General features: G+C 68.5%; 64 protein-coding genes. 11 read left to right on the top strand and 53 right to left on the bottom strand.

The genetic code is table 11. The annotated features are described in order from the left end of the window. The 3 genes from ACWEV3_RS41100 to ACWEV3_RS41090 form a co-directional block, all read right to left on the bottom strand. On the bottom strand, positions 1-126 hold a 126-nt coding region (locus tag ACWEV3_RS41100; protein WP_452619096.1), incomplete at its 3' end, for a helix-turn-helix domain-containing protein. Between the two features lie 17 nt (positions 127-143). After that, positions 144-662 (bottom strand): DUF6879 family protein, encoded by a 519-nt coding sequence (locus ACWEV3_RS41095; RefSeq protein ID WP_452619092.1) that lies wholly within the window; start codon positions 660-662, stop codon positions 144-146. Continuing rightward, on the bottom strand, positions 662-868 hold the full coding sequence (locus ACWEV3_RS41090; protein ID WP_358574528.1) for a hypothetical protein: 207 nt from the start codon (positions 866-868) through the stop codon (positions 662-664). The genes ACWEV3_RS41095 and ACWEV3_RS41090 overlap by 1 nt, the downstream gene beginning before the upstream one ends. A gap of 188 nt (positions 869-1,056) precedes the next feature. On the opposite strand from ACWEV3_RS41090, the gene ACWEV3_RS41085 reads away from it, so the two are divergent. From ACWEV3_RS41085 to ACWEV3_RS41065, 5 genes are all read left to right on the top strand, one after another. Next, positions 1,057-1,311 carry a zinc finger protein gene (locus ACWEV3_RS41085; RefSeq protein ID WP_358574526.1) on the top strand — a complete coding sequence of 85 codons (255 nt, stop codon included), beginning with the start codon at positions 1,057-1,059 and terminating at the stop codon, positions 1,309-1,311. After that, entirely contained in the window at positions 1,308-1,532 is a 225-nt protein-coding gene (locus ACWEV3_RS41080; RefSeq protein WP_358574524.1) for a hypothetical protein, read from the top strand. The genes ACWEV3_RS41085 and ACWEV3_RS41080 overlap by 4 nt, the downstream gene beginning before the upstream one ends. Continuing rightward, positions 1,529-1,873 carry a hypothetical protein gene (locus tag ACWEV3_RS41075; RefSeq protein WP_358574522.1) on the top strand — a complete coding sequence of 115 codons (345 nt, stop codon included), beginning with the start codon at positions 1,529-1,531 and terminating at the stop codon, positions 1,871-1,873. The genes ACWEV3_RS41080 and ACWEV3_RS41075 overlap by 4 nt, the downstream gene beginning before the upstream one ends. 372 nt (positions 1,874-2,245) lie before the next feature. After that, positions 2,246-2,752 carry a glycine-rich domain-containing protein gene (locus ACWEV3_RS41070; protein WP_358574520.1) on the top strand — a complete coding sequence of 169 codons (507 nt, stop codon included), beginning with the start codon at positions 2,246-2,248 and terminating at the stop codon, positions 2,750-2,752. Between the two features lie 14 nt (positions 2,753-2,766). Next, the gene (locus ACWEV3_RS41065) at positions 2,767-3,654 is read left to right on the top strand and encodes a phosphotransferase family protein (RefSeq protein ID WP_452619091.1); all 888 of its coding nucleotides are present in this window, start codon (positions 2,767-2,769) and stop codon (positions 3,652-3,654) included. 85 nt (positions 3,655-3,739) lie between these two features. On the opposite strand, the gene ACWEV3_RS41060 is transcribed toward ACWEV3_RS41065, so the two are convergent. Then, positions 3,740-4,099: a hypothetical protein gene (locus tag ACWEV3_RS41060; protein ID WP_358574516.1), complete on the bottom strand. Its 360-nt coding sequence runs from the start codon at positions 4,097-4,099 to the stop codon at positions 3,740-3,742. Between the two features lie 422 nt (positions 4,100-4,521). On the opposite strand from ACWEV3_RS41060, the gene ACWEV3_RS41055 reads away from it, so the two are divergent. Continuing rightward, positions 4,522-4,812: a hypothetical protein gene (locus ACWEV3_RS41055; protein WP_358574514.1), complete on the top strand. Its 291-nt coding sequence runs from the start codon at positions 4,522-4,524 to the stop codon at positions 4,810-4,812. Between the two features lie 162 nt (positions 4,813-4,974). On the opposite strand, the gene ku is transcribed toward ACWEV3_RS41055, so the two are convergent. From ku to ACWEV3_RS40935, 24 genes are all read right to left on the bottom strand, one after another. Next, positions 4,975-5,754, bottom strand: coding sequence for a non-homologous end joining protein Ku (ku, locus tag ACWEV3_RS41050; RefSeq protein WP_452619090.1), 780 nt, complete (start codon positions 5,752-5,754; stop codon positions 4,975-4,977). Positions 5,755-6,020: 266 nt separating this feature from the next. Beyond that, positions 6,021-6,467 carry a hypothetical protein gene (locus tag ACWEV3_RS41045; protein WP_452619089.1) on the bottom strand — a complete coding sequence of 149 codons (447 nt, stop codon included), beginning with the start codon at positions 6,465-6,467 and terminating at the stop codon, positions 6,021-6,023. A 600-nt stretch (positions 6,468-7,067) separates the two neighbouring features. Continuing rightward, a complete protein-coding gene (locus ACWEV3_RS41040) occupies positions 7,068-7,340 on the bottom strand; it encodes a hypothetical protein (protein WP_452619088.1) in 273 nt (90 codons plus the stop codon). After that, the gene (locus tag ACWEV3_RS41035) at positions 7,337-8,332 is read right to left on the bottom strand and encodes a peptidoglycan recognition protein family protein (RefSeq protein ID WP_452619087.1); all 996 of its coding nucleotides are present in this window, start codon (positions 8,330-8,332) and stop codon (positions 7,337-7,339) included. The genes ACWEV3_RS41040 and ACWEV3_RS41035 overlap by 4 nt, the downstream gene beginning before the upstream one ends. Before the next feature lie 5 nt (positions 8,333-8,337). Continuing rightward, positions 8,338-9,123 carry a hypothetical protein gene (locus ACWEV3_RS41030; protein ID WP_452619086.1) on the bottom strand — a complete coding sequence of 262 codons (786 nt, stop codon included), beginning with the start codon at positions 9,121-9,123 and terminating at the stop codon, positions 8,338-8,340. After that, on the bottom strand, positions 9,120-9,458 hold the full coding sequence (locus ACWEV3_RS41025) for a hypothetical protein (RefSeq protein ID WP_452619085.1): 339 nt from the start codon (positions 9,456-9,458) through the stop codon (positions 9,120-9,122). The genes ACWEV3_RS41030 and ACWEV3_RS41025 overlap by 4 nt, the downstream gene beginning before the upstream one ends. Positions 9,459-9,501: 43 nt before the next feature. Further along, positions 9,502-9,804 carry a hypothetical protein gene (locus ACWEV3_RS41020; RefSeq protein WP_452619084.1) on the bottom strand — a complete coding sequence of 101 codons (303 nt, stop codon included), beginning with the start codon at positions 9,802-9,804 and terminating at the stop codon, positions 9,502-9,504. Between the two features lie 14 nt (positions 9,805-9,818). Further along, positions 9,819-10,472 carry a hypothetical protein gene (locus ACWEV3_RS41015; RefSeq protein ID WP_452619083.1) on the bottom strand — a complete coding sequence of 218 codons (654 nt, stop codon included), beginning with the start codon at positions 10,470-10,472 and terminating at the stop codon, positions 9,819-9,821. 15 nt (positions 10,473-10,487) lie between these two features. Further along, entirely contained in the window at positions 10,488-12,941 is a 2,454-nt protein-coding gene (locus ACWEV3_RS41010; protein ID WP_452619082.1) for a hypothetical protein, read from the bottom strand. A gap of 2 nt (positions 12,942-12,943) precedes the next feature. Continuing rightward, the gene (locus ACWEV3_RS41005) at positions 12,944-13,786 is read right to left on the bottom strand and encodes a phage head spike fiber domain-containing protein (RefSeq protein WP_452619081.1); all 843 of its coding nucleotides are present in this window, start codon (positions 13,784-13,786) and stop codon (positions 12,944-12,946) included. 4 nt (positions 13,787-13,790) lie between these two features. Further along, positions 13,791-17,450: a phage tail tape measure protein gene (locus tag ACWEV3_RS41000; protein WP_452619080.1), complete on the bottom strand. Its 3,660-nt coding sequence runs from the start codon at positions 17,448-17,450 to the stop codon at positions 13,791-13,793. A gap of 18 nt (positions 17,451-17,468) precedes the next feature. Further along, entirely contained in the window at positions 17,469-17,855 is a 387-nt protein-coding gene (locus tag ACWEV3_RS40995; protein WP_452619079.1) for a hypothetical protein, read from the bottom strand. An 83-nt stretch (positions 17,856-17,938) separates the two neighbouring features. Continuing rightward, a complete protein-coding gene (locus ACWEV3_RS40990) occupies positions 17,939-18,304 on the bottom strand; it encodes a hypothetical protein (RefSeq protein WP_452619078.1) in 366 nt (121 codons plus the stop codon). A 15-nt stretch (positions 18,305-18,319) separates the two neighbouring features. Next, on the bottom strand, positions 18,320-19,171 hold the full coding sequence (locus tag ACWEV3_RS40985; protein ID WP_452619077.1) for a fibronectin type III domain-containing protein: 852 nt from the start codon (positions 19,169-19,171) through the stop codon (positions 18,320-18,322). Between the two features lie 109 nt (positions 19,172-19,280). Further along, a complete protein-coding gene (locus ACWEV3_RS40980; RefSeq protein WP_452619076.1) occupies positions 19,281-19,712 on the bottom strand; it encodes a hypothetical protein in 432 nt (143 codons plus the stop codon). Beyond that, positions 19,709-20,014 carry an HK97 gp10 family phage protein gene (locus ACWEV3_RS40975; protein ID WP_452619075.1) on the bottom strand — a complete coding sequence of 102 codons (306 nt, stop codon included), beginning with the start codon at positions 20,012-20,014 and terminating at the stop codon, positions 19,709-19,711. Before ACWEV3_RS40975 ends, ACWEV3_RS40980 begins: the two co-directional genes overlap by 4 nt. Continuing rightward, positions 20,014-20,277: a hypothetical protein gene (locus tag ACWEV3_RS40970; protein WP_452619074.1), complete on the bottom strand. Its 264-nt coding sequence runs from the start codon at positions 20,275-20,277 to the stop codon at positions 20,014-20,016. The genes ACWEV3_RS40975 and ACWEV3_RS40970 overlap by 1 nt, the downstream gene beginning before the upstream one ends. Next, positions 20,246-20,497 (bottom strand): hypothetical protein, encoded by a 252-nt coding sequence (locus ACWEV3_RS40965; protein ID WP_452619073.1) that lies wholly within the window; start codon positions 20,495-20,497, stop codon positions 20,246-20,248. The genes ACWEV3_RS40970 and ACWEV3_RS40965 overlap by 32 nt, the downstream gene beginning before the upstream one ends. After that, positions 20,494-20,871 (bottom strand): hypothetical protein, encoded by a 378-nt coding sequence (locus ACWEV3_RS40960; RefSeq protein ID WP_452619072.1) that lies wholly within the window; start codon positions 20,869-20,871, stop codon positions 20,494-20,496. The genes ACWEV3_RS40965 and ACWEV3_RS40960 overlap by 4 nt, the downstream gene beginning before the upstream one ends. A gap of 26 nt (positions 20,872-20,897) precedes the next feature. Beyond that, positions 20,898-21,224 (bottom strand): hypothetical protein, encoded by a 327-nt coding sequence (locus ACWEV3_RS40955; RefSeq protein ID WP_452619071.1) that lies wholly within the window; start codon positions 21,222-21,224, stop codon positions 20,898-20,900. A 17-nt stretch (positions 21,225-21,241) separates the two neighbouring features. Continuing rightward, a complete protein-coding gene (locus ACWEV3_RS40950) occupies positions 21,242-22,195 on the bottom strand; it encodes a major capsid protein (protein ID WP_452619070.1) in 954 nt (317 codons plus the stop codon). 54 nt (positions 22,196-22,249) lie between these two features. After that, positions 22,250-22,933 carry a hypothetical protein gene (locus tag ACWEV3_RS40945; protein WP_452619069.1) on the bottom strand — a complete coding sequence of 228 codons (684 nt, stop codon included), beginning with the start codon at positions 22,931-22,933 and terminating at the stop codon, positions 22,250-22,252. Between the two features lie 43 nt (positions 22,934-22,976). Then, on the bottom strand, positions 22,977-24,002 hold the full coding sequence (locus ACWEV3_RS40940; RefSeq protein WP_452619068.1) for a VG15 protein: 1,026 nt from the start codon (positions 24,000-24,002) through the stop codon (positions 22,977-22,979). A 3-nt stretch (positions 24,003-24,005) separates the two neighbouring features. Beyond that, positions 24,006-25,448, bottom strand: a complete 1,443-nt coding sequence (locus ACWEV3_RS40935) for a phage portal protein (protein ID WP_452619067.1) — start codon at positions 25,446-25,448, stop codon at positions 24,006-24,008. A gap of 138 nt (positions 25,449-25,586) precedes the next feature. Here ACWEV3_RS40935 and ACWEV3_RS40930 point away from each other — a divergent pair, with 138 nt between their 5' ends. Next, complete coding sequence (locus ACWEV3_RS40930) at positions 25,587-26,225, top strand: hypothetical protein (protein ID WP_452619066.1); 639 nt, start codon at positions 25,587-25,589, stop codon at positions 26,223-26,225. Positions 26,226-26,242: 17 nt separating this feature from the next. Here the strand turns inward: ACWEV3_RS40930 and ACWEV3_RS40925 are convergent, their stop codons facing one another. The 3 genes from ACWEV3_RS40925 to ACWEV3_RS40915 form a co-directional block, all read right to left on the bottom strand. Continuing rightward, the gene (locus ACWEV3_RS40925; RefSeq protein ID WP_452619065.1) at positions 26,243-27,808 is read right to left on the bottom strand and encodes a hypothetical protein; all 1,566 of its coding nucleotides are present in this window, start codon (positions 27,806-27,808) and stop codon (positions 26,243-26,245) included. Next, the gene (locus ACWEV3_RS40920) at positions 27,777-28,382 is read right to left on the bottom strand and encodes a hypothetical protein (protein WP_452619064.1); all 606 of its coding nucleotides are present in this window, start codon (positions 28,380-28,382) and stop codon (positions 27,777-27,779) included. The genes ACWEV3_RS40925 and ACWEV3_RS40920 overlap by 32 nt, the downstream gene beginning before the upstream one ends. A gap of 127 nt (positions 28,383-28,509) precedes the next feature. Then, positions 28,510-28,719 (bottom strand): hypothetical protein, encoded by a 210-nt coding sequence (locus tag ACWEV3_RS40915; RefSeq protein WP_452619063.1) that lies wholly within the window; start codon positions 28,717-28,719, stop codon positions 28,510-28,512. A 357-nt stretch (positions 28,720-29,076) separates the two neighbouring features. On the opposite strand from ACWEV3_RS40915, the gene ACWEV3_RS40910 reads away from it, so the two are divergent. Continuing rightward, positions 29,077-29,478: a hypothetical protein gene (locus tag ACWEV3_RS40910; RefSeq protein ID WP_452619062.1), complete on the top strand. Its 402-nt coding sequence runs from the start codon at positions 29,077-29,079 to the stop codon at positions 29,476-29,478. 194 nt (positions 29,479-29,672) lie between these two features. Here the strand turns inward: ACWEV3_RS40910 and ACWEV3_RS40905 are convergent, their stop codons facing one another. The 22 genes from ACWEV3_RS40905 to ACWEV3_RS40800 all read right to left on the bottom strand — a co-directional run bounded on the left by ACWEV3_RS40905 (position 29,673) and on the right by ACWEV3_RS40800 (position 39,119). Beyond that, positions 29,673-29,900 (bottom strand): hypothetical protein, encoded by a 228-nt coding sequence (locus ACWEV3_RS40905; RefSeq protein ID WP_452619061.1) that lies wholly within the window; start codon positions 29,898-29,900, stop codon positions 29,673-29,675. Continuing rightward, positions 29,897-30,379 carry a hypothetical protein gene (locus ACWEV3_RS40900; protein WP_452619060.1) on the bottom strand — a complete coding sequence of 161 codons (483 nt, stop codon included), beginning with the start codon at positions 30,377-30,379 and terminating at the stop codon, positions 29,897-29,899. The genes ACWEV3_RS40905 and ACWEV3_RS40900 overlap by 4 nt, the downstream gene beginning before the upstream one ends. Beyond that, positions 30,376-31,056 (bottom strand): hypothetical protein, encoded by a 681-nt coding sequence (locus tag ACWEV3_RS40895; protein WP_452619059.1) that lies wholly within the window; start codon positions 31,054-31,056, stop codon positions 30,376-30,378. Before ACWEV3_RS40895 ends, ACWEV3_RS40900 begins: the two co-directional genes overlap by 4 nt. Then, a complete protein-coding gene (locus ACWEV3_RS40890; RefSeq protein ID WP_452619058.1) occupies positions 31,053-31,613 on the bottom strand; it encodes a hypothetical protein in 561 nt (186 codons plus the stop codon). Before ACWEV3_RS40890 ends, ACWEV3_RS40895 begins: the two co-directional genes overlap by 4 nt. A gap of 19 nt (positions 31,614-31,632) precedes the next feature. Next, positions 31,633-32,082, bottom strand: coding sequence for a single-stranded DNA-binding protein (ssb, locus tag ACWEV3_RS40885; protein WP_452619057.1), 450 nt, complete (start codon positions 32,080-32,082; stop codon positions 31,633-31,635). Positions 32,083-32,084: 2 nt separating this feature from the next. Next, positions 32,085-32,615, bottom strand: a complete 531-nt coding sequence (locus ACWEV3_RS40880; protein ID WP_452619056.1) for a zinc finger domain-containing protein — start codon at positions 32,613-32,615, stop codon at positions 32,085-32,087. After that, the gene (locus tag ACWEV3_RS40875) at positions 32,612-33,445 is read right to left on the bottom strand and encodes a hypothetical protein (RefSeq protein ID WP_452619055.1); all 834 of its coding nucleotides are present in this window, start codon (positions 33,443-33,445) and stop codon (positions 32,612-32,614) included. The genes ACWEV3_RS40880 and ACWEV3_RS40875 overlap by 4 nt, the downstream gene beginning before the upstream one ends. Then, on the bottom strand, positions 33,354-33,692 hold the full coding sequence (locus ACWEV3_RS40870; protein ID WP_452619054.1) for a hypothetical protein: 339 nt from the start codon (positions 33,690-33,692) through the stop codon (positions 33,354-33,356). The genes ACWEV3_RS40875 and ACWEV3_RS40870 overlap by 92 nt, the downstream gene beginning before the upstream one ends. Next, positions 33,689-34,063, bottom strand: a complete 375-nt coding sequence (locus ACWEV3_RS40865) for a hypothetical protein (RefSeq protein ID WP_452619053.1) — start codon at positions 34,061-34,063, stop codon at positions 33,689-33,691. Before ACWEV3_RS40865 ends, ACWEV3_RS40870 begins: the two co-directional genes overlap by 4 nt. After that, positions 34,060-34,425, bottom strand: coding sequence for a hypothetical protein (locus ACWEV3_RS40860; protein WP_452619052.1), 366 nt, complete (start codon positions 34,423-34,425; stop codon positions 34,060-34,062). The genes ACWEV3_RS40865 and ACWEV3_RS40860 overlap by 4 nt, the downstream gene beginning before the upstream one ends. Further along, complete coding sequence (locus ACWEV3_RS40855; protein ID WP_452619051.1) at positions 34,422-34,763, bottom strand: hypothetical protein; 342 nt, start codon at positions 34,761-34,763, stop codon at positions 34,422-34,424. Before ACWEV3_RS40855 ends, ACWEV3_RS40860 begins: the two co-directional genes overlap by 4 nt. Next, positions 34,760-35,104 (bottom strand): hypothetical protein, encoded by a 345-nt coding sequence (locus tag ACWEV3_RS40850; protein ID WP_452619050.1) that lies wholly within the window; start codon positions 35,102-35,104, stop codon positions 34,760-34,762. The genes ACWEV3_RS40855 and ACWEV3_RS40850 overlap by 4 nt, the downstream gene beginning before the upstream one ends. After that, a complete protein-coding gene (locus ACWEV3_RS40845) occupies positions 35,101-35,673 on the bottom strand; it encodes a hypothetical protein (RefSeq protein ID WP_452619049.1) in 573 nt (190 codons plus the stop codon). The genes ACWEV3_RS40850 and ACWEV3_RS40845 overlap by 4 nt, the downstream gene beginning before the upstream one ends. Further along, positions 35,670-36,476, bottom strand: a complete 807-nt coding sequence (locus ACWEV3_RS40840) for a hypothetical protein (RefSeq protein WP_452619048.1) — start codon at positions 36,474-36,476, stop codon at positions 35,670-35,672. The genes ACWEV3_RS40845 and ACWEV3_RS40840 overlap by 4 nt, the downstream gene beginning before the upstream one ends. Next, the gene (locus ACWEV3_RS40835) at positions 36,473-36,652 is read right to left on the bottom strand and encodes a hypothetical protein (protein WP_452619047.1); all 180 of its coding nucleotides are present in this window, start codon (positions 36,650-36,652) and stop codon (positions 36,473-36,475) included. Before ACWEV3_RS40835 ends, ACWEV3_RS40840 begins: the two co-directional genes overlap by 4 nt. Continuing rightward, positions 36,649-37,206 carry a hypothetical protein gene (locus tag ACWEV3_RS40830; RefSeq protein WP_452619046.1) on the bottom strand — a complete coding sequence of 186 codons (558 nt, stop codon included), beginning with the start codon at positions 37,204-37,206 and terminating at the stop codon, positions 36,649-36,651. The genes ACWEV3_RS40835 and ACWEV3_RS40830 overlap by 4 nt, the downstream gene beginning before the upstream one ends. Continuing rightward, the gene (locus tag ACWEV3_RS40825) at positions 37,203-37,598 is read right to left on the bottom strand and encodes a hypothetical protein (RefSeq protein ID WP_452619045.1); all 396 of its coding nucleotides are present in this window, start codon (positions 37,596-37,598) and stop codon (positions 37,203-37,205) included. Before ACWEV3_RS40825 ends, ACWEV3_RS40830 begins: the two co-directional genes overlap by 4 nt. After that, positions 37,595-37,792: a hypothetical protein gene (locus ACWEV3_RS40820; RefSeq protein WP_452619044.1), complete on the bottom strand. Its 198-nt coding sequence runs from the start codon at positions 37,790-37,792 to the stop codon at positions 37,595-37,597. The genes ACWEV3_RS40825 and ACWEV3_RS40820 overlap by 4 nt, the downstream gene beginning before the upstream one ends. Then, entirely contained in the window at positions 37,789-38,205 is a 417-nt protein-coding gene (locus ACWEV3_RS40815; protein ID WP_452619043.1) for a hypothetical protein, read from the bottom strand. The genes ACWEV3_RS40820 and ACWEV3_RS40815 overlap by 4 nt, the downstream gene beginning before the upstream one ends. Next, complete coding sequence (locus ACWEV3_RS40810; protein ID WP_452619042.1) at positions 38,202-38,504, bottom strand: hypothetical protein; 303 nt, start codon at positions 38,502-38,504, stop codon at positions 38,202-38,204. Before ACWEV3_RS40810 ends, ACWEV3_RS40815 begins: the two co-directional genes overlap by 4 nt. A 79-nt stretch (positions 38,505-38,583) precedes the next feature. Then, a complete protein-coding gene (locus tag ACWEV3_RS40805; protein WP_452619041.1) occupies positions 38,584-38,904 on the bottom strand; it encodes a hypothetical protein in 321 nt (106 codons plus the stop codon). Further along, positions 38,901-39,119, bottom strand: coding sequence for a helix-turn-helix domain-containing protein (locus ACWEV3_RS40800; RefSeq protein WP_452619040.1), 219 nt, complete (start codon positions 39,117-39,119; stop codon positions 38,901-38,903). Before ACWEV3_RS40800 ends, ACWEV3_RS40805 begins: the two co-directional genes overlap by 4 nt. A gap of 206 nt (positions 39,120-39,325) precedes the next feature. On the opposite strand from ACWEV3_RS40800, the gene ACWEV3_RS40795 reads away from it, so the two are divergent. The 3 genes from ACWEV3_RS40795 (at position 39,326) to ACWEV3_RS40785 (ending at position 41,807) form a co-directional block, all read left to right on the top strand. Continuing rightward, on the top strand, positions 39,326-39,697 hold the full coding sequence (locus ACWEV3_RS40795; protein ID WP_452619039.1) for a hypothetical protein: 372 nt from the start codon (positions 39,326-39,328) through the stop codon (positions 39,695-39,697). Between the two features lie 109 nt (positions 39,698-39,806). Continuing rightward, on the top strand, positions 39,807-40,529 hold the full coding sequence (locus tag ACWEV3_RS40790; protein ID WP_452619038.1) for a hypothetical protein: 723 nt from the start codon (positions 39,807-39,809) through the stop codon (positions 40,527-40,529). A gap of 9 nt (positions 40,530-40,538) precedes the next feature. Further along, a complete protein-coding gene (locus ACWEV3_RS40785) occupies positions 40,539-41,807 on the top strand; it encodes a tyrosine-type recombinase/integrase (RefSeq protein ID WP_452619037.1) in 1,269 nt (422 codons plus the stop codon). Positions 41,808-41,901: the final 94 nt, after the last annotated feature.

Genomic DNA, 41,901 nt, shown 5'->3' with positions numbered 1-41,901 from the left:
CTTGGAGATCTTGGACGGCTGCCAACCGGCGGCGCTGGCGAACTCCCTGCCGGAGTAGCCGGCGCGCTCCCGAAGTTCGCGGAGTCGATCGCCGAATTCGAGCTTGTGCCGTTCGGGTGTGCTCACAGGTTCATCTCGTCGGGTCAGGGGGTCAGGGCCGTTTCAAAGGGTGCCGCATGACTCCAGGCGATCTCGCGCCACCTCCTGTGCTTCGCCACGGTGCCGGCATCGTCGACCAGTTCGGCGGCGATCATGCCGTGGTCGTCGAAGTGCATGATCGCGACCAACTCGTCGTCGAACAACCAGAAGTCGTGATCGGGCAGGTTGTGCTCGACGGCGGCCGTGGTCGACATGACGCGGATGTCTTCGCCCGCCGTGGCGTTGCCCGGTGCCGCGAACATCTCGAACCGCAGGTAGTCGGTCAGCGGCTCGGTGAGCACCCGCACCCGTTCGAAGCGCCGCCCCGCTGCGGTTGCCTGCCGGACGTTAGCCAGCCAATCCGCAGTGAACGACATGTCGGGCGTTTCGCCCGCGAGGAACTGCCGGAACGCCTCGGCCTCGTGTGGTTCCCGGTACTCGGGTTGGCATTCCCAGCGCCAGGCCGAGCGCGTGAAGATCTCGAACAGCCGCCCGAAGTCCGCGCCGCGTACGAGCCGGGTCATCAGGTGTCCTTCGGTGCGAACCGCAGCAGTCCGGCGGGAATCTCGACCGCGGTTTCCGTTTCCGGCATGCCTCGCTCGCGAAGTGCTGCAAGGGCTTCCGGGTCGTCGATCTTGTAGCCCTGCACGACAAAGGTGCCACGGTCGGTGGCGTACAAGTTCGGGCACGAGCCGTTGATGCTGGTAGTCCCCAAGAACGTGAGCTTCATAGCCCCTCCAGATTGTCGAAACATCGAGCATCCTGCAAGCAACTGAAGCAATGGTCAACGCCCAATCGAGGGTCGTTCACGGCCCTGACTCCACTCGACGCAGGATGACTACCCCGGTTGGGCGTAGTTGCTCAGAAATTTCTCGAATTGCTTGATTCGTTGCTCGGTTGGGCGTCACAGTCATCGCCATGACCAGCATTGGCGCGACGTACCAGCCGCACCCCTTCCATTGGGTTCCGGCTGATGGTCAGCGGCACGCGAGCGCTGACAAGCACCCGCCGGGCGCGTCGATCTACCCGGACGGCACTGAGATCACGACGCTGTGCGAGCAGAGCCTCACCGCCGAGACCAGCGACACCGCGTGGTTGTGGGGCACCTGCCCGGATTGCAACGCCGCGGTGCGGACGCGCGTCGGGCTGCCGCCGATGGCGAGTGCACGATGACCCCGGAGGAACGCCAGAAGTTCGCGAAGCTCGCGACGACGATCCGGGGCGCGATCTTTGCGCTCGGGTACGCGGTCGACGACATCGAGGCGGGCCGCTGGAGTTCTGCCGAACTGCTGAACCTGGCGAAGAGCATGGACAAGCTGGGGGAACAGCTGCGCGGTAGCACGGCGATCGAGAGCAGCCGCGTTGTCGTCGACTCGGTGAGGGCAGACCGGTGACGGCCGCATTCGTCGCAACGGCCCTGCTGGGAATTGGCGGGCTCGCGTTGTGGGCGACGTTCTACTACGCCCCGGCCCGGCACGCCGGTAGCGGCGAGGGCGCGTTGACGGTCGCCTACCTGGTGGCGCGAGTCGACGCGGAAACCCGCGGCCATGGCCGGCACCGTTTGCGCGAGCCGGTCGTGATGCGCGGCGACCTCGCCGACGCGCTCGCTGTCGAGGAAACCCGACATCTACCGCTGATCGAGACCGGCCTACCGGTCGACGACCACGAGGCGATGCAACAGCACCCGGGAATGGTGCGCCGTCTGCTGGTCGCGCTGCGATCCCTCGCCATCTGACTCGGTGGGGGCGCCGCAGTTTCCCCCCGACCGGTGCCCCCACCGTCACCACGTGCCCAAGTGCCACCAACCCCCAGCGGCGGCCGGGCACACCGATGGTGTCGGGCTGCGGAAGCCCCCCGACGTGGCCCGGCTCCATCCTCTCCAGCTCCCCGGCGCGGCGCGGGTCGCGGATTCGGGACGGACCGCTGGTCCGAGCGCCCCGTGACAGGGGTCGACGCGCGGCAGTTGGGCTGCAACCGGCCCCGGTCCGCGCCGGGGAACCCCTTGCCGATCCAGCCAGAAAGAAAGGAGGACACCAGCGCGGGCAGTGCGCCCGCTGCTCATCGATCCACCGGCCGAAGTCAATACACGTACTGGCAGGAGGACCACATGACCGCTGTCATCGAGCAGACAGCAGCACGAACCCTGATCGACCCCACGCTGTTCGACCGGCTTACCGCCCGCATCGCCGGCGAGCACCAGGTGCCCATCGACTACGGCGAACGCATCATGGACCAGGCGCTGGCGTTCCTCGCCGTCTCGGCTGACCACGTGAGCGAACCGCTCGCGCCGACTCCCGAGGTCGACAAGGGCTGGCACGCCTTCATTCTCTACACCCGCGAGTACGCCGAGTTCTGCAACCGGATCGCGGGGCGGTTCATTCACCACGTGCCCAACGACGCCCCGAACGCGCTACCCGGCAGGGACACCCCCGCTGCAGCTCGGGCCCGTACGGTGAAGGCGATCCAGCGCGCCGGCTACCTGGTCGACGGCGAGCTGTGGACCGACGTGGCCGCCAAGTGCTCGCCCGGTGACGCCGAGGACGGTTGCTGCGCGGCATCAGGCGTCGACGGCAACGAGAACACCGAGAATCAGACGCCACCACCGGTCAGGTAAGGAGACGGGCCGACGTGACCACCTGGCAAGAACTACCCGAGCACGTACGGGACGCCGTAGAAGGGCACGTCGGCCCCGTCTCGGCGGCCACCGAGATCACCGTGGGCCGCAACAGCGACCTCGCCGCAGTGCTGGACACCAGCGCCGGGCGGGTGTTCGTCAAGGGCGTCGAGGGCGTCAGCCGCCGAATGCGGTTCCTACGCAACGAAATCACAGCCGGGCAACTGGCGGCCGGCATCGCGCCCGCGGTGGTGTTCGCCGAAGACGTCGGCGAGTGGCTGGTGGTCGGATTCGAGTACCTGCCCGGCCGACCGGCCGACCTTTCCCCTGGTTCGCCGGACCTGCCGCACGTCGCCGAGGTCGTCGACCGGCTCGGCGAATGCCCCGCGATGGAACTGCGGTCGCTGCGGGATCGATGGGGCGCTGCCGACTGGTGGGGCCGCCTCGCCGAGCAGGCACCCGAAGTGGTGCAGGGCTGGGACGTTGCGGGCATGCGGCAGTGGGCGGCGCAGCTGCCCGAGCTGGCCCACGGCGACCGGCTCACGCACACCGACTTGCACGGCGAGCAGTTCCGCATCGAGCCCGACGGCGCGGTACACGTGATCGACTGGGGCTTTCCCGGAGCCGCAGCCCCGTGGGTCGACGGCGCGTATCTGGTGTTACGGCTGGTCGAAGCAGGCCACGAGCCCGGCGCGGCGGAAGCATGGGCGCACGCCAACCTGACTGCGTTCGCAGACATCACCGGCGAGCACCTGACCTCGTTCGCCGCGTACCTGGCGGGCATGTGGACTCACTGGGCCATCACGAAGAACGGGCCCGGGATGCAGCACCGGGCCCGACTCGCCCGCAACTATGCGATGTGGCGGCTCAGTGCTGCACCTGCGACTGCGGGCCGTCGATGACTGCCGCAACCACAGTCCGGCGGGACGCGAAAGGCCGTGGGGCTCGGCATGGTCCGAGTCCCACGGCCATCCAGCAGTGCCCGATCTAACCGCGATTGCGGAAGATCGCGGGCCCGATGCACATCGCCAGCGAGGCCAGCGCGCCGGCCGCGGGCCCGGCGACTGTCTGCAGCAAGGACGTGGCGACGGCTCCGTCACCGGACAACGCGCTGATCAAGGCGATCACGAGAGCGACGACCACGATGACGCTGAGCACGATGCACGCGACCAGGCCCAGCTTGTAGCGCAGCTTGCGCTCCTGGAGAGCCTCCAGCCGGTAGAGGTCGCCTCCCTGCGGGGAATCGTTTTCCTGAATGTGCTGCTGAAGTGCCTCCGGGCTTGATCCGTTGGGGGAGTACCACGTCACTGGGGGCGGCGCGGCGAGGTCATCGTCAGAGTTGAACATCGGGGCGTTCATGTCCGGCCCCCCAGAACCCCGGTCCGCGCCGGTCCGGCGAGGACTTTCGGGCAGGTCGCCGATGTCGGGGAGGGCGTCCCGGCCCACGGGGTGCTTGAAAGCACCTGTGGTCTCCAATCCTGTTCAGGGCCAGCAGCTCGGGGGCGACTGACCAGGTTGTAACTGTGTTAGCCCGATCCATGGGGGGATCGGGTACGGCGATGCTACCAATCCATTACGGATTGCTGAAGGTATCACTACTTACTGTAGTCGCAGTAGTTTATGGTTCATCCCCATGGATGGCATGCACTGGGGCTGTATCTCGCGCGCATGCATGCCATACTGATCACGGCTCCAAAGTTGTTCACGCGAGTGGGGCATCTTTCGGCGATCGGGGAACTCGCGTGAAGCGAAGGAAAGGGGGACCAGCGATGCCTACGCCTGCAGGGCGTACGTCGCGTTCCGGCCGTGACAAGGCGCCAGAGGCTTCGGCCGAAGGCGGTTCCACTGCGGCCCGGGGCAGCAAGGTCACTATCAACATCAACGTCGAAACTGAGCAAGCGCTGCGGACGCTGGCCGAGCGTGAAGGGGTCAGCATCACCGAAGCAGTACGCCGTCTGGTCGGGTACGGCGAACTGCTGTGGCGCACAACCAAGATCGACGGCGATGAGGTGTTGATCCGCCGAGGCGGCAAGGAACTCGAACGCATCCACCTCATCTGATCCGCAACACTTCGGCGCCCCGAAAGAGGGCAGGCGGAAGCCGGAGAGCTCAAAGACCAAGACGCGGCCGTGACGCTGAGCAAAGAAGCCCGTCACGGCCGTTGTTCATGCCCGGGATCACCCGGAAACTACGAACGCGCCCCGCGTCGAACCCGATCAGGGCTACGACGCGGGGCGCTTCCGTCCGGTGCGCGCCTCGTTGATCGATTTCCGTAGCGCTGCTTCGAGGTCCGACATCGGTTCCGCGACCGCCCCTGCCTCGGGCGGGCGCCCGGCCAACTTGTCTTCGATCCGCGCTTCGACTGCGTCCCGGTAGCGGTCTCGCCACTGCTCCGGGTGGAGATCGCCCGACATCGCCTCGACCAGTGTCCGGGCCATCTGCCGCTCGGCGGGCTGCGGCGCGGCCCCTGCCGGGGGTACGTGGTCCGAGGCGGGGTTGATCTCGTCCGGCCAGTACAGCAGGTACGCCACCAGTAACGCGCCTTCCGGACGCAGCAGCCCCAGGCGCTCACGCTGCCGGAGCGCGAGCATGCCAAGCGCGCCGCGCTCGGTCTCCATAAGCACGTCACGCAGCAGGGCATAGGCGCGTTCGGCGACCTGTTCGGACCGGACGTAGTAGGCGCGGCCTATGGCCACCGGATCGATGTCCTTGATCGGCACGAACTGGTGGACTTCCAGCCGACGGGCGCTGGTCAGCGGCAGGTCGTCGAAATCGTCGTCGGTGAGCGGGACCAGGTGGCCGGCGTAGTCGTAGGCGCTGGCGATTTCCGTGAGTGGGACCTCGCGGTTTTCGGTCTCGCAGAACTTCCGGTAGCGGATGCGCCCGCCGCACCCGGCATGGATCTGGTGGAAGCTCACCGAGCGGTCCCGGGTCGCGCGGTGCAGAGTGCAGCCGATGGTGACCAGTCCGAAGGAGATCGCTCCGGTCCAGACCGCGACCATGCGCCCACCTGCTGACGTGACGTTGTGGCGGTGATCGGGGGCTTGCCGGGGTGGGTCGTCGTCGATGGCAGTGGACTGACAGGCCCGCTCCGAGCCCTTCCGCCCCGGACAGCTCGCGCCGGTCTCCCGGCACGCCCGATCCTCGGGCACGCCGCTAGGATTGCGGGAGGGCACAACGTCCCCACTGGGTGCGGCGACGACCTCCGATGAGCCCGTGCCGCTGTTCCTGCACATAGAGGTGCCAGCCGAGTAGCCCTGCTGCGCGTTCAGCGTCTGCGCTCCACCTGAGCGGCTATTACTTTAACCATCAGACTAAAAATGACGGAAAGCAGAAGAAAAGAAACAAGAGCGATACCCCAGATTAATGCGCCTAGCCAGCCGAAGGCCCACCAGAACACGACTGCCAAATAACATGCGGCCGCCAAAGTCAGCATCGCAAGAGAAGTTCGCACAAGCTTCTGCGCCTGTCGATATTTCTCGTAGGCATTACGTTCTTCCATGCCCGGTATGGTTACATTTGATGCTGATTTCTCCGGTTTTTGATTTTCGATAGCCCGTCGAGCAGTGCGGCACCATAGCCATCCCACGCCAAGCGCGCTGGCGGTTGCGAACGCAAACATGAACAGAACAGCGAACAAATAACGTGGTACTTCACTTGCGAAACGTGTACTAAGAGCTCCAACTCCTAGGGCCATGAGCGCCGCCAGCGCCACACCCATCACCTCGGCGTGTCTTTCCGAGGCTTTCAGGCGGGGTTCCAAATCGCCGACATTTAGCGGGCTTGAATGGCTCATGGTTACGGACTCGCCGCCCTGCAGATCTCGAAAATCAAGCTTTGGACCCGATTAGCGGGCATACCTGCTGACAGATTGAGAAAAATATACTCAGAAAGGATTACTATCCGGTCGGGTGTGAGATTTACTTCGTGCTCTTCAGCCTGAGCTAAGGCTTCCAGCGTGAGGTTGAGGGCGACGTCAGCGAGGCGTCTATTTCCGGCCGTGCGCACAGGCAGTTCGGCCGCCTTGGCTTTCCTGATGCCTCGGTTGATGCCCCGCCTGATCAAACGTCTCTGATCTTGAGACCGTTGTGGCGGAATGCGGCGTGTCATAAGCCCCCCAAAGCGTTCCCTATCGCACGCACCTGCACAAATAGTGCGCCGACAGAGTGGCTCTCGCGACTTGACAGCGTTACTAGGGCGTCGGCCGCTGCCCTGACCGAGCACGCGGTTATCTTGCCCCTGCCAGCACTAGGAGCACCCCATCCGACCGGCCGAGCCGGAAGGATGCGGGGCCGGCAGCCGGGGGCCGGGGAGGTTACTCGGCCGCCGCGCGCTGGTCCAGCGTGTAAACGGGCTGCTTGGTAGAGCCCATCAGCAGCCGGACCAGCAGCGGCGGCAGGTACGGCTCGATCCGCCGCAGCAGCGCGTAGACGGCGGCGAGCACGAGCGGCACGACGAGCGTGGGCCCGGCGTCGCCGAGCCCGTCGACGAGCCACGTGGGGGCGCCGAGCGTGACCAGGTACGCGACGAGCGCGGACCAGGCGGCGGGAACGATCGTGCGCAGCCAGGCGGTGAGCTGGTCACTCATGCGGCGGCCTCCCGCCCGGCGAGACGCTGCGCCAGCTCGGTGACGATCGCCTCGGCCTGGTCGGCGTTGTCCGCGCCGAGCGCGACGCGCACGGACTCGGCCACGACCGGGCCGACGACCTCGGCCAGCACCGGGCGCAGCGCAGCGGCAACTGCGGCGGGGTCGGACTGCCCAGCCGCGTTGATCAGCGGCGGGAGTTGGTAGACCACGCCGTCGATGTTGCGGACCGCGTCGATCGCCGAAACCTGCACCTTGGAACCCGGCACCCGCGAGGTCTGCGGGGCGAGCAGGGCGTTGTGCAGGTCCACCAGCATCGCGACTACGGTTCGGGGGCCGACGGCGGTGTCCCAGCCGGACGGGCGGCCGTTCTTCCACGGGCCCAGCAGCTCGTTGTCGATCCGGCGCAGGATCGCATCCTGTTCGGGGGTCAAGTCGTCCTCCTGGGAGTTGGCCGCGGCGACGTCGCGGCGGAACTGGTCGAGGTCCACCCGGCCGGGGTCGATCTTCCCGGTCACGGAGGTTTCGCGGTGCCCGCGCGCGGCGTCGGCAGGACGGCCGAGCTTGGCCAGCACCGCCCGCGTCGCGCGCACCGCGGCGTTGTACTGCTCGGGACTGGGCGACTGGTTGACGCCGTGGTAGTCCCACTCGAACCCGACGTAGAGGGTGTTCCCGTCGCCGGCGGGGTTCGGGCCGGACGCGCGGGCCTTCCCGGCGTGGTTCGCGCGCCCGGCGGCGATGACGTGCACGGTGCCGTCGTAGCCGATGACGGCGTGGCACAGCGGGCCGTCGAGGTCCGGTCGGCCGTCGATGCACATCTGCACGGTCGGCGCCGGCCGTGCGTAGGACGCGGGGGTGGCGGTGTGGTGCTCGAGCACGCCGACCGGGCGCGGCTGCGGCCCCGAGGCGGTGCGGGTTCGCCATCCCGGGGTTTCGACGACGCGGAGCCCGGCGGCGCGCAGGACGTCGGCGAGCCAGACGAGCGGTAGTGCCAACGTGATCACCTCGTGGTCGTTGGTGTCGTGGATCCGTCCTCAGCGGACGGTGAGCCGGGTTCGGGTGGTGCTGTGGAACCGGGTTCGACGCAGCCGACGCCCTTGTACGTGCTCACGCCGTTGGGAGCGAGCAGCAGCACCGGGCGGAGCTCATAGCCGTCCGGGCACGTCGGGCCCGGATCGCCTTGCGGGCCCTGGGGACCGGGCGGCGGCGGGTTCGCGGCGAGGTAGCGGGCCACGGCAGCGTCGATCTCGTCGGCGGTCGGTGGGCGGCCGGGCTCGCCGTCGGCGCCGTCGCGGCCGGCCGCCGGTGGGTTGTCGGCGAGGTAGCCGGTCACAGCCGTGTTGATCTCGGCGGCGGTGGGCAGCCGTCCCGGCTGCGGAGGCGTGACCGTGAGGTACTCGGCGACGGCGGCGGTGATCTGGTCGAGCGTCGCCGAGCGCCCGGCCGGCGGTGGGTTACGGCGCAGGTAGTCGGCAACCGCAGCGGCGATGTCGGCGCGCGACACCGCCGGCGGTTCCGGCTCCTGGCGGACCTCGGCCGCGACTTTGCAGGCGTCGCCGACGCGGGCCGCCACGCTCGGATCGGTACGGCAGAGCTCGGCGAGCGGGTCGGCGACGGCGCGGGCGTCCTGTGCCGACTCGGCTGCCTGCTGCTGCGCCTGTGCGCGTTGGTCGGCCTGCTCGTTGGCGCGAACCTGCGTGAGCACCTGGGCGCCGACGAGGTAAGCCAGCAGCGCCACAGCCACGGTCAGCAGCAGTAACCGGGTCCGGTTGAGCCGTCGCGTCATGGCGCATTCCCCCTTGCGCGGCGCGCCAGCTCGGCGGCCTGGTCCTCGGCACGGCGGCGCTCGTCGCGTTCGGCGTCGAGCGCCAGGTGCAGCTCGTCGATCTGCTTGCGCAGCGCGGCGACGTCGTCGCGGAGCTCGCGCAGTTCGGCGTCGTGGGCCTCGGCGATCCGTGTGAGCTCGGCGGCGTGGCGTGCTTCGGCGGCGTCGAGCGCGGCCCGGTAGTCGCCGCGATCGCTGGACGCGTGGCGCATGACGTAGACCAGCAGAGCCAGTAGCGCGCCCGCGCCGCCGAGCTGTGGCCACGACTGCATCGCGGCGGTGATGGCCGCATCCACGGATCACCCCCAGAACTTGGTGGTTGGGTGTCCGAATCCGGGGTCAGGACACGTAGAAGTCGGAGAACGGGGCCAGCCCGGTCTTGTTGGTGCGGGTGGCGTCCACGTACCAGCCGCCGCCGTCGTTGCGGAGTATCACGGTGGTGCCGGGCACGTACGTCAGCGACGAGGGCTGGCTGTTCGGCATCAGCAGCCACAGCGAGGTGCCGTTGAGGATCGCGGTGGCCGGGATGCTGTGGGCGTCGAGGAATGCCTGTGCTTCGGCCGCCGTGCCGCTGCTGGTCCAGTCGAGGGCGACGAAGGTGGTGGGCGGCTGCACGTATCGGGGGTAGGACGGTGTGGTCACGGGTTTCCTCCTGGTTAGGGGCCGATCCACGTTGCCGAGAGCAGGTTTCCCTGGGCCCGCCAGACTTGGACGGACCCGCCGCTGGTCCAGCAGGCGGCGTAGATCGACACGGATTGGTTGGCGCTGAGCGTGATGCGGGCGCTGGATGAGATCGCATCGGATACCGCGGCGTTGAGTCCGTACTTGACGCCTGAGGGTGTGTTCGCGGCGGTGGAGACGGCGAGGTAGATCGCCCGCATGGCCGATGAGCCTCCGACGAACTGCACGCCGAAGTTGAACAGCCACTTGCCCGCCACGGTGGGGGTGAAGGTTCCCGCGTTCACCGAGCAGCCGGCCGCGGTGCCGACGATCACGCCGATGTCGGTGATCTTCACCCCGGCGTTGCCGCCCCCGGACGCGTTGTTGATGGTGACGCCACCGGATTCCGAGTTGTTGTCGGTCCAGCTTCCCGAGTAGGCCGCGGCGCGGGCTTGTCCTTGCAGGGTGGTGATGTTGCCTTCGGCGGTGGTCATGCGGGTGCCGAGGCTGTTGATCGACGTGGTGTGACCGGTGAGGGTCGTCGTGGCGTCTGTGATCGCCGCCGTGTTGGTGTTGACCTGGTTGATGAGCGGGTTCCAGTCGGCGGACGCGTCAACGACCCACCCGTTTTGACGTGTTGGCAGGGCCATCGAGGTTTCCCCCTGTCAGGCAAGGATTGTGGACGTTCCCAGCACCCCGTAGACCGGATCGCCGAGGATCCATTCGGCGGGCCGGTTGATCAGCTTCAGGGTGTAGGTGTCGGTCAGCCCGTCCGAGGACAGGCTGCGCCGGATACCGGTGATCACCGCCGTCAGCGAACCGCCGAGCGGCCCGGCGTCGGTGATCTCGATGCAGTCGCCGAGCTGCACCCGCGGGTCGCCGGGCACCGTGATGTCCTCGACGAGCGGGATCGGGTTGCGCGCCATGTCCGCCAGCAGTTCGCCGGCGATGTAGGTCATGGCGGCGTGCGACTGCGTCCACGAGTTCATCGGCATGTCGTAGGGCTGATACCCGTTGAGCGCGATCGACTCGGCGTCGCGCACCTTGTACTCGATCTCCGGCTGTTCCAGCAGCACCACGCCCGCGATCCGCAGCGTGTACTGCAGGCTTCGCCCGTCGCGCTGCGACCCCGGCGGGTGGGCGGCGTCGATGACGCCGTTGGAGATCTGCACCGCGTAGGCGTTGTTCTGGTTGAAGATCGCGAGGTACAGCGTGTTCTGGCTATCGATCCACACATCGACGGTCGGTTTGGATCCGGGCTCGGTGCCGTTGGCGGCGTGCACCGCGCACACCCCGTGCACGATGTCGTCCTTGCCGTCGCCCCACGTCGCCGAGGTGATGAACGGGATGGTGTTGCGGCCGATCGTGGTGGGCCACAGCATCGACCGGACCTCGGGCCAGATCGTGATGCTCGGTATCCCGTTCTTCGGCTGCGCGGTCAGATCGTCCAGCGCGGCGTAGGTCGTCTGCACCGGGTCGCCGGTGCGCTTGTCCCATACCGTGGTGTCCTTGGACGCGTCGAACACGGTTTTCGGGCCCACGGTGTAGGGCTTGATCTTGCCCCGGATGACGTTCGCGACGTTGTCGGTGGAGTCGGTGATGGTCAGCCCGCCGAACTGCGACGCGTCGAACTCGCGGTCCGCTACGGCCTTGGCTTCGCGCGCCGAGGCCATGTTGCGGAACTGCACCACGCCGAACTCATCGACGTACAACGACCCGAATTCGGTGTTCGCCAACTCCTTCAGGATGTCCCACGACGGTCGCTCGATGAACTCGGGGACCGCGGTCAGCCGGTTGTGCGACTGGTCCAGGCGCGCGCTCGGGGCGAAGTCCGCGGGGAACGCGGTGATCATCGGTGTTGTCGTGGAGTAGGTCTGGATGTTGGTGACCGGCGCGAACGCCTGGCACTGCACCCACACCGGCCATTCGATGTAGGGGTACGGCGGGAACGGCGCCGCCGCGGTGTAGGCGGGGTACGCGCCGGCCAAGGTCGTGGTCTCCCACTGCCCGCCGTCGAGCTGCAGCCGGAACGTGACGCCGGTCGAGGTGAAGCTGCATTCGCCCTGCACCGTGTGCCAGCCGGTGTCGGCGATGGTCGTGGGGTGGGTGACGGTCTTGTCGTAGCTGTTGGTGCCGTAGAAGTTCTGCAGCTGCAGCACCAGCCGTCCGGAGCTGTTCAGCCGCAGCGACAGCGCGCAGTTCTGCGCCGTCTCGTAGCCGGACGGGATGTCGATGCCCAGCGGCTTGCCGTTGAGCCACTGGATCAGCAGCACCTCGCCCGATCCGGCGCGCTTGAACCGAAACCCCAGCCCGACGGTGTTGCCGACGTTCGGCCGGGGGATGCGGTTGCCCGCGGTGTTGCCCGACGTGGAGAACTCCTGCCCCTGCGGGTCGAAGTACATCGGCTCCGTTCCGCCGCCGGTCCATCGCCACTGGCCGGACGGGTTGTAGAGCGTGCTCGACGACGCCAACCCGACCTCGGGGCACGTGCTGCCGTGCAACGTCGCCGAGTAGCACGCGCCCGGATGCGCCGCCGGCGTCTGGTAGTAGCCGTTCGCGCGCAACACGCGGTCCATCACCCAGTGCGCGGAGAACATCTGCCCCGTGTCGGTGCCGCGCACATCACCGAACGCGGGCAGCCACACCGGCCGCAACAGGTCGTTGACCTCGTCGCAGATCACCGACACCTCTTCGTGTTCGGCGGAGGTCGACGAGATCCGAATGCGCCCGGTGAACTGCCGCAGCGAGCGGGGCCCGGACGGGGTGTGCACGACGATGGAGTACCGAACCGGGGTGTTGCGGATTGTCCGCCCGTACAACGGGGATTCCGGTGCGTACCGCGAGAAAATCACGTTCGCGGTCGGCTCGCCCGGCTCACGTCGCCCCACGAGCGTCAGCTTCAGTTCGCTTGCGGCGGTGCCCTCCACGATCGTCGTTGACGGAGGCAGCGCCCCCGTCAACGACCGTTCGACGCTGCTGGGGGACACCAGCGCCGATAGGTCGCTGTAGGGGTGGGCGAACTGGCCGTCACGGTCCCAGTCGATGAGCAGTTCGTGTTCGAAACTGCGGTGGTTGGCCAGGATCGCCGCGGCGAGCTCGGCGTCATCGGGGAACTGCACCCCTACACCTCCAACAACGTCAGACCCGCATCGGACATCGGGTAGTAGGGGCTGGTCTCGGTGAGCTGGTTGACGACGACCAGCGGACTGCCGCCGCCGAGGTCCCATTCCGTCGCGGCCCCTGCCGCCTCCAACTGCCAGCCGGAGGTGTGCACCGCGCCGGTCCCGGCCGAGGCCGACAGCTGCGCCATCGCGTAGGCATCACCGGCCGCGGCGGTGTGCTGCACGGCCAGGCGCACCCATCCGGCCCCGGACGTCGAGGTCCCGGCGACGGTTGCGGTGGGGTTGCCTGCTGCGTCGAACACGACCAGCTGCACCTGCACGGCCCGGTCGACGGTGCCGCGCACGTAGGCCGACAACGTGACCTGCTCGCCCGGCAGTACGGCGCCGGCGCGGGCCGGGGACCGCTCGGTGAGCAGCCCGCCGCCGTCGGGCGGGGTCCATTCGATGCTGCCGCCGCAGACCTCCACCAGGTCGGGCGCGGTTTCGCCGGAGCGGTACACCGGGCCGTCACCGAGCAGCGGCAGCTGCCTGCGCGCCGGGGTCGCCCCGCACGTCGACACCGCCAGCGCCAGCCGGTTGGGCACCATCGGATCGATCAGGCGTAGCTGGTCCGGGATCGCCCGGTGATGCAGCGCCCGCAGCCGACGCAGCTCGGACCGATACCGCCAGTCCAACGCGAATTCCCACGCACGCGAGAATCCAAGGGTGTCCACAGTGGGCGTTCCATCCACTGCGGTGTGGATACCGCCGATTCGGGTCGACGAGCGGGGGATGCCCGCGCCCGGCTCGGTCAGCTGCACGAGCTGACCGACCGGGCCGAGCCAGAACGCGTCAGTACCCACCGGGCTACCTCCGTCGCGCATTCGATTTGCGGACCATCCGGGCGAAACCGTCGGCGTCCACACGCATGTCGATCACCATGCCGTCCAGCGCGGCCCGCATCGTGTCCAACGACACGCTCGGCACGCCGACCGGCGTGGCCTGCCCGGTGCTCGATGTCCGCAGCTGCGCGGCAATCCCGCCGTCGGCGTACCGCCTCATCAGCTGGTACCCCATCCGCCGGGCCGTTTCTTCTAGCAGTGCAGACGAGCGCCGAGACGAGTTGATCGGGATGTACGCCTCGTCATCCCGGATCCGGTCGCCGACGATGCGCCACGTGTTCGGCGGCACGATGTCGGCGAGCCCGGCGCGCATCGGCGTCAACCGGTGGATCCCGCCGGCCGCGTAGGCCGTCGCGATCCCGCCGCGGGCATAGTCGAGCCCCTTGACCGGGCCGACGAAACCGGGGAACCGGCTCGTCATCTGCGCGCGAACCTGCAGGTACAAGGTGGTGTTCTTGTACCGGTCGATGAACCCGTTCAGCTGCCGAGCTGCCCCGGCGGTGTCGGCGATGATCTCGGTCCGCCCGTCTGGGAAGGTGTTCACCATGTAGCCGAGCTCGTTCAATCGGCGCACCGCTTCGGTGGTCACCGTCTGCATGATGGTGATCCGTCGCTCGGGTACGGCTTCCACCTTGGCTTTCAGGAACTCGGCCTCGATCTGCGCGGCCTTGATATCGGGCTGCGGAAACAACGTCGGAACGTTGCTCGGGATCAGCCCGTAGTGATCGGCCAACAGATCCGCCTGCTCACGGTTCAGCCCCATCTGCACTGCCTGGTCGACGAATGCCTGACGGGCCCGCTCCGCGGCTTGCCGCGCCGCTTCGTTGGCTGCCGGAACGTCCTTGCCTGCGGCCAATGCGGCATCGCGGGCAGCGACCGCCATGTCAGCCATGCTCTGCCGCTGATCCAACACCGACTCACGGAAACGTCGCCCGGTTTCCGTGGTGGTATTGACCGCCCCATCGAGCCCGACCAGCGACGCCAAATTGCCGCCCGCGGCTTGGCCGGCGGCCTCCATAGCATCGCGGACCCGGTCGGTCGACTCGTGCAGATTCGCTTGCGCCTCTTCGGTGGTCAGCGCTTCGCCTGCCAACGCGCCCAACGCCTGATCGAGAGCGCGCACCTTCTGGTCGGCGTCGGAGGTGTTGTCCTTGAGCACCCCCATGGCCTCGGCGAAGTTGCGTCCCGCGTCGGTGGCGGTCAGCACCGTCTGCTTTACGGTGCCGGCTGCTGCCGCCAACGCTCGGTTCGCTTCCTCGGCCTCGCCAACTTGCCCGGTGAACGCCATGAACTGGTCACGGGCGTATTGGGCGGCCAGCCCCTCGGAGTCCAAGGTTTGTTTCGACCCGCCCCCGGTGTAGGGGTTGCGTTCGGTCATCGTGTGTTGCTGGATCAAGGCGTTGTAGGCGGCCACGACCTGGTCGATCGCGGTTTGTTCGCCCATCAGGGCTCGCGTCCAGACGCCTTGGTCGACACCGAGCTGCTTGTATCCCTGCAGCAGGTTGTCGTTCGTGCCCGCCAACTGTTGCTGCTGAGCGTCGAGCAGCCGTTGCGAGCGAATCGACTCGGTCATCACGCCGTTGGACTCACGCAACGCCTGAGCCAAGCTCTGCACCTGCTGCTTGTGCTGCTCCGCGGCCTGCTCAGCTTTGGCCTGCTGATCGGCCAGGAAGCCGAGCCCGACGACGGCGGCGCCGATCGCCAAGCCCCAGGGCCCGCCCAGAGCGCCGACGAGTCCCCCGATAGCCGAGCGGAGGCCAGAGCCGAGCGCGGCAGCTGCGCCACCAGCGCGCGCGACCAGCCCGCCGAGTACGTTGCTGGCTCCGGTCACGGCCGGGGTCAGCCGACCGAACGAGTCGCCGGCGGTGGCCGCGGCGGTGGCAACGGCGAGGTTCGCGCCGACGGTGTCGTGGATGCGCTGCGACGCGCTGCGGTAGGCGTCGGCCATGCGCCCGATCGCGGGGATGCGCGATTCGAGCGCCGCGGCGGCGAGCCCGACGCGGCCGATGCTGGTCGCCATGATCTGCGACGAGCCGGTCAACAGCGCTTGCTGCAGCCGGATTTCTTCGCCCATCGCCCGGAACGGCGCGGTGACGCGGTCGCGCACGGTGGCGCCGACGGCTTCCAGCTGCGGCCGAGCGAGCCGGTAGGCGATCATCGCCAGTAGGCCAGCTTGAACCGGCGCGGGCAGGTCGCCGAAAGCCTGCACCAGCCCGCCGACGACGTCGCCGATCGGTTCGAGCAGCTGCGTCGTGGTTGTGGCTGCGTCGCCCGCGAGCTCGATACCGCCGGCGAGGATCCCAACAGCCCCGCCCGCAGTGACCATCTCGCCGGTCACGTCGGCGACGCCCTGCGCGATCGGGGCGAGGGTGTCGGCGACGTTGTCGATGACCTCGGCGGCGTCGCGCCACAGGTCCATCGATGTGATGGCGTCGAAGATCTGGGGGCCGTAGTGCCCGGCGGCGTCCACGGCGCCCTGCAGTCCGTCGATGACGTTCTGCCCGTATTGGTCGATCGCCTCGGCGCTGCCGCGCACCAGTGCCTCAAGCGGGCCGTCGATGACGCCGTAGACGCCGAGCGCGAAGGTTTCGAGCTGCGACTGCAGCCCGTCCATCGCTCCGCCGAGGCCCTTGGTCTTGGCGGCGGCGAGGTCAGCGGCCCCGCCTTGGCGGCCGACGGCGATGGCCATGCGGTCGAATGCCTCGGCGCCGCTGTTGGCGAGCGAGTTCGCCACGGTCATGCCCTCGTTGCCGAAAGCGGTCGCCGCGGCGCTCTGGAACTCCTGGTCGGTCATCCGACCCTTGGCCGCGGTGAGCTGGGCCGTGATCTCCCGAAGCCCAACGAACTTGCCCTGCTGGTCGAATGCGGACAGGCCGAGCTCGTCCATGGCCTGCTTGGCTTGCTTGGACGGTGCGGACAGCGACGCGAGCATGCCCCGCAGCGACGTGCCCGCCTGCTCACCGAGGATGCCCTGGTTGGACAGCAGGCCGATCGCGGTGGCGGTGTCGTTGATGTCGATCCCGAGGCTGCGCGCTACGGGGCCGACGTACTTCAGCGCGTAGCCGACGTCCGTGATCGATCCGGCGGCGGCGTTGGCGGTGTTGGCGAGCACGTCGGCGACGCGGCCCGCCTGCTCGGCTTCCAAGCCGAACTGGTTGAGGGCGGTTGCCTGGATCTCGGCGGCTTGCGCGGCGTCGACCTGTGCGGCGGCAGCGAGCTGCAGCGTGCCGCGAGCGGCGGTCATCGCCTCGTCGAGCGTGAGTCCGCCCTTGGCCAGCTCGACCATCGCCGCAGCGGCGTCCGCCGCCGACGTGGCCGGCAATGTCAGATCCGAACCGAGGTCGGTGGCGATGGCGCCGACACGCTGCATGTCGGCGCCGGTCGCCTGCGTCACGGCCTGCAACTCGTTTAGGTTCGACTGGTACTCGTTGCCGAGCTGGACAACCTTGGCCAGTCCCGCAGCTGCGGCGGCGGTACCGGCGACCAGGCCCAGCGACAGGCCGCGGCCGAGAGTGTTCGCGATGCCCGACACGTTGCGGCCGGCCTGCTGCAGCTCGGCGCCCATCTTCGCGGAGAACCCTCGCAGGTCCGGCTCGACGAGGATGTCGATTGCACCACCGGGCACGGCGTCACCTCCAGGTCGTCACAGGCCCAAGATCCGATCGAATTCGTCGCTGGACACTTGGCGTTTCCCGCCGTCGTGCTCGCGGGTCTGGTACTGCGCGACGTCGTCGAGGTAGGCCTGTAGGCGTTCGTCGGCGACCTCGGCCGGGCGCAGCGCCACCGGCGGGATCAGCGGGTGCGGGGGTGGTTTGATCCCGTCCCGCTTTGCCTGGGCCCGTTCCCGTTTCACGTGCGGGTCGTCGGGGTCCGTCGTGCGGTCGATCCACGCCAGTTCGAGCCAGTACGTCAGTGCTTCGTACAAGCGGGCGGTGTTCTCTTCGTGCCACCCCCACCCACCGGCGACCTTGCGGTGCAAGGCCGATCCGGGGGTGTGGATGGTTTGCCGCACCATCGCCACGAAATCCACGGCGGGCAGCTCGCGGAGCGCGGCCCGTAGTGGTTGGTGGTAGTAGCGCGGCCAGTCGGCGAGGGCGGCGTCCCACCAGTCGCTTAGGACTGCGGTGAGGACGCCGAGGATTCCCCCTCGGCCCCGCCGTCGTCGTGCTCGTCCTCCGGTAGGCGTTCGAGCACGCCAGCAACCTGCATGATGCGGCGGTAGATCTTGCGGACGTGTTCCACCGGCAGGATCGCCAACTTGTCGTCGATCTCGCGGGCCGACTCATCGCCAACGAGCATCGCGAGCGCTTCCATCTGCCGCCCGTTTGCGGACTTGGTGAAGAACTCGACGACCTCATCGCTGGACAGGTCGCGGCGTACATCGAAGGCGATGCCGGCGACAGTGACCCGCCGCGGTTTCAGCGCCCGCGCCGTGAACAACGCGTTCAGGTCGAGGGGTTCGTGGGTGCCTTGCGTCATCGCTTACGGATCTCCTTACGCGGCCGGGGTGGTGACGGTGACGACGTTCGACGGCGCCGAACGGTTCTGGCGGGCGTCGCGAGCCACGACGTACATCGAGTACTGCGTGGAGGCGGTCAGGCTTGACACGGTCGCGCTGGCCGTGGCCGACGTGGTCCGCAGGTCGTTGTTCACGAACACGTCGTAGGAGACGACGGCGGCGTTGTCGGTGGACGGGGTCCAGGTAAGCGGGACCGAGGTCGCGGTGACGGTGCCCGCGGTCAGCCCGGTGGGGGCGCTCGGCGGTGTGGCGTCGCCGGCGGTACCGGACAGTGGGTTGTAGGTGGTGAACTTCCGGATTGCTCGGCCACCGGACGCGGGGGCGAGCGGCGAGACCTCCAGGTCCCAGCCCTCGACATCCTCGCCGTTCAGTGCCTCGGTGGGGATGTTCGCGAGCTCGCCGCGCTCGATGTAGTAGGCCTTCTTGTCGTCGCCGTCGTAGACACGCAGGATCAGCGCGAATTCGGGGTCGTTACCGTCGATCCACTCGAACATGCCCGAGCCAGCGGAGGTCTCAGTGATGGTGCCGCCGTTGAGCAGGGTCAAGGTGGTAGCCACGGAGTTGTCGACCGGGCGCAGTGCGATCGACGGCTGCGGTGGGTTCTTCCGCACCCGGTACGCGGCGCCGCTGCGGTTGTTCCACACGTCGAGGTTCTGCGTCTCGCGCTCGGTCTCGATCTGGAAACCCGCCTTGATGCCACCGAAGGCGTCCCAGCCGGGCAGGTTGCCGGTCCAGATGTCGGTGGGCAGTGGCGTGCCCTTGGGCGCCCGGAATGCGTCTCCGTCCAGCCACAGTCGGGACTTGGACGAGTCGATGTGCGTGCTCATGCAGTGTCCTCCTGCACTCGATCCCGCCCGTGGCGGGCACTTTCAGAAATAGGGGCGCCTTGTTGGTCCGGCCCGCCCGCCAAGGCACCCACCCACGGGCGGACCGGGATCAGTGGTTGTGCACCGTCAGCTCGGCGCGAACCAAGGCGCGCAGCAGCGCCGTTGCGGTGCCACGGGATGTGTCCGCGACGCCTTCCACCGGGCCGTCGACCACGCGCGCGGAGTAGTCGATGCTCGACCAGCGGACGTTGGCAGCGCCCGCGAGCACGCGCGCGGCTTCCGCCGCCACGCGCCACGCGGCGGCGGTCGGGTCGACGGTGGTCATCGACGCCGGCGCCCATCCGTCGACCTGCACCAGCGGCCGGAACGCGACGTTGCCCGCGAGCGGGAAGTTGCCGACCAACCGCAGTTGCGCGAACGGGCCCGTGATCGTCGTGGGCGAGGTCGGGGCGCAGTAGCCGCCGCAGGCTGCGGAGAACTCCGCATCGGCCAGCAGCAGCGCCCGCACCGCGCCAGGAACCCACGGCAGCGCTGCGGTCATCGCGGCGTCCACCCCCGATACCGGCCGCGTTTACGGGCCGCGTCGGTGAGCACCGCGTGCGCCGCGGTGTCCAGCGTCCCGTATTCCTTGTGGATCGCTTCCGGGTCGGTGTCGACCAACCGCACCTCGTTGCCGTCGACCTGAACGCCGATGCCGTCACGGTATTCGCCAGTGCGCACCGGCGCGTCGGCGCGCGCGTCGGCCGCGGCTTCACGAGCGATGCGGCCACGCTCATCCGTCGATAGCCTGCGTGCCTCGGCGAGGGCCTGCGCGTTGAACACGCGCACCCGTACTCGTGCCATCAGCGCACCCCCTGCCAGTCGGAGACGAGCTGCAGCCACGCGGCGCGGTAGAGCACGGCGCCGGACAGCTGCGACTGCCGGTCGGCGACTTCGCCGATGACGCGGTACCGGATTCCGTCCGGGCCGATCACCGTGGACTCGGCCGTGATCGTGGTGGCCGGGCGGACCAGCAGCAGGAAGTCAGCGACCACCGTGGTCTGGTTGGCCTGGTACTCCTGCTGCGATCGGATGTCACGCTGGGCCAGGTATGCCCGTGTCGTCACCACTGTCGCGGGTCCGGGCCGGGCGCTTCCGGTTGTCGGATCCACCACCGGCGGGCCGGGCGTTTCCACCGTCACCGGAGTCAGCATCCGAGGCGCCAGCATCGGTCACCTCCGTGTACGTGCCGGCCGCGATGCCCTCGCGGACCACCTTGGATTCGCGGGCAGCCCACACGCGGCGGCCGTCCTTGTCGCGCACCACCGCGACGTTGTCGTTGGTCATGGCCTTCCCATCGGTCGATATGCCAGAGGGTGAGTCATCTCGAACACGCCCGGCAGCGGCGCTTGCGAACACAGGCCGCGTAGCTCGTCCTCCTGGTCGCTGGTGAACATCCCCGTGGTGGAGTCGACGCGGTAGCCGTACTCCGGGTACTGCTCGTACGTCACGCCGGGCCGGATGGTGGACGCCGCAAGCACCGCACGGCAGACGATCGCCTTGGCCGTGCGGAGCACGTCAACGTCAGTGCTGGTTGCCAGGCACGGCGCGAGGCGGCGTGCCTCGGCGAGCGCATCGCCGACCAGCTCGATGATGCGCGGTTCGTCGGCGGCGGTGATCGTGCCCGCCTCCGCGCGCTTCTGCACGTCGTCGAACGTCACGTCCAAGGGCACGATCGCCACCCCCTTCACTCGCTCGACGTCGCCGCCGGGTCCACCACCGTGGATTCGCCGGTCTCCACGTTTCGGGTGATCGTCACCGGGGTGCCGTCGGGCCGGGTCGCGGTGTAGGTCTCGATCCGGTCGTTGGCGGTGTCGCGCTCGGTGGTCTCCACCGGTAGCGGCTTCACCGCGTTCACGGTGAGGTGCCCGCCCTCCGCCGCGGCGGCCTTGTCGGGCGTCACCGACGTTGCCCGCTCGGCGGGGTCGGTCGTGTCGGCCGGTGCGTCGCCCGGCTGCACCGTGGACGGCGCGTCCACGTGGTCGTCGAGGCGGGTCTGCTTGCGCGTAGCCATGTCGATGTCCTCCTACGTCAGCCGTTGAGCACGCCACGGAGCCGAGCCGCGCCGCGGCCGAACACCGCCAGGCCGCAGTAGAACTCGATCCGGGTGCGGTAGACGGGCTTCTCCTGCAGCTCGCCGAGGTCCTTGACCATGACGCCGCCGTTGTTCAGGCCCGTGACGGCCTGGTCGCCCTCGTCCTGCCCGAACTTGACCGCGTAGATGCTCGACGCGTTGGTGGCGGTGCCCTGCGTCTCGGTCAACGGCAGGATGTCGCCGCCAGCGAGGTTCTGGCCGGGATCCAGCAGCGGAATGCCGTTCCACGTCACGATCCGCTTGCCGGTCAGGTCTTCGCGGATGGTCTCGACACCGCCCGAGCGCCGGCCCGCGCTCTTGACCTTCGCGATGATCTTGCCGTTGGCGTAGAGCGCCCCGTTTCCGGCGGAGAGGCCGGGGACCGCGGCCACGAGCTCGTCGAGCTTGTCGAAAAACGCGTGGATGTCGGTGGTGGTGTCGCCGACTACGGGGGATCCGTTGGTGGCGGTGTCGATGACCTGCGGGCCGGTCAGCCGCTTCCGCAGCCCGTCGAACCCCTTCGAGTTCACGGTGACGTCGCCGTTGAAAAACGTGTCCTGGTACAGGTAGGACGCGGCCTTGACCTTCAGCCGGGTCTGCACCGCGCGCTGGTCGTTGAGGTTGCCGCGGGTCTGCACGATGAACCGGTCCACGTCCGCGTCGCCGCCGAGGATGACCAGGGATTCGGTCTTCTGGTTGACCGTGCCGGTGGACTCCACGTATGCCTCGTTCACCGACCGGAACGCCACGCCCGGCAGGGCGGCCTCGACGTTGTAGGCGTAGGCGTTGCCCTCGATCGGCATCAGGGGCAGCCGGTCCAGCACCGGGGATTCCTGCACGAACGTCTCGATCACGCCGCGCTGCAGGTCGTTCTGCGACAGCAGCGCGGATTCGGCAAGGGTCACTGCCATGACGGGTTACCGTCCTCTCTCGATGGTTCTGCCCGCCCGGCAGTCCGGAGCGGGTTACTTGGTGGCGGAGTCGGCGTAGGCGGCGCGCAGTCGCCCCAGACCGGGCGAGACGTCGTGCTGGGCAGCCGAACCGCCTGACGCGCCAATACCCGCATCACTGGCCGATGCGGTGTTCTTCTTGGCGAGATAGGGCTTGCTGGTCAGCAGCGCCTCGACCGCGGCGCGCACGCTGGCACCGTCCACGGCGTAGTCGCCGCCAACCTTGACGCCGGCCAGGTCTGCCTGCGCGGCATCCGCCGGATCGTGGAACCCGAGTTCGGCCGCGACGGCGCGAGCCTCGGCGCGCACCAGGTGCGCGTGGAACTCCTGCACCGTCGCGGTGCGGGCGTCCTTCGCTGCCTTATCCATGGCCTTGTCCTGGTCGGACTTGGTCGCGTCCTGCAGCTTCTCCAGCTCGGCCCGAACCGCTTCCAGCTCGGTCTGCGCCGCCTTCGCGGTGGCACGGGCTTCCTTGGCGGCCTGGCGTTCCTTGTCGATCGCGGCCTTGCCAGCGTCGCCGAGCTTGGATTCGCCGCCCGGGTTCTGCTCAGAGCCAGCCGGGGAACCGGTCGGCGTACCGGTTGACGGTCCCTCGCCCGCGGATGCGTCCTCGGAACCGCCGGCCTGCAGGCGGATCGGTCGGCCGTCCTTGCGGTAGCCGATGATCTGCCCGGGGATTGTCGTGGTGGTGTCGGGCATCGCGCCGTCCTCCGTGGTTGATCTCGCTCTGCCGCCTCGCGCGTCAGAGCAGGTATGCGAAGCGCCGCAGCTGCCGCAGCAGCTCGACGCGGTCCCAGCCGTTCTCATCGGCCAAGCGGTAGATCTCCTCCGGCATCAGCCGCGGCGTCCGCGCTCTGGAATACCGGTCTCCCGGAATCCGCTGCATCTCGGAGGCACCGCGCCGGCGTAGCGTGCCGTCCGGCTGGATCTCGTAGCCGCCGAACAGTGCTCGCCGAGTCGTTCCGGTCGTGGTCGCGGTGACCTCGACGCCGTAGGCGTTCACGGTCGTGATGCCCTGGCGGGCGTTGACCACCTGGTTGATGTCGGCGCCGTCGCGGATCGCCTGCGCGCCAGCCACACCGAACACCTGGTCCTGCTCATTGGCGGGCAGCGACCGGAAGTAGCGGCGCGGATTCGTTGTCAGGTCGTCGGAATCCTCGGCCACCGGTACATGTCGGCAGTCGCACCGCGGGTGCCGGCGGAACGGAGTTGCCCGCCGGTAGATGCGGCCAGCGAGGATCACGCACCGGGAGCACGACGGCGGGGTGAGCATCCGGGCGTAGCCGGTGGCGTTGTTCGCCGCGACGACCGCCACGCCTTCAGCGGAGCGCCCCGCGTCCTGCACGGCGGTCATCGCTGCCGTGATCAACGTCAGCAGCGCTCGGCGCTGCGCCTCGGTCGACATCAGCCCCGCCCGCCGCGATCGGTAGTAGGTGGTCAGCGGCGCAGACGACAGCATCGCGTCGAGCGGCAGCGTCGCCTGCGCGATGCCGGCGAACGCCGACGGCGACACCTCGGCGACCGGATCCGGTTCGACGCCCTGCGCCAACAGAGCCGCGTTGACGTACTCCTGCGCATTGGTAGCGGCCACGGTCTGCGCGAGCAGCACCGCCACGGCCAGCCGCGGCGCCGCCTCGCGCCACTGCGCTGGGCCCGCGGCCGACCAAGCATCCTGCGCCCCGTCGGCGACGTCGGCAGCCAACTGCTGCTGAGCCCGGTAGTAGGCGGCGACCAGGGTCCGCAGCGGATCTCCTACCGCGGTGGTCATGGCCTACCCCTGCGGGATCGGTGCTTTGACCGCGGCGAGCGCGTCGGCCAGGTCACCCGAGGCGATCCGCGCCGCCGTACCGTTCTCGCGATCCTGCGCCATCTGCTTCCAGCGCCGCAGGTCTTGACCGGTGGCGCCCGGGATCATCTCCCGCGCCGCTTCCGGCGGCAACACCGGTTCACCGCCGACCAACTTCGTGATCGCATCGACGATCTGCCCAATCGACACTGTTTCGGTGTTGCGCCACACGGTTTGCGATTCCCAGTCGCCGGCGGTGCCGCCCTCGGCGATCGTGGCACGGCGCTGCACGTCTTCCCACGCCTCGCCGTCGGTGGTCTGCGCGTCGATGATCTTGCGGTTGAGGGTGGCCTCGGCCGCCGTCAACGCCTCGGCCGAGAGGTTCGACAGCTGGCCGAGCAGGTAGTGCGGTGGGGTTTGCGTCAGAGCCGCAGTGTGCTGCACGTGGCTGGACTGCGACTTGATGTAGTTCTCCAAATTGGACTCGGAGAACTCGAAGATCTTCGTGTCCGCGCCCGGGAAAACCCACGTGCGATCGACACCAGCCCGCGGCGGCGGGGTGATCTTCGGGTTGCCCTGCTCGTCGAGAATCGCGTTGCCGTGCTCGTCGCGCTGCACCGGGTCGTAGCCGATGATCCCGCGCTGCCGGAACGCCGCGAACCCCATCGCCAGCATCAGGTAGAACCGGGTCGTGTTGATCGAGTCCTGCAGCCGGATCATCGACTCGACCTCGGACGAGCTGTTGCCCTCGGTGTCCGGGTCGTTGAGGAACGCCACGAACGGCGCTTCGCCCAACGGATTCTTGTCCTGCTTGGTCAGCACCCAACCGCGATCGTCCGGGCCCCAACGGAACCGATAGAACGTGTCGTCGTCGTAGACGACGGCGTGCCGCAGCCGGAGGTCCGCCAGCGGCGACCGGCTCACCGTGTGCTCGCTCCACGACTTCACCGACCAGTTGGTGACGAACGGGTCGTCCGCCGACTGCTGTAACCACACCCGGCGTGGGGACTCCGGGCGGACGATCGCCGGTCGGCCGCCGCCGGCGGGCCACACGCTCACGATGCCGCGCCCGTAGATGTAGCGGTCGGAGTAGACCATTTTCTGCCGTCCGTCGAGACGGTTGGTCTGCCAGCGCTTCCATGCCCACTGGTCAGCGGCGTTTTGCTCGGCCGCGGTCAGCTCCTCCCCACGGTGGGTGCGGAAGTTGTCGACGGCGAGCCGCTGCACAGCGGTGCGCACCACGAGTTTGATCCAGTTCGCAATGGACATCTCGCGGAGCTCGTCGACTTCCTCGTTGACGCCCTCCGGGGCGTACGGCAAGTCCTGGTCGCCGTTGTAGTAGTCCCGCCACCGGTTGAACGGCCGCTCTTGCTTGCCCAAGAGGTACAAGCCCGTTTCCAGGCGATCACGTGCCGTTCGTTGGTCCATCGCGGCACCCCCAAGCTGTGTGTTTTCGCTGGTCAAGCGATGAGTAACCAGCGGGGTTGTTGGAACGATGAACACCCAGACGCTGACCGCGAAAAGCGGGCACACCCAACGCCCATCGTGTTGGTAAGGTCGCCCGACGTGACGGCAAGTACGGCTATCGCCCTCTATGCGGCAATCATTGCCACTTATGCGGCTCTCGTGTCGACGGGAATACTGGTCTGGCAGATTGCTAGCTGGCGAAGGTCGGGCCATGTCGTCCGCGTCAGAGGTACTTTTATGCAAGGTCCGGTATTTGACGACGACGGGACCTTGGTGGCATACGACTACGATTTTCTAATTGGAGTGTCTAATACTGGCCGAGAATCGATCACGATAACCGGAATTGGAATTCGGACTGATCGCCCGACTGGACAAAAAGCTCCGCACGTGCGTCGCTTATTTGCGGAACCGGTGGTTCTGGAGGGGGGTCATCAAGATCATACTGAGCTGGTGACACTTTCGTTTGACGAATTTGAACAGATTCTTTCCAGTAAGAAGCCGCGAGTGTTTGCGGAGTCCGCGGTGTCAAGGTTCGACGGAGAACGGATCGACAGTAAAACGAACCTTACGGACCTTAAGTTGTACCGGATTGATGATCCAAGTGCCCAGGACTTACCGGCGTACGACAAAAGGGCATCGGGATCGCCAGCGGAAATGAAATTTCGAACAGCGTCGGGGCCTGAAGGACCAACCGGCAAGGCCCGTTATACGGACTATATTGGCGTGTATGTCAGGTAACTGCCGGGCCTGGACGGCTAGTTGAATCCGTAGGCGACGGTCGAAACCCGGCGCCGTTCCTGCGTGCCGGCCGCGACCGCGTCGCAGCGCGCTTCGTGCGCGAGCACGGAGGTCACAGCGGCGTCGATCTTCTGGTGCCCGGATGGTTTGCCGAGGATGTAGCGCTCTCCGGGGCGCGCCACCTTGCGGGCGTTGCCCATGTGCAGCTCGGTGATCGGGCACGGGTCGTGCGTCAGCACCCCGGTCGACAGGTCGGTGACGAACCGCAGCAGCGATTCGTGCATCTGCCGGACGCGGTTGGTCGGCCACTCCATCACTCGGTCCTCGCCGTGGTCGACGGCCCAGCCCTCGATCTCGGTCTGCCAGTCGCGCGGGTCGCAGTACATGCGCTGCACCCGGTAGCGGCGGAACAGCTCGGACACCGCGGCGTGCACCTCGCTCCGCGGGATCGCCCCGCCGTGCTCGTGCGGGTTCCAGATCGTTGGTAGCGCGTCGGGCCCGTAGCACGGGGTGAACTGGTAGCCGTCGAGCGTTTCCGCCCGGATCGCCGTCCAGTCCTCCGACGACGAGCCGTCGAAACCCAACACGATCCGCGTGCCCGGAGCGACGCTGCCGACGGCCTCGCGCGATTCCCACAGCCCGTCGCGCAGCCACGTCCCGACACCGGACTTGCAGCGGTTGGCGAAGAACCGTTCGGCCTGCGCATCCTCGCCCTTGTCGAGCAGTTCGAGGATCTCCGCTTCGATGCCGTCGAGGTCGACCCACCAGGAATCGCCGTAGACGATCCGCAGGATCTTCCGGCGCTCGGCCTTGTTGCGGATCGACAGGTTGCGCGGCGCCTCGGCGTGGTCGCGGTAGATGTCGTCCACTCGCGCCTCGCCGGTCTGCTGCGCCACCGAGTTCTCTGTGGGATCCCACCCGTTCGTCGTTTCGACCGAGCGGCCACCCATGCCCGCGAGGCCGCGCCGTTGGGTATCGGCGAGCAGCTGCCCGCGGTTGGACTTCACCCAGATTCCGGTCTCGTCCTGCAGGCAGAACGTCACCGGCTGGCCGAGTCGGGACATCGCGTTCGACGTCACCGGCTCGATGAGGCCACCGCCGGGCAGGTTGATCCGCGTCAACCCGGTGTCGGGGATCAGCTCGACAAGCGGGCCTTCCTCGATCATCGGCTGCAGCGCCCGATACACGTTGTCGGTCTGGTCGTCCGAGGTCGCGGTGATCTGGATCAGCGGTGTCGCCCACGGCCGGCCGACCGGCTCGCCGTCGGCGTCCCAGCCGTCGAACAGCGCCGGGCCGACCGCCTCGGCGCAGATCAGTGCCGCGCTGAACGGGCCCTTGCCCCACTTCTGCGGCCGGACCAACTGGCTCCGTCGGTAGCGGAACGCGGTGCGTTTCTGCCCGGTCTGCGCGTCGAGCCGCAGCCGGTAGTGGAACGCCAGGAACCGCCACATCTCGTCGGTCAGCGTGTACGGCTCGCCCTTGTGGTCGCCGTCGGGCACCACACAGTGGGCCTCGATCCACTCGCCGAGGGCCCACCCCAGCGTCGGGAACTCACCCGGATGTTCCGGTCCCCTCCACGACATCGTCCGCCACCACCTTCAACCGGTCGCGCGGCGTCGCGCGCTTCCGGGCGGTCGACGCGCTCACGGATCGCTGCTCGGCGGTCTCGTCCTCGACGATCTGCCACTGAAGCCGGAGCATCGCCAACGGCGTCAGGCCGAGCCGGTCGGAGTACTGGCGGGATTCCTTGGCCGCGTCGAGGTTTCCCCACTCGGCGTCGACCTTGAACCGCACGTACTGCGCGACTTCGCGGTTGTAGCCGAGCCGTTCCCACGCCACGGCCTGCGGAGTCGCCCACAGCTCGCGCCACAGCGCCAGCTCGGCGTCTCGGACGTGCTGCGCCTTGTAGTCCAGGAACACGACTTGTTCCAACGCCTTGTTGAGCTTGCGTTTCTCGGCGGGGGTCAGGTCTTCGCGCGCCGAGAGCTCGTCGACGGTTTGCTGCGCCATCTGCAGCGACACCATCAGGTTCAGGTTCTCCGGCAGCGGCCACTCCGGCACGGGCCCCTTACGGCCTTCGGAGGGCAGCTGCATCATCGCCGGGCGAGCGTTGCGCCGGCGCGCGTTCGGGTTCGGCGGCGGTCCCATTCCAGGCACGGCGGCTCACCTCCAGAACGGCTTTCCCAGACTCGTACGCACCCGCGCCGCCCTTGGCCACGGCGGAGCGGAATTCGGGGGAAGGGGGTATCCCCCCGGGGTCGGTGTCGCGGTTGTTGATCAACGATCACTGTTCGTCGATCGACGCTCGCTTGCGCCCGTTGCACGACCGGCAGAGCACGACGAGTTCCTGCATCGGATCTCCACCTGCTGCGATCGGTGTTGGATCGTCGGCGGTCAGGTCCGTTGCGTGGTGCGGCGCTCGCTTGTAGCCGCTGCACCAGTCGCCGAACTGGGCGCGGTGTCGTCGGACCGCATCGGCTCGGTGTTGCCGCACGGCCCACGTTCGTGCTGCCTTGGTGGGCACGGTGGCGCGCTGCCCTGCCTCCCACTGGCGCACGCAGTCGCGGCATCGGCCTCGGCTTGTTGCGGTGTTCGGGCAGCCGTGGACGTTGCAGGGCCGTGCCATCCTTCGTGCCCTCCTGCACCCGAGGCGCTAACGGCCGGCGGTGGTCGCCGATGAGTAGTTGCATGCGCTGCGGTAGCGCACTGAATCGAGGGGTCCACCGTCATGCCGAGAATCCGCCACGACCATGTCGCCGACCGAGCTGCCGAGCTGGCGCCGGGCGACCTGCCTGCCCCCGGGGATGGCGGCGGGTTACGTCCGCGCAGTGGGGGGCGTAGTCGGTGGTTGATGTTCGGTGCGGGGTTCGGATCGGCCGTCGCGCTGCTCGGCGTCACGTGGGGTATCGCGTCGTGGGCGTCGAGCGGGGACCGCTTCGAGCTGCAGGGCGCGATGACGTTGACCGACGGGGCGACGAGCACGACCACGGGCTGTGCCGGATACCGCGGGTACAACGACATCACCGTGGGCGCCGGGGTCTACGTGTACGACCAGCAGGGCACGCTTGTTGCGTCGGGTCGGTTGACGCAGTCGGTGCACCGCAACGATGGGGCGTGCGTGTTCGGGTTCACCGTGCCGGATGTACCGGGTGGCCAGGATTTCTACCAGGTCGAGGTGTCGCACCGCGGCAAGGTTCCGGTCGACGAAACGACGGCCCGAGCGGGGATGACGCAGTTGACCTTGGGCGGATGACGTAGTGCCACAGGCAAGGGGTGCTACCGACTGGATTCGTTGGTGATCGGGCCGTGCCCTGCTACGTGGCGCTTCGCCAGTGGGTTCGGGCTCGGCGCACGAAGCAACTCCGACCGCGCCGGTTCGACCGAACCAATTGGTTCCCGGAAGGATGCGGGCACACTTCTACCCGCTGCAGGGTGATTTAAGCACGGTCAGCCAACGGCGGTCAACTTGGGTTGACGGTTCCGCGTGGCGACCTTCGCGAGCTGTTCGGCGCAGGTCTTGGCGTCGTACAACGGCCGACCATCCTTGTCGCGGTCGACGACGGTGCAGGCGGCACGGATGGTGTGCACGGAGCGGCCGAGTAGCCGCGCGAGGGTGGCGCGGTCGACCAAGGCGCCGCGGTTGGTGTAGCGGACGATCGGCGCGTACCGGCTCACGATGCAGACTCCGGGTTCCACTGTGGATCTGCGCCGAGGCGGGCGGCGGCGACAGACCACGGGTCGGCGTGGTCGGCGCCGTCCTGAATCTCGGCGAGGACATTGCGAAGGGTCTGCCACGCCTGCGGCTCGGTGACGCCGAGCTTGGCCGCGCGCTGCCAGAACTTCGCCTCGGTTTCCTTCGCGGCTTCCATGCTGGCGGCCATGCGGTCGTCGAACGAGGCGGCGTCGGTGAGCATGGCCTCGCAGAGCTCCAATCCCTTCCGGCGGACGCCGTCCGGGAGCGCGCCGCGGCCGGCGGCAAGGGCGAGTTCGTCGAGGAATCCAACGAACACGTACCGGTCGGCGGGTACGACTGGGGCGTGGCCAATCTGGCTTTCGGCCTGCTGTCGGCGGGACTGCTGACGGAGCGTCTCGGCGGCCTTGGTGATGAGGTCCTGCTCGGCGCGGTACTTCGCGCGCTGCTGCTCCGTGGTCACGCTGCCCCCATCATCTCGAATGCGAGCCGCTGCCCGAGGTCGAGCAACGCCAACCCATCGTAGGAGTTGCCGCAGTCCCCGCAGCGCACTGCGAGCGTGTCGGTATCGCCGACCGGCCACAGCGGGCCGCCGCAGTCCCAGCACGGGGCGAGCGGCCGGGTCGAGTTTCCGGCGAGCCGCTGCACCTGGACGTGAAGCTCGCGGATGTCGTCGGCGAGATCATCGGCCCATGGCTGCGTGGTGCACCAGTCGATGTATCCGCGTAGCCACCCGGTGCCCCTGGTGATCGTCAAGTCTCGCGACGGCGGCCGGTGGTCCGCGTCGAGCCGCAGCAACTCGGAGTGCACCCAGCCGCACAAGCGGTTCACGGTGCCGATGATGGATCGGGTGGCGTCGTCGGTGTCGTCGGGTCCGATCACGTGTCCGACGCTGCGGGGGTCGAAGGCGGCGATCACGTCGAGGTTCGCGGGTGGCCTGCTGCCGTAGCCGGGGGACCGCCGGCCACCATCGCCGCCGCGGCCGGGTGCGGCGGTGAGGGGGGCGGCGTAGTCGTCGATCTCGCGGAGCCAGCAGCGCATCCGCTCGGCGCAGGGCTCGCAGGTGTAGCGGCCGGGCTCGGCGGCGCGGGTGCAGCGATCGAGGATGCAGGGCGCGGTGTCCAGGTCGATCGTGGTCATGCGATTGCCTCCAGCGGGGCCGGGCGCTGCACGGCGGCGAGCGCGTCGGTGCGGTACTTCGGCAGGTCGAACAGCACGGGGAGGCCGAGCAGGCAGGCGCCGATCGACGCGAGCACGAGGGCATCGGCCTCGTCGCTGCCGGTGATCTCGGCGTCCGGCCAGATGCGGGCGGCGGCGACCGCGACGGCGGCCTTGTCGGCGTTGCCCTTGCCTGCGGCGAACTTCGCTCGGGTGGTTGGTGCGACTACGGCCACCGGCAGCTCGGCGTCGAGCAGGCGGCCGACGACGCGCCACCACAGCCCGTACCGGTCGACGGGGCTGCCGCCACGGGATCCGTGTGACGGGCCCTCGACCACGACCAAGTCGGCGTTGCGGCACCAGTCGCGGACCTTGTCGCCGATGCGGCGGATGCGGTCGTGCCGCTGCTGCAACGTGTCGTCGCGGTGGCCCTTGGTGGGGATAGTGCTGGTGTCGGCAACCCAGCGGCCGGCGCCGTGGGTGACGCGGGCGAGTCCGGTGCTGACAAGAGAGAGGTCGACGCCTGCGATGTTGGTCACGGGGTTGCTCCGGTTCGGGTCAGAACGGGGGTTCGTCGGTGGAGTTGCCGCCGCGGGGCGCGTTGGCCCACGGGTCGGCGGTGGGCGCGGGCTCGGGCACGCCTTGGCGGTCGATTCGCAACGTCTTGGCCATGTGGCGCTTGAGGTTCGGGCCGATGGCGTACAGGGCGAGCTCGATGGACTGGCCCTTGCTGCCGTCCTTGCGGTCGTAGTCGCGCACCGACAGCTCACCGGACACGATCACCTCGTCGCCCTTGGACAGGCTCTCGGCGATGTTCTCGGCGAACTGCTCCCACGCCTGGGCGCGGACGAACATCGAGCCGGCGTCTTCCCATTCCCCGGCGTCGGTGCGCTTGCGCTTGTTGAACACCAGCGGCACGGTCACCACGGCTTTGCCGCCGGGAGTCCAGCGCAATTCGGGGTCGGCCCACAGCCGGGCGACTTCGCCGTTGATCTTGGGCAGGGACATGGTCAGTGGTCTCCGTTCGTGAGGGCGTCCACGCGGGAGTCGTGGACGCCTGCCAGCGGTACGAATTCGCCTGCGCGGTGGCCGCGGCGGATGACGCGGGCGCAGGGGCGGCCGGGAGCGGCCTGGCAGTGAGGGCAGGCGACGGCGAGCGCCGCGTGGGTCTTCTTCGGCTTGCGCTGCCAGCCGAGCCGGTTGGCGACGGCCTCGACAGCGGACCGGACGCGCTCGGGGTCGGCGGTGCCGGTGGTGCCGGATTCGAGTTCGGCGCGCTTGGCTGCGCCGAGTTCGGCGAGCCGGGCGCGCTCGGCGGCGTCGCGGCGGGCCTGGATCCGCTTGGTCACCACCGCGGGGCCGATCCAGCTGCCGTCGAACGCGAAGTGGTCCTTCACCGCTTCCAGGGCTTCGGGGTAGGTCCACTCAGCGCGGGCGGCGGAGTCCATCCACGCGACCACGTCGGCCTCGCCGCGCTGGCGGCCGTCGTAGGCAGTGGCGACCTTGAGCACGCCGACGATCTCGTTCTGCGTGAGGCTCATGCCGCACCGCCCGGCAGCGCGCGCAGATGGGGTTCATCCGGGACCAGGAACGCGTCTAGGGCGTCGATCCGGTCCATCTTGGTGGTTTGCCCTGCGCGGGCAGGTGCGCGGCGCTCTGCGTCCTCCTGAGCGCGTCGCATCCAGTTGCGCCACGTCGCGACCCAATCGCGTTTCGTTGCGCCCTGCCCGGACTTCGCGCGCCAGTAGTCGACGAACTTGTCGGTCTCGGTTCGGCCGACGGCGGGGGTGTGCTCGCGGGCCCACGCGATCATCTCGGGGGTGACGGTGAAGTCGTCGGGGATGCGCGTAGCGCGTCCGGTGGCGCGCTTGCGCGTCTCCACGGAAGTTCCTTCGGTAGAAGGAACTTCGGGACGGGACGGGTCGGGTCGGGGGTCGCGAACGTGCTGCGAACGTTCCGCGTTCGTTCGCGGTTCGTTCGCGCGAACATCCGCATTGTTCGCGCGAACGTCGGGCGAACCGTCCTGCGCGGGTTCGGCCTGGCGGGCTGTACCGCGGGCGCGGATCTTGCGCATCCGCTCGCGGGCGTCGGCGCGCTTGGTCTCCACGTCCTCACGTGAGGGCTGGTACTCGTGCCAGCCGTGGAACCACCAGCCGGGTTCGCCTTCGTGCTCGCCGGGGGTCCACAGGCCGACGCGCACAAGCGTCGCGGCGAGCTCGTCGGCGTTCGAGCTGAGCCGACGTGCCACGTAGGAGGGCACCCACCCGTCGGTGAGCTGGTTACTCGCCCACGACCCGGCCAGCACCCACAGCCCCATCGCAGCATCGCCCGCGCGCATGGCCTTCGTGTGCGAGTGCAGCGTGTCGTCCACTTTGAACCAGGTCATTCCGTGTTCCTTGGCGGTTCGGCGCAAGCCGCAGACGGTCGCGGATGCGCGCGGTGGTGTAGGTGGTCATGCGGCAGTGGGCGGCGATCTGGGGATCGGTCCAGCCGAGGTCGTGCAGCTCGGCCACCAGGCGCTCGCGGCCGGCGGTGTCGAGCACTTCGGCGGGCTGCTCGCCGAGCAGGCACGCCCGGTAGCGCGCCCGCTCGGCGATCGGATGAGTCCGCGGATTCACGCCGCATCCCCGAGCGGTAGAGCTGGGGTCATGCCGCCGATGTCGTCGAGCAGCACCAGGCCGCGGTCATGGATTCGGACGGGGCTCTCCAGCGGGATCTGCCAGGAGTGCAGGAGCCAGCCGTGTTCGTAGGCGATGGCGCGGTGGGATTCGATCCACCCGTGGCATCCGGTGGTGCCGCTGCCGCACAGCAGGAGGAGGTTCGACGGGAGGTTCGTCGCCGGGTCCTTGCTGCCGCCCGCGCCGCGGGGACGCCGGTGGTGCACGTTGGTGCCGAGGGCGGTGCCGCAGCGCTCGCACAGCGGCCAGCCGCCCCGTTCGGCGCGATGCTTGACGACGGTGCGGGTGCGGGCGGTGAGCTGCTTGCTCATCGGCCCACCCCGGTCTCGACGCCGTACATCAGCCGCACCGACGCGCCGACGGACTGCCAGGCGCGCAGCTCGGACTCAACGGCGCGGGCGGTGCGCTCGGCGTACCGGAACGCGACCTCGGCGGTCTCCGCCGCTTCGCGCTCCGCTTGGGTCGCCAGCTCAGCGGCGTACTTCTTCTCATGCGCCGGGCCCTGGTGGTCGAGGTAGGCGCGTGCGTGCGCGGCTTCGTACTCCCGCCGCTTCCGCTTCGCCTCGCTCTCGGCGTCCGTGGTGACCTTGACCCCGTCGTGGATCCGCTCGGAGCACTTGCGGATCGCCTGCTCGATCTCCACCGGGTTCAACGGCGCGTTGTGCTCGCTCACGCTGCATCCCCGTCCGGCTGGCAGGCGATCCACACGCGGTTGCGGGACGCGCGGCGTTCCCGGCGGCAGCTGCGGTACTCCCCAGCGGCCACGATCACCCGCTGCGCGGCGGCGACACCGATCACCGACGGCAGCAGGTTCGGCCGGTCACCGTCGGGATCCCCGGCGGCGGCGCGCAGGTCGTCGGCGGTGAACGGCGTGCGGGCGGCGACGAACTCGGCGAGCGCGGTTTCGAGGCGGTGCCGGTAGTCGCGGTGGCCGGCGGTGGCCGCCGCGAGTGCGGCGGCCTGCCCCTCGTGCCGGTCGGCGTAGCCGAGTGCGAGCTGTGCGGCGCTCACCGTCGCACCTCCACATCGAGCGTGGCGGGCGGCTCGAACCCGACCGGTCGACCGTGCGCATGGCGGGCGTGCCAGTCGTGCAGGAGTTCCCACACGTCGTCGCCTGCGTCCCACGCGTTGCCGAGCCGTTCGGCGATCCGGCGAGCGCGGTCCGGTGCGACCTGCTCCAACTCGGCCATGAGCGCGACGATGGCCAATGCGTTGACGGGAACCAGGGCCCGCAGCAGGTCGCGGGCGGTTTCCAACGAGACGTTCTCGGCGTAGTGGAGATCGAGCGCTTTCGTTCCGCTGCGCAGGAAATCGCCGATGATCGCGCTCGGCGTGTTCGGTGAGGGCTTCACTGATTCCCCCCGTTGCTGCGGCGCATGGTGCGCTTCGGTTCGAGGTGCTTGAGGTAGTCGCGCAGGGTCGATTCGTCGGCGCTGGTGAAGTCGCCGCCCTTGCTCCACGCGGTGAAGTTCTCCGCAAGCGACCGGTAGTCGTCGCCGTGGATCCAGCCGCGTTCTTCGGCTTTCGCCCAGACCGTGCGCCTGAGTTCCAACTGCCGAGCCGAACCCCGGCCGTTGATTTCCTCGGCCGAGGCGATGCCGCGCCGGGTGTCGGCGGCGAGCGCGGCGACGATTGCCCGCCCCCACGCCGAGGTTTCCGCGTTCTGCAACTCGGCGTCCTTGGTGTAGTCGTCGCGGCCGGGGAACGGCTCGTAGGCCATACCGATGCCCGGCAGCTGGTCATGGGGCGACCGGTATGCGGCGGCCACAACGACGATGTAGATCTGCTCGCCGAGCTGCTCGATCCGGTACGGCACCGCAGGGTCGGCGGGCCGCAGCGAGCCGGCCGGGTACTGCGCCCGGAACTCGCGGATTCGGGTCGCGACGTCGTTGTAGGTCTCGGCGTCGAAATCCGTGCTCACGCGGCATCACCCACCGGCGGCACCAGCGGGGCACCGAGCAGCTTTTCCAGCTTGCGGCCCTGGACGTTGGACACGTAGTTGGCCTGCGCCGCGAGGTAGGCGGCGAACGCGTTGTCGTCGGCCTGCACCGGGATCAGCGCGTAGTCGTCGGGTTGGATGTGCAGGATGAACACCCGATCGACCGGGATCATCGGCTGCTCGTCGCCGTTGGCGTCAAGGTAGATCTCGGCGCGGCGGTAGGCGACGCATTGCAACGCGTACTCGCCGTAGATTCCGCCGCTGGTCTTGTAGTCCACCAGCGCCCGGCCGATGCCGGGGATGTCCTGGATCGAGTCGAGCGTGCCCGCGTAGTTGTGCGTGCGGTTGGCGACCGTCAGTTCTTCGTGGACAGTCGTCGGGTTGAAATCCTCGATGTAGGCCGCGTATCCGCGCACGTAGGGTTCGAGGTGTTCGGGCACCTCGATCACGTCGCCCTGGATGTAGCGCTCGGCCAGCTTGTGCACGTCGGTGCCGCGCACCGCGGCCTCGTTGCGACGCTGGTTCGGCAGTTCCTTCAGGTAGCTGATCGCGGGGCCGTTGCCGTCCCTGTCGATCATCCGCTTGAGATCCCAGACGTTCTCCACCGCATGCTTGGCCACCAGCCGGGCCGCCCAGCGCTTCAGCGCGTCGTCCTTCGGGATGCCCTTCAACGCGGTGGTGACGCCGATCGCCCACCGGCCGTCGATCTTGTAGCGGTGGTAGTTGGGGTAGTCCACTCGCACGATGCCCCGCACGAGCCGTTGGCGGGGGCTGGTCTTGGTCATGCTCGGATGTCCTTTCGCGGCGCAAGGGCGCAGTGGAGGGGGTCGGGGGTGGTGCACAGCGGGCAGACGATCCGGGCCGGGGCGCGGCCGTCGAGGGGCTGCACCTCGACGGCCCGGTGGCCGTCGCACAGCGGGCAGGCGGGCGGCTGCGCGAACGTCACGATCAACGCGGTCACGGGGCCACCACCGGGGTCTCGTCGAGGGCCCGCACGGTGGCGCAGGGCCACGGGATCGGGTCCTCGTAGGTGTCGACCCCGCACGCGGTGCAATCGCCGTCGCCGTCGGGCTGGTGGGTGCGGCGCACGGCGGCGAGCGCGGCGCGCAGCCGGTCGACTTCGGCCACCAACCAGTCGACGTCGGCCCTGCTGTGCTCGATGAACGTCGCGTCGGGGTTGCGGAACCCGGTGATGTCGGCCCGGTAGACGCGCCGGTCGATGCGGCTGGTGGCGGTCGGGCCGACCTCGAAGCGGGCGAGCTGGTCAGCGTCGACCATGAGCCCGGACCCGCCGAAGTCGTGCCAACCATCGGGGTTCGGGCGGAAGGTGCGGCCGTCGGCGAAGCGGGGGCGAGCGGACTGCATGCCCCAGCGGGCGAAGTCCATCACGATCTGCCTGCCCCAGTACTTCGTGGACAGGTAGACGTTCCGGGCGTCGGTGTTGCCGAACCAGCCCCACGGGCCGGTTGTCGCCTTGGCGGCTCGGGCCTTGATCTCGTCGAGTCGGTCGCTCATGCCGCACCACCGCTGGCGAGAACCGTGCTCTTGTACTCGTCCTCGGCGTACTCCCGCCACAGGGCCCGCAACGTGGCCTCGTCACGCCAGGTCCGAACCTGCAAGGTGACCTGGTCGCCGCGTCCTTCGAAGCTGAACAGCAGGTCATCGCCGTGGAGTTCACGCAGGCCGTCGAGGATCTTGCAGACCGCGGTCGACGTGCCGCCCGTGATCATGTCGATGGTCACCGGCAGCTCGATCAGGGTCCGGTACAGCTGGTGGTCCCGGTACCGGAAGTGCTTCGAGGTGGCGAACCGCTTCTTCAGCTCGGGCAGCGGCACGTTCTGTCCGGCGTCCACGATCCGGTCGAAGGTGGCGAGCACCTCGTTGCTGATGGATTCGGTGGTGGTCATCGGGTCACCTCGGCGAGATCGGCGGGAACGGCGGGCGTGGCGGTGGGGTTGGCGGGGAGCGGGCACGGGCGCAGGCGCAGGTCGACGTGCACCACGTGGCGGTCTGTGTCGACCCAGCGGGCGGGGTGGGCGCAGACGGCGCACGGGGTGCCCAGCAGCGGCAGCAGCACCGGGGCGGGCGCGGGGGCGGTCACCGGGTCACCTCCGGCTCGGCGGCGCGTTGGGCCTGCTCGGCGAGGTAGTCGGCGACGAGCGCGGCGTGGCGCGGCATGAGCCCGAGCGGCTGCGTGGGGTCCTCGACGATGTGGGCGAGGAACGCGATCAGCACACCGAGGCTTCGTCCGTACTGTCCGGGGTTGGCGGTCTTGGCGTCGCCACCAGCGGCACGCAGGCGGGCGACGAGAGCCTGTCGGTTGGCGACCTGCTCCGGGGTCAGCGGCTCGGCGGCGGTCTGCTCGGCCGCGGTAGCCGCGGGCTCAGCGGGCGCGGTCTGCCGGATGGCGTCGACGAGCGCGATCGTGGCGTGCACGTGCGCCTCGGTGACCCACCGGTCTGTCCGGTCCCCGTCGGTGAGCAGCTGTTCGGCCTTGGCGCGGTGGTCGATCATCGGGTCACCTCCGCGAGCTGGTCGGCGATCCGCAGCCGCGCCGCCGCGTGGTACGTGCAGAACGCGCGGCCGACGTAGCCGCGCAGCTCCCACACCCCGGGCGTGGCGCACGAGTTCCAGGCGCCGCCGTTGCAGGGCCGGCCGGGCATCGCGAGCCAGGCGCGGTTGTCCTGCTCGACCAAGTCGTGGTCGGCGCGGGCACGGGATTCGGTGTGCATGCCCAACGCCACCAGCAGGGTGGGCGAGGCGTCGGTTCGTTCGGCGTCGGTTTCCGGCGGGATAGGCTTCGTTGCAGCCATTGAGAGTTCCGTTCTCTCGTGGTGAGCGGGGCGCCGCGCTCTTGGCGGGGAGCGGCGGCCCGCGTTTCTGTTGGGGGAATCAGGCGTGGGCGAGTCGCCGCGGGCGGGCGGGTGCCTCGCCTGCCATCCACCGGTCGGCGTCGTCGCGGCGCACGCGGTAGCAGGCGTGCGGTTTCGGCTGGGCGCCCCGCAGTCCGCTTCGGCCGTCGGTGCGCTGGTACTCGCGGAGCGCGCGCAACACGGTGTCCTTGTGGCGGCGGGTGTAGTCGGCCGTCTCGCGAACGGTCATCCACGGCGAGGGAACTGCGGCGGCGCCGTCGACGCGCGGATTGGTCGGCCGGGGCGGCGGGATCGGGTGCGTCGGCACCGGGCCCTTGGTCGGGTGGGCGTCGCCGGTCATGCCGCGCCGACCTTGGGCCGGGCCATCACCTGGTCAATGTCGACGCCCAGGTGGTTGGCGATCCGGTACAAAGTCTCAACGGCGGCGGTGTTGGTCCCGGTCTCGATCCCGTAGAGGTGCTTGTAGGAGACGCCGACAGCGGCGGCGAAGTCGCTTCGGTTGACGCCGCGCTGCTCGCGGAGTGTCCGGATATTGGTGCCTCGGGGGTCTGCCATGAGGACAACATAGGACACCATGGGAGACTCAGCAAGAAATTAGAGGACAGTTTCACGGTTGGGGTTGAACTGGAGAAGATAGAGGAGGTAAGAAGAACCTAGAAGAACCCACCCGAGGAGGACAGGTGCGGTACCTGACGAGACAGAAGCGTCGCCGACCCCCCTGCCGCGTGGACAGCACTAGACCGATAAGGCATGCTTCGGACATGCCCGGAAGAGACTGGAAGAGACTTGCGGACTACGTCACCCGCGCACGCGTCGACGCCGGATTCCGGGCGCGCCGTAGTTTCGCCGAGCACATCGGTGTCTCAGACAAGACGCTTCAGCGACTGGAGCTGAAGCACGAGCCCGTCAGCCCAACCGTGCAGGCGTCCATTGAACGCGGGCTCGACTGGCCCCCCGGCAGCGTACGGGCCGTACTCGAAGGTGCCGAGCCGATCGAGCAGGCGCAGTCGGCGCCGGCGCCCGTTGATCCAGCAGAGGCGGCGGAGGAGTTCCGCGAGAACCTGCGCCGGGACTTCAACGAGCTCATGGCGCGCGTCGACCAGTTCATCGAGCAGCAGCGGCGCTCCGGGTAAGTGACCACTTCGGACTACCGTTCGCTTAGGGCCGATCGAGGCTTTTGCAACGATTTGGCGTAGTCATTCGACTACCAGGCGTAGACCATTACGCCTAAAAGGACGTCGAATGACCCGAGTGGATGATCAGCGTTGGCTGGTCGAGCTGAAGCAGATGCGCGACCGCATCGACGCGGAGATCTCCCGAATCGAGCAGGAGCAACGAGCCCGCGATGAACGCAAGCACAGCTGGCAGCTCATCAAAGGTGGACTGCTCACCGTTGTACTGCTGACCCTCAGCGGCGCGGTCTGGGCGCTGCGCCAGCTGCGGGACCACACGGCGGCCTTCGCGTTGACGGCGGCGACGGCATCCACCGGCGTGGTGGTCATGGCCATCGTGCTGGTTCCGGCGACCGAACGAGATGCCCGCGGCGAGTCGCCACCCCAGCCGCACAAGACACGAGTCCTGCCGACGCCGGGACCACGCGAGACCGAAGTCACGACACTCACGCCGACGGCACCCCAGCCATCAAGCACGCCGGACACCACGACGAGCACGCCGGCCACGTTGAGCAGCGAGCCCGAGCCGCCATCAGCGCCACCCGATTCAGCCACGAGCGCGCCGGCCACGTCGAACACGCGAGAGCAGCCAAGCACCACCCCGACCAACACCACAGAACCAAGTCCGACGGAGCGCTCCAACGACGACGAGGCGGAGCGCCTCGACGACAGCAAGCACGACCAGGGCAAGCCACACGAAAAGGACCGATGCCTACGGGTGCGACCACACCCCGGAGTAGACCCGCACGCCTGCCTGTCCGCAGTGGGCAGGGTGCGACGAACAACGATCTAAGGAGGCGATATGGCCTGGGCTGACCCGTTACCGGGCGGCGGATACCGCGGCGGATACCGCGACTCGGCCGGGAAAAAGCAGTACGTCAAGGATCCCGCGACCGGGCGAACGAAGAAGTTCACGCGGAAGAAGGACGCACGGGACGCCGCGAAGGAGAAGGAAGTCGAGGCATCCCGGAAGGCCGCCATCGATCACGGCCAGGAATCCGCACGCATCACGTGGGGCGACTGGTGGGACAGGATCACAGAAGGCCGGTACACGGGGCTGTCGGACACCGAAGCTACGGAGCGCTGTCTGGTCAAGAAGTACGTCCGCCCAAAGTGGGGGGATGTGCAGTTGAACAAGATCACGACCAAAGGCAGCCCGGACAAGGGTATTCAGGAATGGGTGGACGATATCGCAGCTGGCCGGATCGACGGCTGGAAGCTCGACAGGCCGCCGGCGCCCAGTTACGTACATCGGATCTATGCCGTGTTCCAAGGATCGATGACGACAGCGAAGGAGAAGGGTGTTCTAACGGCGTCCCCATGTATGGGCGTCAAGCTCCCCAAGCGCACTAAGCGGGCGAAGCCGTACCTTGCATCGGACAATGCGGAGAAGATGGGCGAGTTCCTGCGTGGAGACTACCGCGACGCAGTGGACTTCGGACTCGAAACGGGACTCCGCCCAGGCGAACTATGCGGTCTGCATGTGCATTACGTCGACCGGGAACGCGGCTGGATGCTCGTTTGCGAAGTCATGGTGGCGCGGCGCGGCGTCATCCGCCCGTACCCCAAGGATGAGGACATGCGCGCGGTGCCCCTGACGCCCAAAGCGATCGTGATCCTGGACCGTCAGCTCGACGGCCGCAACCTCACTGGCGGCTGCGGGCTTGAACATACCGACGCGACCACGTGCTCGAGCGCGTTAGTGTTCATCTCCAAGCGGGGGCGGCCCATGCGTCCCGATAGCGTCGGGCGATGCATGCGGCTGGCGGCGGAAAAGGCGAAAGTGCCTAGGGTGTCGATGTATGCGGGTCGCCGCGGTTTCGCGACGCGCGCGGCGGAGGGCGGGCTCGACGTGTTCGCCCTCGCTGAGGCGATGGGGCACGCGGACATCAGGCAGACCAAGGAGTACGTACAGCAGACTCCCGCCGCCAGAGAGCGGCTGATCGCTGCTCTCGGCCAGGCTCCGCCGCTGATCCTGATCCATGGGGCAGCTGGGGCAGATTCTGGGGCAGACCTCGACCAGCAGGCGACTTCAGATGTCGTGATCGAGGCCGAAGAAAACGCGGGCTGACCTGCTACATTGCAGCCAGACGCCGTGATTCATCTTCAAACGCCAAAATTCGGAAAACCGCAGGTCAAAGCGCTGACGCAACATTGCTGATGTT

The organism is Saccharopolyspora sp. NPDC003752 (assembly GCF_053605825.1).
Note: the sequence above shows the minus strand (reverse complement) of the source record. Positions and strands in the feature narration are given on the sequence as shown.

Bases quoted from the DNA above. Each gene is read 5' to 3' on its own strand.
- ACWEV3_RS41095 (WP_452619092.1), bottom strand. From the start codon at position 662: ATGACCCGGCTCGTACGCGGCGCGGACTTCGGGCGGCTGTTCGAGATC.
- ACWEV3_RS41090 (WP_358574528.1), bottom strand. From the start codon at position 868: ATGAAGCTCACGTTCTTGGGGACTACCAGCATCAACGGCTCGTGCCCG.
- ACWEV3_RS41085 (WP_358574526.1), top strand. From the start codon at position 1,057: ATGACCAGCATTGGCGCGACGTACCAGCCGCACCCCTTCCATTGGGTT.
- ACWEV3_RS41080 (WP_358574524.1), top strand. From the start codon at position 1,308: ATGACCCCGGAGGAACGCCAGAAGTTCGCGAAGCTCGCGACGACGATC.
- ACWEV3_RS41070 (WP_358574520.1), top strand. From the start codon at position 2,246: ATGACCGCTGTCATCGAGCAGACAGCAGCACGAACCCTGATCGACCCC.
- ACWEV3_RS41060 (WP_358574516.1), bottom strand. From the start codon at position 4,099: ATGTTCAACTCTGACGATGACCTCGCCGCGCCGCCCCCAGTGACGTGG.
- ACWEV3_RS41055 (WP_358574514.1), top strand. From the start codon at position 4,522: ATGCCTACGCCTGCAGGGCGTACGTCGCGTTCCGGCCGTGACAAGGCG.
- ku (WP_452619090.1), bottom strand. From the start codon at position 5,754: ATGGTCGCGGTCTGGACCGGAGCGATCTCCTTCGGACTGGTCACCATC.
- ACWEV3_RS41040 (WP_452619088.1), bottom strand. From the start codon at position 7,340: ATGAGTGACCAGCTCACCGCCTGGCTGCGCACGATCGTTCCCGCCGCC.
- ACWEV3_RS41030 (WP_452619086.1), bottom strand. From the start codon at position 9,123: ATGACGCGACGGCTCAACCGGACCCGGTTACTGCTGCTGACCGTGGCT.
- ACWEV3_RS41015 (WP_452619083.1), bottom strand. From the start codon at position 10,472: ATGGCCCTGCCAACACGTCAAAACGGGTGGGTCGTTGACGCGTCCGCC.
- ACWEV3_RS40990 (WP_452619078.1), bottom strand. From the start codon at position 18,304: ATGACGCAAGGCACCCACGAACCCCTCGACCTGAACGCGTTGTTCACG.
- ACWEV3_RS40985 (WP_452619077.1), bottom strand. From the start codon at position 19,171: ATGAGCACGCACATCGACTCGTCCAAGTCCCGACTGTGGCTGGACGGA.
- ACWEV3_RS40980 (WP_452619076.1), bottom strand. From the start codon at position 19,712: ATGACCGCAGCGCTGCCGTGGGTTCCTGGCGCGGTGCGGGCGCTGCTG.
- ACWEV3_RS40975 (WP_452619075.1), bottom strand. From the start codon at position 20,014: ATGGCACGAGTACGGGTGCGCGTGTTCAACGCGCAGGCCCTCGCCGAG.
- ACWEV3_RS40965 (WP_452619073.1), bottom strand. From the start codon at position 20,497: ATGACCAACGACAACGTCGCGGTGGTGCGCGACAAGGACGGCCGCCGC.
- ACWEV3_RS40955 (WP_452619071.1), bottom strand. From the start codon at position 21,224: ATGGCTACGCGCAAGCAGACCCGCCTCGACGACCACGTGGACGCGCCG.
- ACWEV3_RS40950 (WP_452619070.1), bottom strand. From the start codon at position 22,195: ATGGCAGTGACCCTTGCCGAATCCGCGCTGCTGTCGCAGAACGACCTG.
- ACWEV3_RS40945 (WP_452619069.1), bottom strand. From the start codon at position 22,933: ATGCCCGACACCACCACGACAATCCCCGGGCAGATCATCGGCTACCGC.
- ACWEV3_RS40940 (WP_452619068.1), bottom strand. From the start codon at position 24,002: ATGACCACCGCGGTAGGAGATCCGCTGCGGACCCTGGTCGCCGCCTAC.
- ACWEV3_RS40935 (WP_452619067.1), bottom strand. From the start codon at position 25,448: ATGGACCAACGAACGGCACGTGATCGCCTGGAAACGGGCTTGTACCTC.
- ACWEV3_RS40925 (WP_452619065.1), bottom strand. From the start codon at position 27,808: ATGTCGTGGAGGGGACCGGAACATCCGGGTGAGTTCCCGACGCTGGGG.
- ACWEV3_RS40910 (WP_452619062.1), top strand. From the start codon at position 29,077: ATGTTCGGTGCGGGGTTCGGATCGGCCGTCGCGCTGCTCGGCGTCACG.
- ACWEV3_RS40895 (WP_452619059.1), bottom strand. From the start codon at position 31,056: ATGACCACGATCGACCTGGACACCGCGCCCTGCATCCTCGATCGCTGC.
- ssb (WP_452619057.1), bottom strand. From the start codon at position 32,082: ATGTCCCTGCCCAAGATCAACGGCGAAGTCGCCCGGCTGTGGGCCGAC.
- ACWEV3_RS40880 (WP_452619056.1), bottom strand. From the start codon at position 32,615: ATGAGCCTCACGCAGAACGAGATCGTCGGCGTGCTCAAGGTCGCCACT.
- ACWEV3_RS40865 (WP_452619053.1), bottom strand. From the start codon at position 34,063: ATGAGCAAGCAGCTCACCGCCCGCACCCGCACCGTCGTCAAGCATCGC.
- ACWEV3_RS40840 (WP_452619048.1), bottom strand. From the start codon at position 36,476: ATGACCAAGACCAGCCCCCGCCAACGGCTCGTGCGGGGCATCGTGCGA.
- ACWEV3_RS40830 (WP_452619046.1), bottom strand. From the start codon at position 37,206: ATGAGCGACCGACTCGACGAGATCAAGGCCCGAGCCGCCAAGGCGACA.
- ACWEV3_RS40825 (WP_452619045.1), bottom strand. From the start codon at position 37,598: ATGACCACCACCGAATCCATCAGCAACGAGGTGCTCGCCACCTTCGAC.
- ACWEV3_RS40815 (WP_452619043.1), bottom strand. From the start codon at position 38,205: ATGATCGACCACCGCGCCAAGGCCGAACAGCTGCTCACCGACGGGGAC.
- ACWEV3_RS40810 (WP_452619042.1), bottom strand. From the start codon at position 38,504: ATGGCTGCAACGAAGCCTATCCCGCCGGAAACCGACGCCGAACGAACC.
- ACWEV3_RS40805 (WP_452619041.1), bottom strand. From the start codon at position 38,904: ATGACCGGCGACGCCCACCCGACCAAGGGCCCGGTGCCGACGCACCCG.
- ACWEV3_RS40800 (WP_452619040.1), bottom strand. From the start codon at position 39,119: ATGGCAGACCCCCGAGGCACCAATATCCGGACACTCCGCGAGCAGCGC.
- ACWEV3_RS40795 (WP_452619039.1), top strand. From the start codon at position 39,326: ATGCCCGGAAGAGACTGGAAGAGACTTGCGGACTACGTCACCCGCGCA.
- ACWEV3_RS40790 (WP_452619038.1), top strand. From the start codon at position 39,807: ATGACCCGAGTGGATGATCAGCGTTGGCTGGTCGAGCTGAAGCAGATG.
- ACWEV3_RS40785 (WP_452619037.1), top strand. From the start codon at position 40,539: ATGGCCTGGGCTGACCCGTTACCGGGCGGCGGATACCGCGGCGGATAC.